Genomic DNA, 55,820 nt, shown 5'->3' with positions numbered 1-55,820 from the left:
TGACGCCGGTGCCGGTCACGCTGAGCCCGTCCCCGGTCATCGCCACCCGACCCTCGCCGGCCGTCGGCTCGCCGGTCGCCCCGAGCCCGGCCAGGCCCGCCGCGCCGCCGGTCGAGCCGGTCGCGCCCCCGGTCGAGCCGCCCGTCGCGCCGCTGGTCGGGTCCGTCGCGCCGCCGGTCGGGTCCGTCGCGCCGCCGGTCGGGTCCGTCGCGCCGCCGGTCGGGTCCGTCGCGCCGCCGGTCGGGTCCGACGAGGCGGAGCGGTGGGTGTCCTGGTGCGGCCCGGCGCCGCCCGGGGAGACGCCCACCGTGAGTTCGGAGGGGCCGTCGGCCGGGTCGCCGGCCGGGTGGTCCAGGTGCAGCCCGGCGCCCGGCGCCGGTCGGGCGCCGGCGGCCCGGGCGAGCAGCCGGGTCGCCTCGGCGAAGCTGGGGGTCACCACGGTCGGGGCCAGGCCGCGCCAGTCGGCCAGGTCGTGGGCGTCCAGCGCGACCGTCGCGTACCGCTCCCGGTGGGTCACCAGCCAGGCGCGGACCGCAGCGGGCAGCGCGCCCAGGCCGTAGTCGCAGACCACCAGGGTGGGCGGCTCGCCGCCGGCGGCGCGCAGCTCCTCGGTGGCGCAGTCCAGCGCGACGAGCAACCGGGTCACCCCGTCGTCGTCGAGCGCGTCGTCGGCGTCACCGGAGTCCTCCCGGAGCAGGATCTGGTTCCCCGCCAGCATGCGTCGCTTCACCGGCGTCGGCCGGCCGGGCTGGTTGACCGTACGGTCCCAGACGCCGGCCCGGTCCAGACAGTCGTGCAGTTCGTCGCCGGCGACGTCCGCGCCGACCGGTGCCACCAGCACCGCCCGACCCCCGAGCGCGGCGACGTTGACGGCGGTGTTCGCCGCCCCGCCGGCCGCGGAGATCCGCCGGCGCAGGGTGAGGACCGGGGCGGGCGCCTCCCGGCAGAGCCGGTCGGACTCGGCGAACCGCCACTCGTCGAGCATGGCGTCGCCGACGACCAGGACGGGACGCCCCAGCCAGCCCTCCACCACCGATGCGAGCCGGCGCTGTTCCGCTGCTCCTCCTGCCATGCCGTCCCGGGTCCCCCGGGGCACCCGGGCCAAACCTGGCGCCACCGGGAAGGGGTTTCGGGCACCGGGCCCCGGGAAGGGACGGACGGAACCCCGGAGAGGAGAGACACCGAGATGGCAGCGACGACACTTCAGGGCAAGCGGATCGCGTTCCTGGCCGCCGACGGCGTCGAGGAGGTCGAGTACGTCCAGCCCCGCGAGGCGGTGGAGAAGGCCGGCGCCACGGTGGAGCTGGTCTCGCTCAAGCCCGGCACCGTCCAGTCCTTCAACCACCTGGACCAGTCCAAGACGTACGACGTGGACGTGACCGTGGCCGACGCGGACGCCGGCGGGTACGACGCGCTGGTGCTGCCCGGCGGGGTGGCGAACCCGGACTTCCTGCGGACCGACGCGGACGCGGTGCGCTTCGTCAAGGCGTTCTTCGACGCCGGCAAGCCGGTCGGGGTCATCTGCCACGGGCCGTGGACGCTGATCGAGGCGGACGTGGTGCGGGGTCGCCGGATGACCTCCTGGCCCAGCCTGCGCACCGACCTGACCAACGCCGGCGCTAACTGGGTCGACGAGCAGGTCGTCGCGGACGGCGGTCTGGTCAGCAGCCGTAAGCCGGACGACCTGCCGGCCTTCTGTGCCAGGATCGTCGAAGAGTTCGCCGAAGGCCCGCATTCCTCCCGCTGACCGGTCGTTGGTCGTGAGGTCGGTGCCCGGAGCGCCACCGACCTCGCGACCGACGAGGTGCACGCCCGTCCGCACGCATGTTTCGAGTGGGCGGGGAAAGGATGCGGGATGACCACGGAAGCCCCGGCGCTCGGCGGGCGGCAGATCCGGTTGCTGATGTTCGGCCTGATGACCGGCATGCTGCTGGCCGCGCTCGACCAGACCATCGTCGGCACCGCGCTGCCGACCATCGTCGGCGAGCTGGGCGGGATCAACCACTACTCGTGGGTGGTGACCGCGTACCTGCTCGCCTCCACGGCCTCGACGCCGCTCTACGGCAAGATGGCCGACCTGTACGGGCGACGCCCCGTCTTCCTCTTCTCCATCGGCACGTTCCTGCTCGGCTCGCTGCTGGCCGGCATGTCGCAGGACATGACCCAGCTCATCGTCACCCGGGGCGTCCAGGGCCTCGGCGCCGGCGGCCTGATGACGCTCGCGTTCACCATCATCTCGGACGTGGTGTCGCCCCGGGAGCGCGGTCGCTACCAGGGGTTGTTCGGGGCGGTCTTCGGCGTCTCCTCGGTCGCCGGCCCGCTGGTCGGCGGCTACTTCGCCGAGACCGACTGGCGGTGGATCTTCTACATCAACGTGCCGCTGGGGATCCTGGCGATCGTCGTGTGCTCCCGGGTGCTGCGGCTGATCCCGTTCACCCGGCGCGACCACTCGATCGACTGGCTCGGCGCGGCGCTGCTGGTCGCCGGGGTGAGCTGCCTGCTGCTCGCGCTGAGCTGGGGCGGCAACGAGTACGCCTGGGGCTCCGGGGTGATCGTCGGCCTCTTCGTCGCGGGCGCGGTGCTCGGCGTGCTCTTCGTGCTCCAGGAGGCCCGGGTGGCCGAGCCGATCCTGCCGCTGCGGCTGTTCCGCAGCGCCACGTTCGCGCTGGCCAACTCGGCCGGCTTCGTGCTCGGCCTGGTGATGTTCGGCTCGATCATCTTCATCCCGCTCTACCTCCAGATCGTCCGGGGCGCCTCGCCGACCCGCAGCGGCCTGCTGATGCTGCCGATGATGGCCGGCATCATCGTCACCTCGGTGCTGACCGGCCGGGCGATGAGCCGGATCGGGCGGTACAAGTGGTTCCCGGTGGCCGGCGCGGTGGTGCTGCTGGTCGGCATGCTGCTGTTCACCCGGCTGGAGGTGGACACCTCGCTCTGGGTGGCCTTCGGCTTCATGGTCGTGATCGGCATCGGGCTGGGGCTCTGCATGCAGTCGCTGATCCTGGCCGTGCAGAACTCCGTGTCGATGCGGGACCTGGGCGCCGGCACCTCGTCGGCGACGTTCTTCCGGTCGCTGGGCGGCTCGTTCGGCGTCGCCATCCTCGGCGCGGTGCTGTCGTCGCGGCTCACGTCGGAACTCGCCGACCGGCTGCCGGGCGCGATCGCCGTACTGCCGCCGGAGCAGCAGGCCGCGGTGGCGGCGAGCGGCGGGGCGGACGTCTCGGTCAACGACCCGGCGACCATCCTGGCGCTCCCCGCCCCGGTGCGCGCGGCCGTCCAGGCGGCGTTCGTCGAGTCGCTGCACCTGGTCTTCCTGACCACCGGTCTGATCGCGATCGTGGCGGTGCTGGTCACCCTGGCGCTGCCGAACGAGAAGCTGCGCGGCGCGGGCCCGGGCGGCGCCACAGGCGGCACGGACGGCCTCGGCGGCGAGGGCCCGGCGCCCGGCGGCAAGCCGCTGGACAGGGAGTCGAAGCAGGAGGCCGCCGCCGAGATGGAGGCGAAGAGCCAGACGATGCTCTGACCGGGCCGGCCCTACCCGGGAGCCGCCCTTCTCTCCCGACCGGCCCTCACTTCAGGATCAGCCGGTTGGTCTGCTCGAAGACGTCCAGGTCGGCGAGGGTCTCGGCGACGCTCGTGGAGAGCGGGGCCGGCAGCTGCGCCCGGTGGAAGAAGCCCGCGTCGGTCGTCTCGTCGGTGATCCGGGCCAGCTCGCCGTCCCACTCGTCGACGCGGAACGCGGTCGTGAAGATCTGGTACGTGTGGCCGTACATGTTGGTGTGGGTGCGGTCCGGGCCCGTGTAGAGGGCGAACGCGCTGACCCGCAGCGCGCGTAGCCCGGTCTCCTCGCGTACCTCCCGGACGGCGCAGTCGGCGATCGACTCGCCCAGCTCCATCGCCCCGGCGGGCATGGCCCACTGCCCGTTGTCCGAGCGCTGGATCAGCAGGAGGCGTCCCGCGTTGTCGCGGACCACGGCGCGGGCGCCGACGAACATCAGCGTCCGGTCACCGGCGAGCGCGCGCAGCTGTCCCACGTACGAATCGGCCCAGGAGATGCTCACCCGGACAATTTACGGGGCCACTCCGGGCCCGACCGGCTTTCCAGGGTTCCCAACCTGTGACCGGCGACACTACTTTGTTACCCATGCGTAGCACGATGATGGACGCCCCGCTCCAGGTCTCCCGGATCCTCCAGCACGGCGCCACGGTGCACGGCACGGCGGAGGTGGTCACCTGGACGGGCGGCGAGCCGCGCCGGATGTCGTACGCCGAGGTCGGGCGGACGGCGGCCCGGCTGGCCCACGCGCTGCGCGACGAGTGCGGTGTCGCCGGCGACGAGCGGGTCGCCACCTTCATGTGGAACAACGCCGAGCACCTGGTGGCGTACTTCGCGGTGCCCAGCATGGGCGCGGTGCTGCACACCCTCAACATCCGGCTCTTCCCGGACCAGGTCGTCTACATCGCCAACCACGCCGAGGACCGGGTGGTGCTGGTCGACTCGACGCTCATCCCGCTGCTGGCCCGGGTGATCGGCGAGATGACCACGGTGCGGCACGTGGTGGTGGTCGGCGGCGGGGACCCGGCCCCGCTCACGGCGGCGGCCGGAGACCGGATCTCCGTACACCACTGGGACGCGCTGCTGGCCGACCGCCCGGACGCCTTCGACTGGCCCGAGGTGGACGAACGCGACGCCGCCGCGCTCTGCTACACCTCGGGCACCACCGGCAACCCGAAGGGCGTGGCCTACTCGCACCGCTCGATCTACCTGCACTCCCTGCAGGTCTGCATGCCGGAGGGCTTCGGCCTCGGGCCGACCGACCGCGAGCTGGTCATCGTGCCGATGTTCCACGCGATGTCCTGGGGCCTGCCGTACGCGGCCTTCCTCTCCGGGGCGTCGCTGATCATGCCGGACCGGTTCCTCCAGGCCGCCCCGATCGCCGAAATGATCGCCGCCGAGCGGCCCACCCTGGGCGGCGCGGTGCCGACCATCTGGAACGACCTGCTCGACCACCTGGACACCCACGACGTGGACAGCTCCTCACTGCAGGAGGTGATCGTCGGCGGCTCGGCCTGCCCGCCGGCGCTGATGCACGCGTTCGCCGAGCGGCACGGGATCGACGTCGTGCACGCCTGGGGAATGACCGAGATGTCCCCGTTGGGCTCGGTGGCCCGCCCGCCGGCCGGGGCGAGCGGCGAGGAGGCCTGGCGCTACCGCTACACGCAGGGCAGGGTGCCGGCCGGGGTCGAGGCCCGCATCGTCGGCCCGCTGGGCGAGCCGCTGCCCGCCGACGGGACGTCGGTCGGCGAGCTGGAGGTCCGCGGGCCCTGGGTGACCGCCCGGTACGTCGGCGACGACGTCGGTGACGAGGAGAAGTTCCGCGACGGCTGGCTGCGCACCGGAGACGTCGGCACCCTCTCGCCGGACGGCTTCATCACGCTGACCGACCGGGCCAAGGACGTCATCAAGTCCGGCGGCGAGTGGATCTCCTCGGTCGAGCTGGAGAACGCCCTGATGGCGCACCCGGCGGTGCTGGAGGCCTGCGTGGTGGGGGTGCCGGACGACCGCTGGGGTGAGCGGCCGCTGGCCACCCTGGTGCTCCGTGAGGGGGCGTCGGCGACGGCCGAGGAACTGCGGGAGTTCCTCGCCGGGTCGGTGGCCCGCTGGCAGTTGCCGGAGCGCTGGGCCGTCATCGACGCGGTGCCGAAGACCAGCGTGGGCAAGTTCGACAAGAAGGTGGTGCGCTCCCGCTACGCCGGGGGCGAACTGAGTGTCCGGGAGCTGACGACCCCGTAACGTTCTCAGGCGCACCGTCGCCTGTTGGGGTAGGGACACACTCCTGAACTCCCTCCCCAGGGGCGGCCCCGGCGTTCGCACCGCGCCGGGGCCGCCCGCTCCACGCGGGTGACCCGCACCGTCATTGTTGCGAAAGTTGTTCGCCTCTGTCCCGATGACGGGGAAATTCGCCCGGCTCGTAGGGGTTTCGGCGGCCCTCGTCCCGGGCCCGCCTCGGGGTTGCGGCCGTCACCCCTGCCCGCTGGTCGTGATCAGCACCTTCCCGACGACCGCGTTCTCCACCGCCTGGTGCGCCGCGCCGGCCGCCGAGAGCGGGTGGTGGTGCAGCGGCAGCCCCGCGGCCTCGCCCACCCCGATCCCGCCCTGCGCCGCCGCGGCGGCCACGTCCACCACCGCCTGGGCCTTGGCCGCCTTCGGCTCGGTGTAGACGAGCACGAACTGGAAGCGCGCGTTCGGCGCCATCAGCGGCCGGATCGGCAGGGTCACCTCGTCCCCACCGTCGTCGGCGTAGACGCAGACCGCGCCGCCGCGCCGGAGCAACTGGACGTCGGCGGCGGCGTTGCGCGCCGGGGAGACCTCGACGATCGTGTGCACCCCGTCGGGCGCGATCTTGCGGACCTCCTCGACCACGTCCTGCTCCCGGTAGTCGACCACGAAGGACGCGCCGGCCGCCGCCGCCAGCTGCGCCTTCTCCGGGCTGCTGACCGTGGCGACCACGCAGGCGTCCGCCCAGCGGGCGAGCTGGATGGCCGCGTTGCCGACCGCGCCCGCCCCGCCCTGCACGAGCACCGTGTGGTCGCTGAGCGCGCCCGCGTGCAGCCTGTCCGGCGTGTACTCGCCGGCGGTCAGGCAGCGGTGCGCGGTGAGGAAGGGGATGCCCAGGCAGGCCCCCAGGTCGAAGGAGGCGTCGCCGAGGGGCACCGCCTGCCGCACCGGCACCACCGTGTACTCGGCGGCGGTGCCCCACGGCCGCTGCCACGCGGCCTCCCACAGCCAGACCCGCTCGCCGATCAGTTCCCGGTCGACGCCCTCGCCGACCGCCTCGATCACCCCCGCGCCGTCCTGCCCGGGCGTCTGCCAGCCGTCCGGCAGCAGGCCCTGCCGGCGCGCCTTCCAGTCCGTCGGGTTCACCCCCGACACGGCCACCCGCACCAGGACCTCGCCGGGGCCGGGCTCCGGCACCGGCCGGTCGACCAGTTGCAGCACCGAGGCGTCGCCGGTGCGCTCGTACACGATCGCCTTCATCCCCGTCTCCTCACCCGGCGGCCCCGGCCGGGGCGCCGTCGGCTGCGGTACCCGGCGGATCCCCGCTCATGCCGGCGCCGACCGGGCGCGAACCGGACAACCCGGCAGCCCGCGGAGGCCGGCGCACGGACGGGACGGGCACGGCCCACCGGGAGCCCCGCCGCGCTGGTGTCGCGCCGCCTACCCGAGCCGGTCCACAACCTGCGGGGTCAGCTCACCGACCGCGCCGATCACCAGCGCCGCGAGCCGCTCGGCGTCCGGGTCCAGCGGATACGCCCCGTGCGGCACCGCCACCACCGTCATCCGGGCGGCGGCGGCCGACCGGACGCCGTTGGACGAATCCTCCACGGCGACGCAGCGGGCCGGGTCGACGCCCAGCCGCTCGGCGACCGCCAGGTAGACGTCCGGCGCCGGCTTGCCCCGCTCGGTCTCCTCCGTCGACAGCGTGGCGCCGAACGCCCCGGTCAGGTCCGTCGCGGCCAGCGCCGCCGCGATCAGCCGGGTCGGCGACGAACTGGCCAGCCCCAGCGGCCACCGCTCGGCCAGCCGGCGCACGACCTCGTCGGCCCCGTCGATCAGCGGTACGCGGGCCGCGTACCGCCGGGTCATCTCCTCGACCACCTCGGCGGCGACCTGCTCGGCGCTCCGGTCGACGCCCAGCTCCCCGCTGAGGTAGCGGGACCACTCGCCGGTGCTCATGCCCATCAGCCGGCGCTGGGTGTCGGGCTGCCAGGTCCCGCCGTGCGCCGCGACGTACGCCCGCCGGACCTCCTCCCAGACCGGCTCGGAGTCCACGATCACGCCGTCCAGGTCGAAGATCACCGCATCCGCCACGAACCCCATCCTGCCCCAACGGGCGGTCGTCCGCGCCGTCGGCCGGGGTCAGCTGCGCAGCGCGGGCAGGCCGATCGGGTTGCCCTCGGGGATGACGGTGTGGGCGGCACGGGCGATCGGTTCGAACAGCTCCCGCAGCCGACCCGTGCGCTCCGGGCCCAGCATCCGCCAGGGGCGGGCGGCGGCGGCGTCGGTGGCGTCCTCGATCGCCTGGAACCGGGCCCGGCCCTGCTCGGTCGGCTCGCCGGCCGGCGTCAGCCAGCCCCGCTCGACCAGCCGGGCGCGCGCGGCGGCCCACTGCTCCTCCGACCACCCCCGCCCGAGCAGGTTCAGCGGGGAGATGTCGACCGCGACCCGCCAGGCCAGCGTCTCCACCGGGTCGAGGTTGGCCGCGACCAGCGCCGCGATGTGCCCGTCACCGCGCTGCTCCCGCAGCGTGGTGGCGGCCTGCCAGAGGCGGGCCAGCGGGTACTCGCCGCGCGGCAGGGCGGCGTTGGCGGCGCCCAGCACCCGGCCGGCCGGCTCCACCTCGGCGGCGGCGGCCTCCAGCAGGTCGGCCGCCTCGACCAGGTGCGACTCCGGCAGCTCGTAGGTCAGCTCGGCGAGCGCCTGCACCGCGCCGGTGAGTCGCGCCCGCAGCGCCTCCTCCGGGGTGGCCAGCCGCCAGACGGCCGGCAGCGCCCGCGCCACCGTGTGCGGGGCGAAGTTGAAGAACGCCGCGACCACCGGCGCGGCCTCGGCGGGCCCGAGGGGCGCGGCCCGGCCGGCGAAGTAGCCCCGCCAGAAGCCCCGCAGCCCGACCGCCTCGAAGGCGGCCCGGGCGCGGGGATGGAAGTAGGTGACCGCGTGGACGGGTTCGTAGTGCGTCCACAACACCCGGGCGGTCCGCCCCGCGTCGTCCAGCGCCGTCACGTGCACCTCCGCGTCCGGTCCGGTCATCACCCCGGGCGGCGAGCGCCCGGGGTGACGCTGAACTTACTGCCGGTGGGTGAGGGGCCGGAAGCCCCGTGTGGGCTACTGCATCAACGGCGGGCGACATCCCGGGCGAACCGGGCCGCTATCGCGGGGCAACGGGCCGGTCACGAGGATCAACCGGGCCGCCTCGCGGATCACTGGGCCGCGAGCACGTCCACCACGAAGCGCAGCGGGCCGGCCGGCCGGCCGCCGGCGGCGTTGTTGCCGTACGCCAGCTCGGCCGGAATGTCGAGCTGGACGCGGCTGCCGACGGTCACCCCGACGAGGCCCTGGTCCCAGCCCGGGATGACCTGGCCGACGCCGATGGCGAAGGTCGCCGGCTGGCCGCCGCTCCACGACGAGTCGAACTCCTTGCCGTCCTTGAAGAAGACGCCGACGTAGTTCGTGGTGATCGTCTGGCCCTTCTTCACCGCCGGGCCGGTGCCCTTGATCAGCGGGGTCACGGTGAGCTTCTTCAGCTCGCCCTTGCCGGCGGCGACGGTCGGCTTGCTGCCCAGGGCCGGGTCCGCCCCCTGCGGGAGCTGCGGGGCGGGGGGCGCGTCGGCGGCGGGGGCGCTGGCGGACGGGCCCGCCGCCGGGGCGCCGGCCGTCTGGTCCTTGTCGCCGTCGCTGTTGCGCCCGATCGTCACGAAGACGGTGATCAGCACCGCGACGACGGCGACCCCGGCGAGCCCGCCGGCCCAGGCCTGCCGGCGGCGCTTCGCCTCGGCCGCCTTCTGTGCGGCCAACTGGGCGGCCAGCCGCCGCTCCGACTTCTGGGACCGGTTCTGCGTACGCTCGCTCACGGCGTCGACTCCCTGCTGCGAAGGTGGTGGCCGGCATCGGAGTGCCGGGGGAAAGCCGACGCACACGGTACCCGCCCGGCCGCCCACCGCGCCGCCTCGACTATGGCCGCTCCCGCCGCACGGGTCACGCCGGCCCCGGCACCACCATGAAGTCGGTCACGAACGAGGTGACCCGGCCGTCGGCGGCCCGCCCGATCCAGGTGCCGTAGCAGCCGTCGCCCCAGCCCGACCAGACCGTCACCACGTTGGCCCCGGTCGCCTCGTCGAGCACCGCGGCGACGTGCCCCGGCACCGGCCCGCCCGCCGGCTCGTCCGCGACGAAGACGTCCGTCACCGCGTCCTCGTCCCACGCCTCGAGGGCGGCCAGCGCGGTCGGGTCGGCCAGGGTGCCGATGCCGGTGTCCACCCCGTAGCCGAACCAACCGTCGGACTTGAGGGTCGCGACGTCCTGGTCGCCGACCAGCGCCATCTCCCAGCGGACCGCCGGCTCGTCGTGGACCACCAGTTGGAGGGCGGCCACCCGCCGGTCCGCCTCGGTGTCCTCGCCGCGCACCACCGCGACCCACGCCCGCGCCGGGTAGCGGCCGGGGGCCACCCCGACCGTGAACGGTTCGTCCTCGGGGCAGGCCACCGGGTCGCAGCCGACCACCTGTCCCGTCGGCAGCACGACGTCGCCCACCGGGTGCACCTCCATGACGTACGTGGCGTGCTCGTCGGCGAAGCGGGCGCCGGGCGTCAGCAGCCGGTCCAGGTCGGGGGTGTACGGCATGGGGTTCCTCTCGCGGCGGGGGCCGGCGGAGCGTACCCGCGGCGGGCCTCGCCGGGCGAGGCCGCACCGTGCCGGTCGGCGGCTCAGCCCTCCAGCTGCCGGGCCAGGGCCTGGCGCAGGTGGTGCTTCGGGCGGGAGCCGACGATCGAGCCGACCACCTTCCCGTCGCGGAAGACCAGGAGGGTGGGCAGGGACATCACGCCGTAGGTGCGGGTGGCCGCCGGGTTGGCGTCGGTGTCGATCGTGGCGACGACCATCCGCCCGGCGAACTCCGCGGCGAGTTCCGCGAGGCTGCGGGAGATCGCCCGGCAGGGCGGGCACCAGTCCGCCCAGAAGTCGACCACCACCGGCCGGTCGGCGGCGAGCACCACGGTGGCGAAGGTGTCGTCGGTGACGACGGTCAGCGAGCCGTCCGGCGCAGTCTCGAGCATGTTTCCTCCCGGTGGGTGATGGCGTGGGCGAGTTGGTCGCGCAGCTCCCGGCGGACCGCGTGCAGCCGGTCGATGCCGGCGTCGACCTCGGCGAGCTTGCGCCGCAGCACGGCCACCGAGTCGGGGCAGACGTGACCGGAGGCGTTGCCGGCCCGCAGGCAGGCGACGAACGGGCGGATGTCCTCCAGGCCGAAGCCCACCGCCAGCAGCGCCCGGATCTCGCGTACGACGTGCAGTTCCGCCTCGTCGTAGACCCGGTACCCGTTGGCCGAGCGGGCCGCCCGGACCAGGCCGTGCGTCTCGTAGTAGCGCAGGGTCCGGGTGCTCGTGCCGGCGCGCTCCGCCAGCTCACCGATCAGCATCCGACCTCCCTCGTCCGACCCGATCGACGCTAGACCTTGTCACCGGCGTCAAGGCAACCTCGGCGCGTGGGGTGTCCGGGGGCGGACGCCGCGACGGCAGGCCTCCCGACCGGCCGGACGCGCGTCGGCCGGCGGGGGCCTCGGCCCGGCGGGGTCAGGCGGAGTCAGGCAGGGTCAGGCGGTCTTGCGGGCGGCCTTCTTCGGGGCGGCCTTCTTCGCCGCCGGCTTCTTCTCGCCCTCGGCCTTCTTCGGCGCGGCCTTCTTCGCGGCGGTCTTCTTGGGCGTGGCCTTCTTCTCGGCGGCCTTCTTGGCTGGGGCCTTCGCCGCCTTCTTCTCAGCGGCCTTCTTCTGCGCCGAGCGGGCGGCCGAGATGGGGGTCGGCTCCCCGCCGCCGCCGGCCGGCGCCTCGCCCCGCGCGGAGCGGGCGCGCTCGACGGACGCCTTCAGGGCCGCCATCAGGTCCACCGCCGCGGCCGGGGCCTCCTCGACCTCCTCCGGCTGGACCACCTCGCGGCCCTCCACCTTGGCGTCGATGACCTCCTGGAGGGCGGCCCGGTAGTCGTCGGTGAAGGCGTCCGGCTCGAACTCGCCGGCCATCGAGTCGATCAGCGAGCTGGCCATGGCCAGCTCGGGCGGGCGGACCTTCAGGTCCTCGTCGAGGAAGCCGAAGTCGGGTTTCCGGATCTCGTCCGGCCAGAGCATGGTGTTGAGCAGCAGCACGCCCTCGCGGACCCGCAGCGTGGCGAGCTGCTCCCGCTGGCGCAGCGCGACCTTGACGATCGCCACCCGCTCCGAGTCGGCGAGCGCGTCGCGCAGCAGCACGTACGGCTTGGTGGCGGTGCCCTCCGGCTCCAGGAAGTACGCCTTGTTGTAGAGGATCGGATCGACCTGCTCGGCGGGGACGAACTCCAGCACGTCGATCGCGTGCGAGGTGGAGAGCGGCAGCTCGGCGAAGTCCTCGTCGGTGAGGATCACCATCTCGCCGCCGCCGATGTCGTAGCCCTTGGCGATGTCGTCGTAGGTGACCTCCTCGCCGCAGACCTGGCAGGTGCGCTTGTAGCGGATGCGCCCGCCGTCCTCCCGGTGCACCTGGTGGAAGCGGATGTCCTTCTCCTCGGTGGCCGAGTAGAGCTTGACCCCGATGGAGACGAGCCCGAACGAGACGGCTCCCTTCCAGATGGCCCGCATCCCCGTGCTCCTCTCGCCGGTACAGCCCAGGATCGCAAATGATCGAAGGTCACGCGAGCGCTTCGGTGCGCAAGTACAGTCGGGAGGTGCCTGGCGCGCCGCTCAAGCCGATGCTCGCGATGACCGGGCAGCTCCCGGCGGGTGCCGGCTGGGCGTACGAGTTCAAGTGGGACGGCGTCCGCGCGCTGGCCGACATCTCCGGCGGCCGGCAGCACCTGTACGCCCGCAGCGGCGTGGAGATCACCGTCGCGTACCCCGAGCTGGCCACCCTGCCCGAGCAGGCGGGCGACGCCCTGCTCGACGGCGAGGTGGTGCTGCTCGGCGAGACCGGCCAGCCCTCGTTCACGGCCCTGGCGGAGCGGATGCACGTCCGTGACCGCAACAAGGCCGCCCGGCTGGCGGCGGTCGCCCCGGTGACGTACATGATCTTCGACCTGCTCCGGCTCGACGGCGAGGACCTGACCGGCTGGTCGTACGCCCGCCGGCGCGACGCCCTGGACGGCCTGGCGCTCGGCGGCGCCCGGTGGGCGGTGTCGCCGGTCTTCGGCGACGGCCTGGCCACCTACGAGGCGGCCGGCGAGCACGGCCTGGAGGGGGTGATGGCCAAGCGGGTCGACTCGGTCTACCGGCCGGGCGTGCGCTCGCCGGACTGGGTCAAGGTCAAGCTGGAGGTCACCGGCGACTTCGTGGTCGGCGGCTGGCGGCCCGGGGCGCGCAGGATCGGCGGCCTGCTGGTCGGGGTGCCACGCCCGGACGGGCGGCTCACCTACCGGGGGCGCGTCGGCGGCGGCATCGGCGCGGCCATCGAGCGCGAGCTGCTCCGCGAGCTGGAGCCGCTGCGCAGCGGCGCGTCGCCGTTCGCCGGGGACGTGCCGCGCGAGGATGCCCGGGGCGCGATCTGGGTAACACCCCTGGTCGTGGTGGAGGTGAAGTACGGCCAGCGCACCCCGGACGGGCGGCTGCGGTTCCCCCGGGTGCTCCGGCTGCGGCCGGACAAGCCCGCGGAGGAGGTCGACGATGCCGGGTGAGCGGCTCCGGGTGGAGGTCGAGGGACGCGCGCTGGAGCTGTCCAACCTGGACAAGGTGCTCTATCCCGACGCCGGGTTCACCAAGGGCGAGGTGATCGACTACTACACCCGCGTCGCCCCGGTGCTCCTGCCGCACCTGGCCGACCGGGCGCTCACCCGGATCCGCTTCCCCAACGGGGTCACCGGGGGCTCGTTCTTCGAGAAGAACGCCCCGGCCGCCACCCCCGGCTGGGTGCGCACCGAGACGCTGCCCGCGCCCGGGTCCAGCAAGGGCCGGGAGACCATCGACTACGTGGTCGCCGACGACCTGCCCACCCTGGTCTGGCTGGCCAACCTCGCCGCGCTGGAGCTGCACACGCCGCAGTGGAAGGTCGGCGAGCACCCGGACATGATGGTCGTCGACCTGGATCCCGGGCCGCCGGCGGCGCTGCGCCAGTGCTGCCAGGTGGCGCTGCTGATGCGCGACCGGCTCGCCGACGACGGCATCGACAGCTATCCGAAGACGTCCGGGAAGAAGGGCATGCAGCTCTGCTGCCCGATCGCCGGCACCCAGTCCTCCGATCTCGTGTCCGACTACGCCAAGCGGATCGCGCAGGAACTGGAGCGGGCGCACCCGAAGCTGGTGGTGTCGAAGATGGCGAAGAACCTGCGGCCGGGCAAGGTCTTCATCGACTGGAGCCAGAACAACGCCGCCAAGACGACGGTGTCGCCGTACTCGCTTCGGGCGCAGTCCGTGCCGTCCGTCTCCACCCCGCTGACCTGGGACGAGGTCGAGGCGGGCGCGGCGGGGAAGCGGCCGGCGACCAAGCCGTACACGGCGGGGGAGGTGCTCAAGCGGGTGGAGAAGCAGGGCGACCTGCTGGCCCCCCTGCTCGACGGCGGCCCCGAGCTGCCCGCCCCGTGACCGGGCCCGGCCGGCGGGAAGCGCCGGCCGGGCAGCCGGGTCAGGCGGCCGGCCAGGTGGTGTACGAGATCCGCGCGTTCAGGTTGGCCGGCACGCCCAGCCAGGCGTAGCAGTTGACCGAGACCACGGTGTCGGCCCCGGACGGGAACCAGCCGGCCAGTACGCAGTAGCCGCGGGGCGGACGCTGGAGACTGGTCACGAACGAGTTCACGAAGGCGGTGCCGTAGCCGGTCCCGGTGCCGGCGAAGCGCACCTGGTAGCGGCCGGTGCCGACCACCGTGCCCGCCGCGCCGCCGAAGCCCGGGATCGTCGAGTTGTAGCTCTCGCCGCCGATCCAGGTGTCGCGGACGTCCTCGCCGTAGAGCACGCCGCTGGCGAAGCGCGGCCCGAACGCCCGGCCCAGCAGGTCCACCCGGGAGCCGTAGGTGACCACGAAGCGGGCGTCCACCGGGTTGCCGGCGGCGTTCGCGCAGTGCACCACCCACCCGTCCGGCGGATCGAGCTGGCAGTGCACGGCGGTGCTGCCCAGCGCGGTCACGTGCGCCATCGGGAAGGTCGCCCCGCCCTCGCTGGCCGGGTTCGGGTTCATCAGGAAGCGGTACCGCCCGGTGCCGAGGCGCTCGTAGGAGACCGTCCCGCCGGTCGAGTCGTACCGGTAGGCGGCGGGCAGCGTGCGTACGCCGGTCGGCTGCGCCTGGTCGGTGACGAACCACGCCAGCCGGCCCTGGCCGACCTGCCGGACGTTGGTGAAGGTGGCCACGAAGCGGCTGTCCACGGGGCTGCCGGTCGCGGCGAAGCAGCGCACCTGGATCAGCAGGTCGGGCGCGCCGATCGGGCTGCGGTACCAGCTCGCCACCGTGCAGAAGACCGGCCCGCCGCCGTACGCGACCGCGTGCGCCACCCCGCCGCTGGTCGCCGCCCCCTCCAGGATCACCGTGTACGCCCCGGCGCCGGTGCGCCGCACCACGACGTCGCCGTCGCCGGAGTGGGCGCTGTAGCCGCCGGTGATCCGGTACTCGGTCGTGGTCGGGGAGTGCGCCCACACCGTGGCGGTCACCGTGGGGTTGGGATCCGGCAGGGGCTCCGCCGCGGCGGGCGCCGGCCGGGCCAGGGTCGCCCCGGCGAGCAGCACGGCCAGCGCCACGGCGCCCCGCAGCGTCCGGCCGGGACGGGCCCGGGGCACACGTTCGTCTGTCTGCATGACGCAGCCTCCCTGGGCCTCGGCGGACCGTCCGCGCCACGAGTGTGGCAACGCCGGTCAATGCCCTCGCCGATGCGGCGGCCCTGCTCGACCCGGCCGGGAGTGGCACGTTCGTGCGGCGCCAGTGCCTGTGCGGTGCCCCGGTGGTGTCGGTGCGGGTGCCCGGGGCCGGCGCGGCGATGCCGTTCCGGCCCGTTTCCTCTTGAGTAGGCTGGCCGCAGCCTGCCGAGGAGTGCGCCATGAACATGACCGATGCCCTCGTTCGGGAACCGCTGACCGGTGGCCGGGCGGCGGAGGTGGACCGGCCGCTGCTCACCTACCTGGACGACGCGACCGGTGCGCGGGTCGACCTGACCGCGACGGAGCTGGGCGGCTGGGCGGCGCGGGCCGCCGGGCTGCTGCGCGAGGGCTGCGGGCTGGGCGTCGGCGACCGGGCGGCGGTGCTGCTCCCGGCACACTGGCAGAGCGCCGCCGTGCTGCTGGGCGCCTGGTCGGCCGGGGTGGCGGTGTCCTTCCGCCCGCGGGCGACCGCCGGCCTGCCGCCGATCGAGCCGGGCGCCGACGAGCCGTACGACGCCGTCTTCGTCAGCGCCGAGCGGCTCGACGACTGGCTGGAGGACGTGCCCGAGGCGCGGCACCGGTTCGTCCTCTCCCTCGGTGCCACCCCGCGCGCCGAGGCGCCCGAGGAATACCGGGACTGGCTGGCCGAGGTGGCCCGGCACAGCGACGCGCTGCCCGCGTCCGCCCCGCTGACCAGCGCCCACGCGGCCAGCCCCGACGGCACGAGCTACCGCGAGTGGGGCAGCGTCGCGCTGGCCGTGGCGGAGCGGCTCGACCTGCGGGCCGGCGACCGGCTGCTGGTCGACGTGGCCGAGCACGAACAGCCGGTGTACTGGCTGCTGGCGCCGTTGGCCGTCGGCGCGTCGGTGGTGCTCTGCGCCAACCTCGACCCGGCCCGGCTCGACGCCCGGATCGCCGCCGAGCAGATCACCCGGGTGCTGTGATGGGCGGGGTCTACACCGAGGCGAGCATGTCGCTGGACGGCTACATCGCCGCTCCCGGCGACACCGGCTTCGACCAGCTCTTCCAGTGGTACGAGAACGGCGACGTCGCCATCGGCACCGCCAAGCCGGAGATGACGTTCCGCACCTCGGCGGCGAGCGCCGGGCACCTGCGGCGCACCCTGGACGACACCGGCGCCCTGGTCGTCGGCCGGCGACTGTTCGACCTCATCGGCGGCTGGGACGGCCGGCACCCGCTGGACAAGCCGGTCGTGGTCGTCACCCACCACGTGCCGGACGGCCGGCCCCGGCCGGGCGCGCCGTTCACCTTCGTCACCGAGGGCATCGAGGCCGCCGTCGCGCAGGCCCGCGAGCTGGCCGGCGACCGTTGGGTGGGGGTCAACGGGGGCAGCATCGCCCGTCAGTGCCTGGAGGCCGGGCTGCTCGACGAGATCCGGGTCAACCTGGTGCCGGTCCTGCTCGGCGGCGGCGTGCCGTTCTTCGACCAGGTCCGCGACGCCCCCGTCGAGCTGTCGAACCCGACGGTCGTCGAGGGCGACCGGGTGACCCACCTCTACTACCGGGTCCGCCGGCCGTAGCCGTCCGAAAGGACGAAACGAGCCTCGCCGGTACGCCCCGAGGAGGCCCGGCGCGGCCCCGCGGAACGCCCGAGCGCCTTGGGATCAGCGTTCCCCGGCCCCCTGGCGTTACAGGGAAACCAGGCCCTTTTCGCAGGTCTGTCGCCCGCGTCATAGACGTGGTCTCATACGGGATGACGACGTCTTCGACCTGGTCGTGACACCCCCGCGTCGTCTCCGCACCGCCTCCATCCTCCTGAAAGGTGCACCGATGCACAGGAGACCGATCTTCCGACTCGCAGTCCTCACCGCCACCGCCGCGACGTTCCTGGCGTCCGGTGGCGCCTACGGCGCGGCGTCGGCGGCACCCGTGACCGTCTCCCCGGGTGTCGCCGAGTGCGAGCCGGACGCCCACGGGCACGGCGCGGCCCGGCTCGCCGAGGGCGCCACCGCGCAGGAGCCGGAGCTGTACTCCAAGAACGAGGCGAACGCCTACGGCGTCATCAAGGACGCCCCGCGCCTGGCCAACGGCAGCGTCACCGTGCCGACGGTCTTCCACATGATCTCCGACCACCCCCTCAGCGCGGCCGAGACGACCAGGTGGAACACCCTGATCGGGGCGCAGATGAAGGTGCTCAACGACTCGTTCGCGGGCCGCACCGCCGCGAACGCCTCCGACACGCCGTTCCGGTTCGACCTGGTCGACACGACGTGGACGGTGAACAGCGACTGGTACACGGTCGTGCCGGGCAAGAACGAGCGGGACATGAAGAAGGCGCTGTACACGGGCGACTCCCGCACCCTGAACGTCTACGCGGCCAACATCGGCGGCGGCCTGCTCGGCTGGGCGTACTTCCCGAAGGGCTACAACAACGGCCGGGACTTCATCGACGGCGTGGTGATGCTCGACGAGTCGATGCCGGGCGGCACGGCGGGCAAGTACGCCCTCGGCGACACGCTCACGCACGAGGTCGGGCACTGGCTGATGCTGGAGCACACCTTCGCGCACGGGTGCTCGGCTTCCGGCGACTTCGTCGCGGACACCCCGCGGGAGGCGACGCCGCAGTTCAACTGCCCGGTGGGCGCGGACACCTGCACCGCACCCGGGCTGGACCCGATTCACAACTTCATGGACTACACGCAGGACTCCTGCATGAACATGTTCACCGCCGGACAGGCGGACCGGATGAGCGACGCCTGGGTCGCGTTCCGGGCCGGCGGCGCCGGCTGACCCACCCGGCCTCACCGCTTCGGCGAGGCGAGTCGATCAAGAGGTTTGCGTCACCGACGAGCCTGTCGGAAGACGCAAACCTCTTGGTCATTTTCATGTGAGCCGGGCCAGCACCCCGGCGGCGGTACGGGCCCGGAGCAGGTCGGGCGCGGTGACCGACAGTCGACGTCAGCGGTAGCAAGGCGTGCGACGTCGACCTCACCGCGGCAACGGGTCCATGCGCGTATTGCGGACCCCGGGCCGATCGAGGATCATCCACACTCCGACCGGCGGGCGCCGACGGTACGGGCCGTCCGTTGGCTGCGAGGCCCTGGGGAGGGTCAATGCGGGTGCGTGCCTGCGCGGTGCTGAATCGACTGGCCCACATCTGACGGGAGCGACGTCCATGTCCTACGTGGCCCCGGCAGAGTTCGTCGCAAAGATGATCGACGCGGGCGAGTCGAAGGTTTTCATGTCCACCCGGGACACGGTGATTCGTGCGTACATGGCCGGTGCCATCCTCGCGCTCGCTGCGGCTTTCGCGGTCAGCGTCACCGTGGAGACGGGTCAGCCACTCGTCGGAGCCCTTCTCTTTCCCGTCGGATTCTGCTTGCTGTACCTGCTCGGGTTCGACCTTCTGACCGGTGTGTTCACCCTTGTCCCTCTCGCTCTGATCGACCGGCGGCCGGGCGTCAGACTGCGTTCGGTCCTGCGCAACTGGGGCCTGGTCTTCGTCGGCAACTTCGCCGGCGCGCTCACGGTCGCGTTCATGATGGCCGTGATTCTCACCTTCGCCTTCAGCGTCGACCCGAACGAGGTCGGCCAGCGGCTCGGGGTGATCGGTGAGTCGCGGACGGTCGGGTACGCCGACCATGGTGTCGCCGGAATGCTGACCCTCTTCATCCGGGGTGTCCTGTGCAACTGGATGGTCTCCACCGGCGTCGTCGCCGCGATGCTCTCGACATCGGTGTCGGGGAAGGTGATCGGCATGTGGATGCCGATCCTGGTCTTCTTCTACATGGGCTTCGAGCACTCGGTCGTGAACATGTTCCTTTTTCCGGCCGGCCTGATGCTCGGCGGCGACTTCTCGCTCGTCGACTACCTGATGTGGAACGAGATTCCCACCGTGGTCGGCAACCTGGTCGGCGGCCTGGTCTTCGTGGGGCTCGCCCTCTATGCGACGCATGCCCGCACCGGTGCGACCCGGAGCCGCCCGCAGCCCGAGAAGTCGGCATCCCGGCCCCGGTGAACGCGTGCCGGGGTCCGCTCGCCGCTTCGGCACGCAGGCGGAGGTCAGCCGTTCGTCAGCGCTCCTCGGCCTCCGCCGTCGCGTACGACATGCGTTGGGCGTCGGTGAGCGTCACGCGTACCTCGGTCCGGCCGGGCCTGGCGGGCCAACATGCTGTGCACTGGGCCGGGGCGATCCAGCCCTGTTGCGATGCGTGGTGGGCACTGGACGCGATTCGTCCCCGGTCCAGCTTGATAGCGTGCCTCGTGCGTCCCTCCCTGTTGCTGTTCGCCGGTGGCGCGCTGAGTCTTGCGCAGTCAGCGAGCGGGGCCCGCATCGTCCTGCGTGACGCGCTCGACGCGGAGGCGATGTACGGCGGCGGAATGGATGTCGTCCTGCTGCTGATGCTGGTGGTCACCTCGGTGACCGGCGCGGCCGTTCTGATCGCAGCCGGTGGGCTGCTGGTCCGTCGTCGTCTCAGGCCCGGCCGTGCCCTGCTTCACCTGTGGATCGGTCCGATCCTCGTCCGATCGGCATGTGGCGGCCTTCTCGTGAGCGTCCCGAACGACGGTGGCCGGTTTCCGGCCTGGGCCGTTGTGACGGAGGTGGTGACGGGTCTCGCTCTGGTGCTGGTGGTGATCACCGCAACGTGGTCGCTGTTCGGCTGGTCTGGGAAGTCTTCCCCTCGACTGCGGTAGGGGCAGGGCAGGGATCGGAGCGGGCCTGGAGGTCCGCCGTGAACCGGAAGATCGGCGCGGGCAGCAGGTGCATCGCGAAGTGCTTGCGGCTGTGGTACCGCCGGCAGTACCATCGACCGGTGCCGCCCATAGACAAGCTCATTGCAGCGATGCGGACGAACCAGCAGAACATCGCCTAAAACGATCTTTACCGGGCATGCGAACACTATTTCGGGAAGCCGCGGCAAGCCGGCACCTCCCATGCGGTGTTCAAGACTCCCTGGCCGGGCGACCCACGCGTGAATGACCAGAACGACAAAGGCAAGGCGAAGGCGTACCAGGTCCGGCAAGTACTCAAGGCGATCGACAAGAAGGAGGCCATGTGATGGACCCCGAGCCCCGTCCCGAGATCACCCACTACACCTATCGCGTCACCTGGTCGGCCGAGGATCGCGAGTTCGTCGCCACCTGCGCCGAGTTTCCCTCTCTCACCTGGCTGGCTCCCTCCCAGGTGGAGGCTCTGCAAGGGCTTGAGGATCTGCTGCGTGAGGTGATTGCGGACATGCAGGAGCAGGGCGAGCAGGTGCCGCAGCCATTCGCCGAGCGCAGCTACTCGGGCAAGTTCAACCTGCGCGTCGGAGAGAGCCTGCACCGGGAACTCGCCATCCAGGCCGCTGAGGACGGCATGAGCCTCAACCAGTACGTCCTGCGGAAGCTCCGAGCCGCCTGACCCTCGAGGTCGGCTGAGTCGCTTATGACGTCAGCTCCACAGCGAACGTGAGGGGCGTCGGGAGCGCCCCGAGGTCAGTCGACCGTCGGCAGCTTCGGGCCGAGGACGTCGTCGGCGTCGACGATCGTGTACGCGTAGCCCTGCTCGGCGAGGAAGCGCTGCCGGTGGGCGGCGTACTCGGTGTCGATCGTGTCGCGGGAGACGACGGTGTAGAAGTGCGCCTGGCGGCCGTCGGCCTTCGGCCGCAGGACCCGGCCGAGCCGCTGTGCCTCCTCCTGGCGGGAGCCGAACGTGCCGGAGACCTGGATCGCCACCGCCGCCTCGGGCAGGTCGATGGAGAAGTTGCCGACCTTCGAGATCACCAGGGTGCGCACCTCGCCGGAGCGGAATGCGTCGAAGAGCCGCTCCCGTTCCTTGTTGGTGGTCGAGCCCTGCACGATCGGCGCGTCGAGGTACTCGCCGAGCTGGTGCAGCTGGTCGATGTAGCCGCCGATCACGAGCACCTGGTCGTCCGGGTGCCGGTCGACCAGCGCCTTCACCACGGGCAGCTTGGTGCGGGCGGTCGCCGCCATCCGGTAGCGCTCCTCGGCCTCCGCCGTCGCGTACGACATGCGCTCCGCGTCGGTGAGCGTCACGCGCACCTCGGTGCACTGGGCCGGGGCGATCCAGCCCTGCGACTCGATGTCCTTCCACGGCGCGTCGTACCGCTTGGGGCCGATCAGGCTGAACACGTCGCCCTCCCGGCCGTCCTCGCGGACCAGAGTCGCCGTGAGGCCCAGCCGGCGGCGGGCCTGGAGGTCCGCGGTGAACCGGAAGATCGGCGCCGGCAGCAGGTGCACCTCGTCGTAGACGACCAGGCCCCAGTCGCGGGCCCCGAACAGGTCCAGGTGGGTGAAGGTGCCCTTCTTGCGCGAGGTGAGCACCTGGTACGTGGCGATGGTGACCGGGCGGATCTCCTTGCGCTCGCCCGAGTACTCGCCGATCTCCTCCTCGGTCAGCGACGTGCGGGCGATCAGCTCGCGCTTCCACTGCCGGCCGGCGACGGTGTTCGTGACCAGGATCAGGGTGGTCGCCTTCGCCTCGGCCATCGCCGCCGCCCCGACCAGCGTCTTGCCGGCGCCGCAGGGCAGCACCACGACGCCCGACCCGCCCGCCCAGAACGCCTCCACGGCCTCCCGCTGGTACGACCGCAGCGTCCACGGCTTCCGGCCGTCCTTGCCGGCCTCGGCCAGCTCGATCGGGTGCGCCTCGCCGTCGACGTAGCCGGCCAGGTCCTCGGCCGGCCAGCCGAGCTTGAGCAGCGCCTGCTTGAGCCGGCCCCGCTCGGACGGGTGCACCGCGATCGTGTCGTCGTCGAGCTTCGCGCCGAGCATCCCGGCGAGCTTCTTGCTCTTGGCGACCTCGATCAGCACCAGCCGGTCCAGCGCCCGCAGGACGAGGCCGTGCGCCGGGTCGTTGGCGAGCTGGAGCCGGCCGTACCGGTCCATGGTCTCGGCCACGTCCACCAGCAGCCCGTGCGGCACCGGGTAGCGGGAGTACTTGATCAGGGAGTCCACCACGCCCTCGGCGTCGTGGCCGGCGGCGCGCGCGTTCCACAGCCCGAGCGGGGTCAGCCGGTAGGTGTGCACGTGCTCGGGGGAGCGCTCCAGCTCGGCGAAGGGCGCGATGGCCATCCGGCATGCCTGCGCGTCCGGGTGGTCGATCTCCAGCAGCAGGGTCTTGTCCGACTGCACGATCAGGGGTCCACCGCTCACGCCAGTGCCTCTCCTCCGCCTCGGGTCGCCGGCTGTCCGGGAGGCGACTGACCAGCCCAGGCCGACCCACCAGTGTTGCACGCACGCGGGTGACGGCAGAAAAATCTGGTCACCTGGAGCAACCGGAGCGGTACTCGCAACGTCTACCAAAGGGAACACCTGTCAGGGGAGGCACCATGCGCAAGGTCCGGATCACCAGCCGGCTCGTCGCCCTGGCAGTGGTCACGCTGGTCGGCGCCGGTGCGTGCGCGTTCGATCCACAGGCCGACGGTGGCGGGGGCGGGGGGCCCGTCCCGGCCGGGGCTGCGGAGCGGGTAACGGGGGCGAGCGGTGCGCCCGGGCCGGACCAGCGGGCGCGGCCCAGCACGGCGCCGCCGGAGCGCAGGGTCAAGCCGACGCGGAGCACGCCCGCACCGACGCGTCCCGCGGTGAAGCCGACGCGGCCCGCGACGAAACCCACCGCGTCGCCGTCCGCCGCCGGCTGCCCGCAGGGCGAGCACCAGCGCGAGGTGGAGGCGTACCTGGCCCGGCTGGGCGGGTTCGGCCGCGTGACCGTCGACGGCCGGCAGTCCGCCGCCGACTGCGTCGCCATCAGGAAGTTCCAGAAGCGGTACGACATCCGCCCGGCCCACGGCCGCGCCGGGCCCACCACGTACGACGTGGCGAAGCGGCTCGCCACCACCGACACGGCGCGCTGCCGGGCCGGCTCGGGCACCACCTTCTGCATCGACCTGACCCGGCAGACCACCTGGGTCATGCGCAACGGCAAGGTGCTCGTGAAGCCGACCGTGACCCGCACGGGCATGCCCGGCTACCGCACCCCCGCCGGCACGTTCACGATCAACTACCGCAACGTCAAGGAGTGGTCCGACCCGTACGAGGTGTGGCTGCCGTACTGGCAGCACTTCACCCGGGGGATGGGCTTCCACCAGACCACCACCTACCTGCACGACAAGGCGATCGGCTCGCACGGCTGCGTCAACCTGCTGCCCGGCGACGCCGTCCGCTACTGGGAGCTGGGCAAGGTCGGCAGCAAGGTGGTGCTGGTCGGTCGGCGTCCCGGCACCTGAGCCGCCCCGGCGCGTCCCCGGCGCCGTCGCACACCCCGTCCGATATCCCCTGTCACTACCGCCACGGCGGTGTCACGCTGGATGCCAGTCGTCGAACCGGACGGGGAGGCTGGAGATGACGGTCGACCGCGAAGTGATCCCGGAGCACAGTCCCGCGCACGACCGGTCGCCCGTCGAGGAGGTCTCCACCGCCACCGTGGTCGCGTACGCGGTGGCGGCGGTGGTGCTCGTCGGCTGGTTCCTCTTCGGCTGGCTGGTGCTCGAGCAGGGCTTCGTCGACTCGGTCGGCGAGTCGGCCGGCGCCGGGTTCACGCTGCTGCTGATCGTCTCCGTCGTCGGGACCGTACGCCGCAGCCGGCGCTGACCCGACCTGCTCAGTCCTCCCGCACCGCCGCCGTGATCCGGTGCAGGGCGAAGGTGTGCAGCATCTCCGTCCGGTCGTCCTCGGCGCGCAGGTAGCCCGCGCCGATCGAGACCGGCCGGACGAGGCGGGACGCGGTCGCCCCGTGCGCGTCGACGTACCCGACCCAGACCAGCGCCTTGTCCCGGACCGCCTGCTGGAGCACGGCGAGGGCGTCGCTGTGCGAGGGCACCGGCGCCGGGCCGGCGTGCCCGACCGCGCCCCGCACCACGGCCGGCGCCCGCCGGGCGGCCCGGGCCGCCGCGTCGCCGCGCCGGATCTGCTCGACCACGCCCAGCAGGCGGGGCATGGCCAGCTTCGGCGTGGTCAGCGGATCGAGCGTCCTGGTCGTCACCGGCACCCGCGCCGGGGCCCGCCGGGTCTTCGGGCGGGCGAGCACCGCCGCCCCGCTCGCGTCCTCCGGCACCGGGGCGTACCCGGCGTCGCGCAGCGCCATCAGCATCCGGCCCACCTGGTACGGCGTCGACAGCACCGTCGGCGCGAGCCGGCGCAGCGCCAGCGGCTCCAGCCGCCGGTCGGCGAGCACCTCGGTCAGCAGCGCCTCGTCGTCGCTGCGCACGTACCCCCCGGCGGAGCCCACCCGCAGCCCGCCGTGCTTGCGGGCCACGTCGTCCACCAGGTACGTCAGCCCCTGCGGCACGGGCGTGCGGGACCGCCGCCGGAACAGGCCGTGCAGGTCGTCGGCCGAGTAGCCGGCGTCCAGGGCCCGGCGCACGCTGGCCGGCGTGACCCGGTGCACGCTGGCCCCGCCGGCCGACTCGTGCTCCGCCACCACCTCCAGCTCGGCGGCGAGCGCCGGATCGGGCGGGCCGGGCACCACGACGGTCAGGTCCGCCTGCACGAGGAAGTGGTCGACCGGGGCGGGCAGCAGCGCGTCCAGCGCGCGTACGGCGCTGGACGGGTCGCCGCTCTCGGCGTCCGAACGCAACCCGAGTGGGTCGTCCCCGCCCCGCTCGTCGGCGGCGGTCACGTCGGTGAGCAGCAGCCGCCCGTACGAGGTGAGCGCCCCCAGCCCCGTAACGCCCAGCGTGGCCGCCTCGGCCAGCACCTCACGGTGCGCGGCCTCCCGGCCCCGGCTGCGCCGTGGTGCCCGCCAGTCGAGCAGGGCCAGCACCTCCTCGGGGGTGGGCCCGGTGGCCGGCTCCAGGTCGGCGAGCACCTCCAGCACGGCCCGCCGGGCGGCCGGCGCGCCGGCCCGTTCCGCCTCGGCGGAGAGCACCGTGATCGGCCGGTCCCGGTCGTCGCGCTGCCCGACCAGCCCGGCCTGCCGGGTCATGGTCAGCCAGGCCCGGGCGAGCTGCTCCCAGCGCTGCGCGAGCGTTCCGGCCCGCCACACCTCGTACCCGGCGGTGGGCAGGACCTGCTGGTCCGCGCCGTGCCGGGTGGTGGTGGCCCCGGGCAGGTCGACCTCGCCGACCAGCCCGCCCGCGTACGCCGCCTCCAGCAGCAGGGTGGCCGTCGGCTCGTCCACCCCGACGACCCGGGCGAGCCGGCGCAGGTCGCGGACGCCCAGGCCGCCGGAGCGCAGCACCGGCGCCGGTTCGGCGGCGAGCTGCTCCAGCAGCGCCTCGGTGTGGCGTACCACCTCCATGGTCTGCCCGGCCCCGGCCGAGTCGGCGGCCTTCGGCTCGCGCGGCGCGGTCGCCACCGGCGGCGGGCTGCTGCGCAGCGGGCCGAGCGGGCCGCTGTCGCGGCGCAGCAGCAGGCCGACCTCCCGGGGCAGCTCGACGGTGCCCGTGACGCCGGCCCTGCCGCCGGAGACCGGCACCAGCAGGTGGTGGTCGACGAGCCAGCGCACCGGCGAGCCGGTCGGCGCGCCGCCGTTGGTCGGGTCCGGGGGCAGGTCGTCCTCCGCGCCGAGCGGGGGCGCCTGCAACGCGCCCGCCGGCACGCTGCCGACCGGCGGTCCGGCGGCCAGCCGGTCCAGGATCGCCCGGGCCGAGGGCGGCGCGGCCAGCAGCGTCCGCCGCAGCTTCGCCGGGTCCGCGCAGAGCGCCGCAGCCCGCGGCTCCAGCTCCGTCGCGGGTCGACCCAGCCCCGCCGGGTACGGGGAGACCTCGTCGACGCTGGCCACCACGTGCAGGGCGCTCTCGGGGCCGTACAGCACGAAGAGCGCGCGCAGCCGGTTCACGGCGGCGCGGACGGTGGTGGGGGCGGGCGGGTGCGGCCCGGCGGTGGCCATGGCGAGCACCGCCTCGGTGGAGGTGGTCCCGTCGGTGGCGTTGCGGGTCAGCCGGGCGGCGTCCAGCATCAGCAGGGTGAACTGGTCCAGCGCGTCGAGCGCGCGGGCCACCGAGACCCGGGACTGGGCCCGGGTGGCGAGCGCGGAGACATCGGCCGGCACGGGTACGACGAGGTCCGGCCGCAGCTCGAGGAGGGCGGCGAGCGACTCGTCGGGCAGCGACCGCAGGTGGTCGGCGAGTGAGGTGGTCATCGTCGTTCCACGCTAGCCCGGCCGGGGGTCCTCCCGCCCCTCGGACGTCCGGCTGGCCCGGGGATGGGCGGGTACGTTCTGCTGCATGGCAGCGCTGACGGTCGGCTTCGACCTCGACATGACCCTGGTCGACTCGCGTCCCGGTATCGCCGACGCCTTCCGGGCGCTGTCGGCCCGGACGGGGGTGCACGTGGACGCGGCGGCCGCCGTGTCGCGGCTCGGCCCGCCGCTGCGTACCGAGATCGCCCGCTGGTTCCCGCCGGAGCAGGTCGACGAGGCCGTCCTGACGTACCGCGAGCTGTACCCGGCGTACGCGATCACGCCCACCGTCCCGCTCCCCGGCGCCGTCGCCGCGCTCGACGCGGTACGCGAACGCGGCGGCCGCGTGCTCGTGGTGACCGCCAAGCTGGGCCGCCTGGCCCGGCTGCACCTCGACCATCTCGGGATGGTGGCCGACGAGGTCGCCGGCGACCTGTTCGCGGAGGAGAAGGCGACCGCGCTGCGGCGGCACGGCGCGACCCACTACGTCGGCGACCACGTGGCCGACATGGTGGCCGCCGGGGCGGCGGGCGTCCCGGGCATCGCGGTCGCCACCGGCCCGTGCACCGCCGACGAGCTGCGCGCGGCCGGCGCGGAGGTGGTGCTGGATGATCTCACCGGATTCCCGGCGGCGCTGGACGGCATGATCCGGCTAGCCTTGGAGCGGTAGACGTCTCAAGCTCAAGCGAAGCAGGGGTTCTCAGGTGCCGACGGGTCGAGTGAAGTGGTTTGACGCGGCCAAGGGATACGGGTTCGTCACCAGTGACGAGGGTGGCGACGTGTTCCTGCCCAAGGGCGCGCTACCGACGGGTGTCACCGACCTCAAGGGCGGCCAGCGGGTCGATTTCAGCGTGGTGGACAGCCGCCGGGGCGCGCAGGCGATGGGGGTCAAGCTGCTCGACGCCCCGCCCTCGATGGCGGAGCTGCGTCGCCGGCCGGCGGAGGAGCTGCACGGCCTCGTCGAGGACATGATCAAGGTGCTGGAGGCGAAGGTCCAGCCGGACCTGCGCCGGGGTCGGTTCCCGGACCGCAAGACGGCGCAGAAGATCGCTCAGCTGGTCCACGCGGTCGCCAACGAGCTGGAGGTCTGAGGCACCAGCCCGGCGTCGGCGGCCCGGCCGAGCAGCGCCTCCACGGCGGCGAACCCCGCGTCCCCCAGGTCGGCGGTGAACTCGTTGACGTAGAGCCCGATGTGCCGGTCCACCACGTCGGGCTCCATCTCCTGCGCGTGCGCCAGCACGTACTCCCGGCTGGCGGCCGGGTCGGCCCAGGCCCTACGGACCGACTCGCGGATCCACCCGGCCGCCGCCTCGGGGTCGACCGCGCCGCGCCGGGCCAGGATGGCCCCGAGGGGGATGGGCAGGCCGGTGTCGGCCTCCCACCACTCGCCGAGGTCGACCAGGGCGGTCAGGCCGTGCCGTGGGTAGGTGAACCGTGCCTCGTGGATGACCAGGCCGGCGTCGTACCGGCCGGCGGCGACGCCCGGCATGATCTCGTGGAACGGCACGACCTCGATCCGCGCCGGGGGCCGCTCGGCCGCCCAGAGCCGGAAGAGCAGGTACGCCGTGGTCCGGTCGCCCGGCACCGCCACGGTGGCTCCACTCAGGTCGGCGCGGCCGGAGCTGTCGGGCTGGCCCGGATCGCGGTCGCCACGGGTCAGCACCAGCGGGCCGCAGCCACGGCCGAGCGCGCCTCCGCAGGGCAGCAGGTGGTAGTCGTCCAGCAGCCACGGCAGCGCCGCGTAGCTCACCTTGACCAGGTCGAACGCCCCACGCTCGGCGGCCGTGTTGGTGACGTCCACGTCGGCGTACGTGACGTCGACCGGCGGGGCGCCGGGCACGAGGCCGTGCACCAGGGCATGGAAGACGAAGGTGTCGTTGGGGCAGGGCGAGACAGCCAGCGAGAGCGCCACGCCCTCACCGTATCCCCGTCGTCGGCGGCCTCGCTCCGCCCGGTCCCCACGACTGTGACCTGTCCCGCGAGGTGGCGCTGTCCCGCTAGGTGGCGCTGTCCCGCGAGGTGGCGCTGTCCCGCGAGGTGAGGACGCGGAGGTGTGGGCAGCCGAGCCGCGCTGCCGCCGAGCCGCGCTGCCGCCGATGCACGAGTCGGCCTGGGGCCGGTGCGCGGTGACGGCGTTACGGGCCGAGCGCGCCGGCTACGACCTGGCCGCGAAGGACCCGGCGCGGGCCGGGCGCATCTGGGATCTCGACGGCGAGAACACGGGGCGGCAGACCGCGCCCGATCCTTCGCACAACGGCGCGCCCCGGCCCAGCCCCGACCGAGCCGGGACGCGCCGCTCCGCCGCCCGCGGTGCCCCCTGGTCCACGCTGTCGAGCTGCCCTCACAGATGGGGCAAGCCGAGGTGCGGCAAATGGGCAAGTTGCGATCCGGCGAGCGCCGGCCGCACCGGGAGCGGCCTGGGCCCGGTCAGCCCGGTGCGGCGCGCGCCAAGTGCCGCCCGGTGCCGCGCGCGCCGAGTGCCGCCCGGTCGCCGCCGTCGCACCCCTGCTGCCGGATGACCCGGCTGATGCCCGTGTGCACCCACATCGCACGCCGGGGACCAGTGCAGACGGTACATTCCTGGACACCCGGCCGTCCTGGACACCCGGTCGCTCAACGGTGCCGGCATCTCCGTAGAGCGGTGGTCTCATGAACGGGGCAGCTCGACAGCGTGCCGAAGAGCACCTGGCCGCGCAGCACCAAGCCAGTTGTCCACAGGCTTATCCACAGGTGTGTCGCGCTTGTTGACGGTCGCTCGTGGCGTCGCAACGATCGACACGTGGCGGAGCCGACCGGACCGATCGAGGTGGGGGCCGCGCTGCGCGCTCTCCGGCGCCAGGCAGACCTGAGCCAGCGGGAGTTGGCGCGTCGGTCGGGCGTACCCAAGAGCACGCTGGCGCGGATCGAGGCCGATCCGGGAGCCGATCCGAGGTTGCGGACGGTGGAGCGGTTGGTCCGGGCCGCTGGCGGAGAGCTGGCGGTGGGCGTCCGGACCGCTGATCAAGGGAGCACGGACGGCGAACCGGGGACCGTCGCCGTGTTGCCGCCCGTACCTCACGACGGCCGCCGCGACGAGGGGGGCCGCCGCTATCCCGCGCACCTCGACATCCGGGAGGTCCGGACGCTGAAGGACTGGCCGGGTGCGTGGTGGGGGCACTGGTACGTCCCGCAGGAGCAGTGGCCGGTGCGGGTGCCGGAGATGACGTACGACCTTCATCGCGGGCGACGCGACGAGCGGCGGGTGCGGGAGCGGGCGCGCGCCGCCGTCAGCTTCCGTCGGGTGACGGAGGGGGTGCCGGACGGGTGCTGGCGGTTCGTGGCCCAACTGCCGGGCGGCGAGTTGGTCGGCGAACTCCGGGCACACGAACGCAGCGAGGACCTGCTGCTCGGCGAGGATCTCGGCGATCGGCGGGAGATGGTGCTGGACGGTGTCCTCGTCGCGCCCCAGCTGCGCTTCCTGGGCATCGGCCGCCGGTTGCTCCGGCTCCTCGGCGAGGAACTGGACCAGGCCGGTATCCAGACCGTGCGCGCCGTCGCCGGCATCGGTGGCGTCGACTTCCTGATCGCCTGCGGCTATCAGTTGGAGGCGAGTCGGCCGGCGGTCCTGCGGTTCGACCAACGGCCGACGCCCAGAGGATGATCGCTGGGCTGGTCGGCAGCCGAGGCCGACAGGCTCAGGGGCAGGCAGGCTCAGGGGCAGGCAGGCTCAGGGGCTGGCTGGCAGGCAGGCCGGCCGGCGGGTTCAGGTCAGGGCCGCGGCGGCCGTGGTGAGGGCGGCGAGCGCCTCGCGCATGCGCCAGGCGTCGCGGTCCCGGGGGCCGATCGGGTTGGAGACGGTACGCAGCTCGACGAACGGGACGCCGGCCTGCGCGGCGGCGACGGCCACGCCGTACCCCTCCATGGCCTCGGCGACCGCGTCGGGGTGGCGCCGGCGCAGGGCGTCCGTGCTGGCGGCGGTGCCGGTCACCGTGCTGACGGTCAACACCGCGCCCACCGTTGCCGTCGGCAGCGCGGCGCGCAGGGTGGCCAGCAGCCCCGGGTCGGCGGCGAGCGCGACGCCACCACCGAGCCACTCCGGGGGCATGCCCAGCTCGTCCACCGGGAGGAAGCCCGCCGGTGACTCGGCGCCCAGGTCGGCGGCGACGGCGACGGAGCCCAGCACCGTCGCGCCGACCTCCACCCGGCCGGCGAAGCCACCCGCCACGCCCGCGCTGACCACACCGCGGTACGGACGCCCGGCCGCCTCGGCGAGCACCAGCAGCCGGGTGGTGGTGGCGGCGGCGACGGCTGGCCCGACCCCCACCGGCAGCACCTCCGTCGACGCATCCGTGAGGCCCGCGCGGACCGCCTCGGCCTCGGCGGGCACCGCCGTGACCACCAGCAAACCCGTCACGGCAGGGGCCCCTGCGGTTCCCGCCGGGTCTCGTCGTCCGTGCCGCCCGGCCCGCCGACCGCCGACGACGGCCGGTAGATGTGGTAGCCGGGCGGGGCCAGGGCCGGGTCGTCCAGCGGCGAGCCGCCCTGCGCGGGGGCGGGCGAGACGGGCGCCACCCCGCTGTCGGGGCCGGCCTCGGCCTCGGTGCGCGCGCCGGCCCCGGCAGCGGTGGGCGTCCCGGCCGTGCCGGCCCTGGTGGGCACGTCAGCAGCGGTGCGCGTGCCCGCCCTGGTGCCCGGGCTTGCCGCGGCGCCCGTGTCCGCCTTGGTGGGCGTGCCGGCCGTGCCGGCTTCGGTGTCCGTGGCGGCTTCGTCGGTGTCGTCGGCCAGTTCGTCGTCGGCGAGCGGGCGCCCGGCCAGCCGCTCGGCGCGCAGGCGGCCCGCCACCAGCACGCCCCGGACGGCGGCCAACGTGCCGACCCCGGCGGCGACGGCGATCCCGATCCGGCCGTCGAAGGGTACGAGCCCCAGCCCGCCCCCGGCGACGAACGCGAGCATCAGCACCGTCTCGGAGTGGGCGAACGAGCTGGCCCGCAGCCGCTCGGGGATGCGTTCCTGGATCGAGGCGTCCACGGTGAGCTTGGCGATGCCGCTGATCAGCGCGGCCACGAGGCAGAGCAGGGCGACCATCGGCAGCGAGAACTTCAACGCGGCGAGGACCGCCACCCCGCCCACGATGATCATGCCGCTGGACTGGATGGCGACGGGTCGGTGGATGCGCAGCCGGGTGCCGATCGCGGTGGCGAGGAAGGTGCCCACGGCCAGTGCCGCGCCGACGAGGCCCAGCGCCCCCTCGTCGCCGAGGTCCCGGCCGAAGACGACGGTGGTCAGGTCACCCGCCTTGATTGCGAAGGCCAGGAAGAGCAGCAGGAACCCGTACAGCCCGCGCAGCGTCGCGGCGCCGATCAGGGTGGCGATCACGAGCCGGCCGGCCGGCCGCCCCCGGCCCAGCGGGCGGTCGCCGGTGCGCCGACCGAGCGCCCGCAGCGGCCGGGGCACCCGCTCCGGCGGCTCGGAGTCGGCCTTGGGCGGCAGCCGCAGGGAGATCACCATGCCGACCAGGAAGATGATCGAGGCGACCCGGAGCGGCCACTGCGGACCGAACCAGAAGGCGGCCAGCCCGATCGGCGCGACCAGGGCGCCGGCCACCGTGCCGTAGACGCTGGCCCGGGCGCCCACCTGGGAGAGGCCGAGCCCTTCCGGCAGCAGCCGCGGGACGGCCGCCGAGCGGGCCACCCCGTACGCGCGGGAGAGCGCCAGCACGCCGAAGGCCGCCGGATAGAGGCCGAAGCCGTGGATGTAGTCGGAGATCAGCCAGGCCAGGAAGGCCCGGCCGAGCATGGTGGCGGCCAGCGCGTACCGGCGACCGTGGCGGAAGTGGTCGAGCAGTGGGCCCACCACCGGGGCGAGCATGGCGAACGGCACCATGGTCACCAGCAGGTAGAGGGCGACCTTGCTGCGCGCCTCGCCGAGCGGCACGTTGAAGAAGATCGTCCCGGCGAGTCCGATGGCGATCAGCGTGTCCCCGGCGCAGGAGATCGCGTGCAGGTCGAAGAGGCGGACCATGCCGACCTCGTCGCCAGCGCCCCGGGCGCGGGCCCGGCCCGCCCGGCGGGTCATCCAGCGCCCACCGCTGACCGAGCCGCGTAACAGCAGGCGGACGGCCTTGATGCCGGTGCCGACGGTCCGCCCGAGTACGGACCGCCCGGAGCGGGAGAACAGCGGCATGTCCACCATCCTCACCCATCCGGTCCGTCCATGCCGCACCACTGTCCCAGAACGTCGTCGGCGGGTGCCTGTCGGTCGGCCGTACGCATGGGGAACAATGGTCGGGTGACCAGGCCCGCCTCCGCCCGTGCCGCTCGTCTCGACCAGGTCTGCGCCGCCGCCGTCGAGGTGGCACGTGACGCCATTACCGAGGTCGACCCCTCGGACATCGGCGACCACCTGCAGGCCGTCGCGGAGGGCGACCGACTCGTCACGCACTACTTCGAGTGTCGGCTCGCCGGCTACCGCGGCTGGCGGTGGGCGGTCACCGTGACCCGGGTGCCGCGCAGCCGGCACGTCACCGTCTGCGAGACGGTGCTGCTCCCCGGCACGGACGCGATGCTCGCCCCCGGCTGGCTGCCGTGGCAGGAGCGGCTCAAGCCGGGCGACCTCGGCCCCGGCGACCTGCTGCCCACCCCGGCGGACGACGACCGGCTCCAGCCCGGCTACCTGCTCTCCGACGACCCCGCCGTCGAGGAGACCGCCTGGGAGCTCGGCCTCGGCCGGGCCCGGGTGCTCTCCCGGGAGGGGCGCAGCGAGGCCGCCCAGCGCTGGTACGACGGCGACCACGGCCCGTCCGCCGCGATCTCGGTCGCCGCCCCCGCCGCCGCCCGCTGCGGCACCTGCGGCTTCTACCTGCCGCTCGCCGGCGCTCTGCGGCAGTCCTTCGGGGCCTGCGGCAACTTCTACGCCCCCGACGACGGTCGGGTGGTCAGCGCCGACCACGGCTGCGGGGCGCACTCGGAGACCCTGATCGAGGCCGCCGAGACCCAGGTCGACGAGATGCCGACGGTCTACGACGACAGCGCGGTCGAGCCCATGGCGGTCAGCCGGGCGCCGGGTTCCGTCGAGGCCGCGGAGCCGGCGGAACCGTACGGCCACCCCTGACGCCACCGGGCGCGGCGCCGATCCGGCGGATCGGGGTCGTCGCAGGTCAGCGGCCGGCGCGGCGGCGGCGCCGGTTGGCGTCGTGCCGCATCATCACGGCGAGACCGGGGAAACCCCACAGGAAACCGGCCAGGCAGGTCCACAGCCAGTCCTGGTGGTCGTGCGCGGTCAACCAGTCGCGGAAGAAGATCAGCAGCACCAGCCCGGCGAGCGCCCAGGCCGCCATCCCGGCGAGGGCGAACGGCACCATCGGCGGGTCGAGCGGCTCGGGCCGCGGTGGCTGCTCCTTCGGCACGCGGCAAGCGTACGCGATCAACTTTTCCTGCTGGCCGGTGATCTGCGACGATGCGCGCGACAACGGAAGATCACCTGCGAGGACCTGATGGCAGTAGCGCCGCCCGAGAACGGCACACCACCCGACCCCGCTCACCCGCGTAACGGTTTCGACCGGTACTTCGAGGTCTCCGCCCGTGGCTCGACGATGAGCCGCGAGGTACGCGGTGGCCTGGCGACCTTCTTCACGATGGCGTACATCGTGGTGCTCAACCCGCTCATCATCGGTGGTGCCGTCGACGGCGACGGCAAGAAGCTCCCCATCGCCGCCCTCGCCGCGGCCACCGCCCTGGTCGCCGGCCTGATGACCATCCTGATGGGTGTCGTCGGCCGGTTCCCGCTGGCGCTCGCCGCCGGCCTCGGCGTCAACGCGCTGGTCGCGTACGAGATCGCCCCGGAGATGACCTGGGCGGACGCGATGGGCCTCGTGGTGATCGAGGGCCTGATCATCGCGGTGCTGGTGCTGACCGGCCTGCGTACGGCGGTGTTCCGCTCGGTGCCGACGCAGATGAAGACGGCGATCGGCGTCGGCATCGGCCTCTTCCTGACCATCATCGGCCTCGTCGACGCCGGCTTCGTGCGCCGGGTGCCGGACGTGCAGAACAGCACCGTCCCGGTCAGCCTGGGCATCGGCGGCAAGCTCGCCAGCTGGCCGCTGCTGGTCTTCGTGGTGGGCCTGCTGCTGACCATCGTGCTGCTGGTGCGCCGGGTCAGGGGCGCGATCCTGATCGGCATCCTCGGCTCCACCGTGCTGGCGATCGTCGTCGAGGCGGTGGCGAACATCGGCCCGTCCTTCGTCGACGGCAAGCCGAACCCGAAGGGCTGGGCGCTCAACGTCCCCGAGCTGCCGAAGACCTGGGTGGACGTGCCGGACCTGTCGCTGATCGGCAAGTTCAACCTGTTCGACTCGTGGGGCCGGGCCGGCTGGGTCGTCGTCCTCATGTTCGTGTTCACCCTGCTGATCACGGACTTCTTCGACACCATGGGCACGATGGTCGCGGTCGGCCAGGAGGGGAACATGCTCGACGAGCGGGGCACCCCGCCGCGGGCGAAGGAGATCCTGCTGGTCGACTCGATCGCGGCGGCGGCCGGCGGTGCGGCGAGCACGTCCAGCAACACGTCGTACATCGAGAGCGCCGCCGGTGTGGCGGAGGGCGCCCGGACCGGCGTGGCCAACCTGGTCACCGGCGGGTTGTTCCTGCTGGCGATGTTCCTGGCGCCGCTGGTCGTGGTGGTGCCGTTCGAGGCGGCGTCCACCGCGCTGGTGGTGGTCGGCTTCCTGATGATGACCGCGGTGCGGACGATCGACTGGTCCGACTACGAGATCGCGATCCCGGCGTTCCTGACGATCGTGCTGATGCCCTTCACGTACTCGATCTCCAACGGCATCGGCGCCGGCCTGATCTCGTACGTGGTGGTGAAGCTCGCCCGGGGCAAGGCCCGGGAGATCCACCCGCTGCTGTACGGGGTGGCCGCCCTCTTCGTGCTCTACTTCCTGCGCGGGCCGATCGAGTCCGTGGTGCTCTGACACGGCAGTCCGCTCCGGGCCGGTGACCGAATCGGGTACCCGGCCCGGAGCAGGACAAACTTCTCGTGAGCATGGTCATATCACCACTCATTCGCCAAGCTAATTAGTTAGGCTAACTATCGTGACGGAGCGGACGGTGACGGCGAAACGCGTGCCACCGGCGCAGCTGGCACCGCAGCTGCGTGATGCGATCACCCGGCTCAACCGGCGGGTCCGACAGGCCCGGCCGGTCGGCGACCTCACGGTCACCCAGCTCTCCGCGCTCACCAGCCTCCGGCTGGCGGGTGCGCTGACGCCTCGGGAACTGGCCGACGTGGAACGGGTGCAGCCCCCGACGATGACCAAGATCGTCGCGAAGTTGGAGGAGCGCGGCCTCGTGCAGCGCACCCCCCATCCGACCGACGGCCGGCAGGTCATCCTGGCGGCGACCGAGGGGGGACGGGCGGTGCTCGACCAGTTCGAGCGGGTCCGTGACGAGTGGCTGGCCCGCCGGCTGGCCGCGCTGACCGAGGCCGAGCGGGACACCCTGCGGCAGGCGGCCGAGATCCTTCAGCAGGTCGCCCGCGCCTGACCCGCGCGTCGTGCCACCGCGCCGTCCGACGTCGATGACGCGTACGACCGCGAGGAGGCGCACCAAGAGTGCAGGCGAAGCTGAGCACGATGTTCCAGTCCCTACAGGTCCGCAACTACCGGCTCTTCGCATCCGGGCAGCTGATCAAGCTGATCGGCGTCTGGATGATGTTCATCGCCCAGGACTGGCTGGTCCTCGAGCTCTCCGACAACTCCGCCACCGCGCTCGGCGTGGTGACCGCGCTCCAGTTCACCCCGGTGCTGCTGCTCACCCTGCTCTCCGGGCGGCTCGCCGACCGCTACGACAAGCGCATGCTGCTCTTCGTCGCGAACGCGTTCTGGACCGTGCTGGCCCTCGCCATGGCCCTGCTGGTGATCACCGGCCTCGTGCAGCTCTGGCACGTCTTCGCGTTCGCGGCCCTGCTGGGCGTCGCCAACGCCGTGGAGACCCCGGTCCGGCAGGCGTTCGTCTCCGAGCTGGTGGGCACGTCGCTGCTGCCGAACGCGCTCTCGCTGAACGCGGCCGTGTTCAACTCCGCCCGGATCGTCGGTCCGGCCGTCGCCGGCCTGGCCATCGCCGTGCTCGACGTCGGGCCGGTCTTCCTGTTCACCGCGCTCAGCTCGATCGCCCCGCTGGTCACCGTGATCCAGATGCGCCCCGCCGAGCTGCACCGGGAGGCGCTGCCGCCGCGCGACGAGCGGGCGTCGGCCAAGGTGGTCGACGGCCTGCGCTACGTCTGGCGCCGGCCCGACCTGCTGCTGCCCATGGCGATGATGTCGGTGATCGGCATGTCGCTGTTCAACTTCCAGCTGACCCTTGCCGCGCTGGCCAAGACCGTGTTCCAGACCGGTGCCGCCTCGTTCGGGCTGTTCAGCACCGCGCTGGCGGTCGGCGCGCTGGTCGGGGCGCTCGCCGGCACCGGGCGGCGCAGCCGCCCGTCGGTCTGGCTGGTGCTCGGCGCGGGGGTCGGCTGCGCCAGCTTCGGCACGCTGGTGGGGCTCGCCCCGGCGTACTGGATGGTGGTGACGCTGCTGCTGCCGACCGGGTTCTTCATGGTCTTCTTCGCCCAGGCGGCCAACCAGCGGGTCCAGCTCGGCACCGACGCCGCCTTCCGCGGCCGGGTGATGGCCCTGTGGGTGCTGGTCTTCCTCGGCACCAACCCGGTCGGAGCGCCGCTCATCGGCTGGGTCGCCGAGACCTACGGCGCCGGCGCGAGTATCTGGATCGGCGGGCTGATCTCGCTGGCCACCGTCCTGATCGCGCTCACCTGGCAGCTGCGCCACTCCGGCGCCCGGCTGCGCTTCCGCATCCTGCCGATGCCGCGCTTCTACGTCACCTCCACCGACTGCTGAGCGTGCCGCCGCCCCTCCGGTGGGACGATCCGTCCCCTCCTGCGGATGACGTGGATGGCACGAAACCGGTGGCGGGCCGGCCGGAAGAGGCTTAGCGTCGATACGTGGAGCTCGGGCGCGCGCTGCTGCTGATCCTGGCCTTCGTCGCCGTAGCGAGCCTGCCGGCGGTGATCGCCCTGGTCTTCTGCGCCGACGAGATCATCGACCGGGTCGCCTGCGGATGGGCCGAGTGGCGCGAGCGCCGGCAGGAGCGGCGCACGATCGCCCGGCTGGACCGGGCCGTCGAGGCCGACGCGCTGACCCGCGACATCGACCTCACCGGCTTCGACCGGCCCGACCGGCGCCCGCTGGAGGAACTCGCCGCCGACCTGCGCCGCCTGCGCGGCCAGGGGGTCGGCCCCGACGGCCGCCAGCCCGTCTGGCACGGCACGATCCTGCGGGCGTACGACGACCGGCTCCGGCTGGCCTGCCGGGCCCTCGGGCTCACCGAGCACCTGGCCGAGCTGGAGGGCGTCGACCTGGAGCTGGAACGGGTCCGGGTGGAGGGACTGCTGCACGCCGCCGGGCTGACCCTGCCCGCCGCCCGGGCCGGGCACCGGCAGCGTCACCGCTGAGGGCGTAGCGGCGTGCGGCTCTTCGTGGCGCTCTACCCGCCGCCCGAGGCGGTCGCGCACCTCGGCGCGCAGGTCGCCCGGCTGCGGATCGGCGCGGCGGCCGCCGCCGGCATCAACGTCCGGCTCGCCGACCCGGCCCACGCGCACGTCACCCTCGCCTTCCTCGGCGACGTCGAGGCGGACCGGCTGGTCGCCGTGGAGAGCGCGCTGGGGCTCGCCGCCGAGTGGTCCCGGGACGGCCGCCAGGCCGCGCCCCGGCTCTGGCTGGCCGGCGGCGGGCGGTTCGGGCGGGGCCGGTTCACCGTGCTCTGGGTCGACCTGCGGGGCGAGGTGGAGCCGGTACTGGTGCTGGCCCGGCTGATCCGCTCCCGCCTGCGGCACGCCCGCCTGCCGTACGACGAGAAGCCGTTCCGCCCGCACCTGACCGTCGCCCGCCCCGGCGACCGGGTGCCCCCGGTCGACGTGGCCGCCGACGTGGCCGCCCTCGACGACTATGTGGGCCCGCAGTGGCCGGCCGGCGAGATGGTCCTCGTGCGCAGCCACCCCGGGCCCCGCCCCACCTACGACCGCCTGGCCGCCTGGCCCCTCTGACGCTCCTCGGTCACCAGGCCCAGGCTTCCGGGCCGGGACCGCCGTTGCCGACGGGTGGGAAGAGCTCGTCCAGGCGGGTGAGGGCGTCCTCGTCGAGGCGGACGGCCAGGGCGCCCAGGGAACGGTCGAGCTGGTCGGTGGTGCGCGGACCGATGATCGGGGCGGTCACCCCGGGCCGGGACAGCAGCCAGCCGAGGGCCACGTCCGCCGGGTCGTGACCGAGGTCGCCGCAGAGTTCCTCGTACGCCTCGATGGTCGGCCGGTGATCGGCGAGCGCGTCGGCGGAGCGGCCGCTGGCGCCGCGCGCGGCCCCGCCCTCGGCCATCTTCCGCAGCACACCGGCGAGCAGCCCGCCGTGCAGCGGCGACCAGGGGATGACGCCCAGCCCGTGGTGCTGCGCGGCCGGCACCACCTCGAGCTCGACGTGCCGGGTCATCAGGTTGTAGATGCACTGCTCGGAGACGAGGCCGAGGAAGTGGCGCCTGGCCGCGGCCTCCTGCGCCACCGAGATGTGCCAGCCGGCGAAGTTGGACGACCCGACGTAGAGCACCTTGCCCTGGGCGACCAGGGTCTCCATGGCCTGCCAGATCTCCTCCCACGGGGTGCTCCGGGAGACGTGGTGCATCTGGTAGAGGTCGATGGTGTCGGTCCGGAGGCGACGCAGCGAGTCCTCGCAGGCCCGGACGATGTGCCGGGCGGAGAGGCCCTGCTCGTTGGGCCACTCGCCCATCTTGCCGTAGACCTTGGTGGCCAGCACGACCTTCTCCCGCCGGCCGCCGCCCTGGGCGAACCAGCGCCCGATGATCTGCTCGGTGATCCCCTCGCCGGTCTGCCAGCCGTAGACGTTGGCGGTGTCGAAGAAGTTGATCCCGTGTTCCAGGGCCCGGTCCATGATCGCGAAGCTGTCCGGCTCGGTGGTCTGCGGCCCGAAGTTCATCGTGCCGAGGCAGAGGCGGCTGACCGACAGGCCCGTACGGCCGAGGTTCGTGTACTCCATGAGGCCACCCTGCCACGGCGGCACCTCGCGTGCCTCGCGTCGACTCCGGCGACGGGATCCGCCGCCGGAGTCAGCCGGTCACGAGGACTCGCGGGCCGCCGGGCCGCTGCCGAAGAGCACGTCGTCCCAGCTCGGCAGGCGCTTGCGCGGCTTGCCGCCGGCGTCGGTCGACTCGCCGGCCGCTGCCGCCGAGGGCGCGCCCGTGCGCCGGGGCCGGAGCACCGCCAGCGACGGCACGGCCGGCACCTCCTTGGGCGCGTCCGAGTCGTCGTCGAACGCGGAACCCTGGCCACCGCCGAGCAGCGCCGCCGCGCCGCCGCCGACCGGCCGCTGGCGCGGCGCGTCCTGCCCGGCCAGGGCGGCCGGGGTGCGGGGTTCGAGCCCGCGGCCCGAGGTCGAGCCGAGCGGACGGTCGAGGGAGGCGAGCAGGGCGTCCCGCCCGGCCCGGATCGGGTCACGCCCGGGGCGGCTGTGCTCGGCCGCCGCCGGCAGGCCGTGCCCGCCCCGGCTCGGCTCACCGCGCGACGGACCGGGCAGCGCGTGGCCGCCCCGCTCGGGCGCCGGCTCCTGGCCGAGGATCGGGGTGGGCCGCTCGGCGCAGAGGTACTGCGCCATGTCGTCGTGCGGGGTGACCGCCTGCCGGGTCTTGTCGAGATCCCAGATCGCCTGCGCGGTCGCCTTGCCCGAGGGCCAGGTCGCCACGATCCGCCAGGTGCCGTCGTCGCGACGCCACGCGTCCCAGGAGATCTTCTCGGTGTCGATCCCGTGCTGGGCCAGCCGGCCGTTGACCACCTCGGCGAGCGGGGTGGGCTTCTCCGCGCCCTTCAGCCGGGTGCGCCGGGCGTGCTGGGCGAGCATGGCCCGCTCCTGGAGCACCGGGCCGGCATAGCGCAGCACCCGGTCGACCGGCACGCCGGCGATCCGGGCGACGTCCTCGGCGGACTCGCCGGAGCGGATCTTCGCCTGGATGTCCCGTGGGGAGAGTGAGGGCACCGGGTCGGCGCTGGTCACCGGGGCCACCGCGAGCGGCGGGGCGCCGGGCTCGGCGTGCAACGCGCCGGCGATCCGCTCGTCGATGGGCAGGGCGAGCAGTCGCCCGACCTCGTCGGCGAGCACCAGGGCCTGGCCGTCCTCGGAGAGGGCGACGAAGCGTACTGGGCGCATGGCGTTGCCTCCGTCCCGCTTCGCTGGCCGTCACGCCACGAGCCGGCCACCCGGGCGTCCTCGCACCACCGTACGCGCATCTGCCCGCAGGTGGGGGATGCGACACCCGCATGTCGCGACTGAGCTGCGACGATGATCACGGTCGGTGGCCGGCGGGCGTGCCGGCGGCCACCGACCGTGACGGCGGTCAGAGTCGCTCGACCACGTAGTCGATCGACGCGGTCAGGGCCTCGACGTCGGCCGGCTCGACGGCCGGGAAGAGCGCGACGCGAAGCTGGTTGCGGCCCAGCTTCCGGTACGGCTCGGTGTCCACGATGCCGTTGGCGCGCAGCGCCTTGGCGATCGCGGTGGCGTCGACGGAGTCGGCGAAGTCGATGGTGGCGACCACGTTGGAGCGCAGCGCCGGGTCGGTGACGAACGGCGTCGCCACCTCGGAGCGCTCCGCCCAGCCGTACACGATCGCGGCGCTCTCGGCCGTGCGCTTGGCCGCCCAGGCCAGCCCGCCCTGGGAGTTCATCCAGTCGGTCTGCTCGGCGGCCAGGAAGATGGTGGCCAGCGCCGGGGTGTTGTAGGTCTGCTCCAGCCGCGAGTTGTCGATCGCGGTGACCAGGTCGAGGAAGGCCGGGATGTAGCGGCCGGACGCCTTGATCTCGCCGGCCCGCTCCAGCGCGGCCGGGGACATCAGGGCCAGCCACAGGCCGCCGTCGGAGCCGAAGCACTTCTGCGGGGCGAAGTAGTAGACGTCGGTCTCGCCGACGTTGACGTCCAGGCCGCCCGCGCCCGAGGTGGCGTCGACCAGCAGCAGCGAGCCGGGGTCGGCGCCGGCCACCCGGGCGATCGGCACCGCGACACCCGTCGAGGTCTCGTTGTGTGGGGTGGCGTAGACGTCCACCCCGGCCTCGGCGGTCAGGGTGGGCGCGGTGCCGGCCTCCGACTTGCGGATGGTGGGCTCGCCGAGGAACGGGGCGTCCTTGACGGACTTGGCGAACTTCGCGCCGAACTCGCCGAAGCTGGCGAACTGCGCCCGGTCGCGGACCAGGCCGAACGTCGCGACCTCCCAGAACGCCGTGGTGCCGCCGTTGCCGAGCACCACCTCGTAGCCCTCGGGGAGGGAGAAGAACTCGGCGATGCCGCGGCGCAGCCGGGCCACCTGGTCACGGACGGTCTTCTGCCGGTGCGAGGTGCCCAGGTAGCTGGTCGCCACGTCGGTGAGGGCGGAGACCGCCGCCGGACGGACCTTGGACGGCCCGCAGCCGAACCTCCCGTCGGCGGGCTTGAGGTCGTCGGGAATCCGGATGGTCGGTGCGTCAGCCACGGTTGTCGAGATCCTTCCGCATGGGCGAGAGCGGGCCCGGTGTTCAGGCGGGCGCGGATCGACGGCGGACGCGCGCTCAGGCGCACGACGTGGCCGGGACCCGGGCCCGGTCCGGCGACACTGCCGGCCTTCATCCTCCCACCCGGATCGGTCGCTCCGGCCGCTGGTCCCACCTGCGGCCTTGAGGCGTACACCACAACCGGCGCCCGGGGGCCGCGGCCCGCTGTGCCCACGCGCACGAAGGGGCCCTTCCCGCCGCCGGGCGACGGGATGGGCCCCTCTCGCGTCGTCTCTCAGACGCCGTGCGGGATGGCGTCCCAGCCCTCGACGTCGCTGGGCTTGCGGGTGCCCGGGCCGACGTAGCGGGCCGACGGGCGGACCAGCCGCTGGAGCTTCTTCTGCTCCAGGATGTGCGCGCTCCAGCCGCCCATCCGGGCGCAGGTGAACATGGAGGTGAACATGTGCGCCGGCACCTCGGCGAAGTCCAGCACCACGGCCGACCAGAACTCGACGTTGGTGGCGAGCACCCGGTCCGGCCGGCGGGCCTGGAGCTCGGCCAGGGCGGCCTTCTCCAGCGCCTCGGCGATCTCGAAGCGCGGCGCGCCCAGCTCCTTGGCGGTGCGGCGGAGCACCCGGGCGCGCGGGTCCTCGGCCCGGTAGACGCGGTGGCCGAAGCCCATCAGCCGCTCGCCCCGGTCGAGGACGCCCTTGACGTAGCCCTCGGCGTCGCCGCTGCGCTCGACCGCCTCCAGCATGCTGAGCACGCGGGACGGGGCGCCGCCGTGCAGCGGGCCGGAGAGGGCGCCGATGCCGGAGGAGATGCAGGCCGCGGCGTCCGCGCCGGTGGAGGCGACGATCCGGGCGGTGAAGGTGGAGGCGTTCAGGCCGTGCTCGGCGGCCGAGATGAAGTAGGCGTCGACGGCCTTGACGTGCCGCGGGTCCGGCTCGCCCCGCCAGCGCTTCATGAAGCGCTCGACGATCGTGGAGGCCTTGTCGATCTCCTTCTGCGGCACCGCCGGCAGGCCCAGGCCGCGCGCCGACTGGGCGACGAAGGAGAGCGCGGTGACCGACACCCGGGCGAGGTCCTCACGGGCCTGCTCGTCGGAGATGTCGAGCAGCTGGCTGAGACCCCAGTACGGGGCCAGCATCGCGACCGCGGACTGCACGTCCACCCGGATGTCGCCGGAGTGCACCGGCACCGGGAACGGCTCCGCCGGCGGCAGGCCCGGGCCGAACCGCCCGTCGACCAGCAGCGCCCAGACGTTGCCGAAGGAGACCTGGCCGATCAGATCCTCGATGTCGACCCCGCGATAGCGCAGCGCGCCGCCCGCGCGGTCGGGTTCGGCGATCTCGGTCTCGAAGGCTACGACGCCCTCCAGCCCGGGTTTGAAATCGGCCATGTCGCTCTCCTGGATCTGCTCGGTGCGCCCGCCCGGGGCTTCGGTCCCGGCCCAGCCGGGCGAGCGCCTTAGGCGACCCTCAGGGATGTGTTCGTGACATCTTGCCTGCTGGGTAACCGGATCCGCGACCCACTGCGACTGTGCCGCACACGACATCCCCGGTCCGGAGGGCCCGGGCCGCGTCGGTGACACTGGGCGGTACGGGCTGGCCTGCGTCGCAGGGGGTGGGCCGGGTCGACGAGGAGGAGAGGGAACGTGACGGGGGACACAGCCCGGCCAGCGGCGATGCGTAACGAGTACGCCACGGAGCTGGGCCTTTCCGAGGCGGACCTGGCCGCCGACTGGCACGGCCAGTTCGACCGCTGGTTCGCCGACGCGGTGGCCGCCGGGCTGCCCGAACCGAACGCGATGGTGGTCGGCACCGCCGACGCCGCGGGCCGGCCGAGCGCGCGGACCGTGCTGCTGAAGGGGTACGACCCGGAGGGCTTCGTCTTCTTCACCAACTACGGGTCCCGCAAGGGCGCCGAGGCGGCCGTCAACCCGTACGCGAGCCTCGTCTTCCCCTGGTTCCCCATGCACCGGCAGGTGGTGGTGGCCGGCCGGGTGGAGCGGGTCGACCGGGCGGAGACGGAGGCGTACTTCGCCAGCCGGCCGCGCGGCTCCCAGCTCGGTGCCTGGGCCAGCACCCAGTCCCGGGTGATCCCCGACCGGGCCGTGCTGGACGAGGCGTACCGGGCGGCGGCGGAGCGGTTCGCCGAGGTCGAGCCGATCCCCGCCCCGCCGCACTGGGGCGGGCTGCGGGTGCGGCCGGAGTCGGTGGAGTTCTGGCAGGGCCGGGTCAGCCGGCTGCACGACCGGCTGCGGTTCCGGCTCACCGGGACCGGGCAGTGGACCGTCGAGCGGCTGGCGCCGTGACCCAGCTCAAGGACTCGCGGCCGGGCGGGCTGCGCCGGTTCGCGATCGACGTGCGCCCGCTGGCCGTGCCGGCGTACCGGCGGATGTGGCTGGGCAACGGCATCGCGATGTTCGGCATCCAGCTCACCGCGGTCGCCGTGCCGGTGGAGATGTACGCGCTGACCGGCAGCTCGTTCTGGGTCGGCCTGCTCGGGATCGCGGCGTTCGTACCGCTGCTGGTCTTCGGGCTCTGGGGCGGCGCGGTGGCCGACGCGCACGACCGGCGCAAGGTGCTGCTGGGGACCGCGGCGGTGCTCTGGACCGCCACGTCCGGCCTGGTGGTGCAGGCGGTGCTCGGGATCGGCAGCCCGCTGCTGCTGCTCGGCCTGGTGGCGGTGCAGTCGATCGCCTTCGCGATCAGCTCGCCCACCCGCAACGCGGTCCTGCCCCGGCTGGTGCCCGCGGAGCTGGTGCCGGCGGCGACCACGCTGAACTTCACCACCTTCACGGCCGCCGCGGTGTTCGGCCCGCTGGTCGCCGGCCTGATCTTCGCCGCGTGGGGCACCGGCCTCGGCCTGCCGATCGCGTACGCGGCCGACGCCGTGCTCTACGCGGTCGCCGTCTGGGCGACGGTGAAGCTGCCGGCCATGCCGCCGGAGCCGGACCCGGACGCGTCCGCCGCCCCGCGGCGGGCCGGGCTGGCCAGCATCGTCGACGGCCTGCGCTACCTGGCGACCACCCCGGTGCTGATGCTCTCCTTCGTCATCGACCTGATCGCGATGGTGCTGGCGATGCCCCGGGCGCTCTTCCCGGAGATCGCCGAGTCCCGGTTCGGCGGCGGCGCGGCGGTCGGCTGGCTCTACAGCGCGATCGCGGCGGGCGCGATGCTCGGCGGGCTGACCTCCGGGTGGATCGGGCGGCTGCGCCGGCAGGGGCTGGTGCTGGTGGCGGCGGTGGTCGGCTGGGGGCTGGCCATCGCGGCGGCCGGGCTGGCCGGCCAGCTCTGGCTGATGGTGCTGCTGCTCGCGGTGGCCGGGGCGGCCGACCTGGTCAGCGCGGTGCTGCGGCAGTCGATGCTGCTGGTCTACGCGCCGGACCGGATGCGCGGGCGGCTGATGGGCGTCAACACGGTGGTCATCGCCGGCGGCCCGCGCCTGGGCGACCTGCGGGCCGGCGCGATGGCGGCCGGGTTCGGCGGCGGCGTCGCCTGGGTCGGCGGCGGGCTGGCCGCGGCGGCGCTCGCGGTGCTGCTCGCGGTGGCGTTCCCGGTGCTGCTGCGCTACCGGGCGACGGCCCCCGCCGGCGGTGACCGGGCGTGACGGGTTCGGCCGGGGCGAGCGACGACGAGGGGGAGCCGTTAGGGTCCCCCGCATGGACACCCCCGACCAGCGTCCGCCCTCGGGCGCACAGTGGACCATTTCGGCCGCCGGCCACGAGGCCGTCATCGTGGAGGTGGGCGGCGGGGTCCGGACATACCGGCACGACGGGACCGACCACCTGGACGGGTACGACGCCGACGAGCTCTGCCCCGGCTGCGCCGGGCAGGTGCTGGCCCCCTGGCCGAACCGGATCCGCGACGGGCGCTACACCTTCGGCGAGCGGTCGTTGCAGCTCACGCTCAGTGAGCCGGACCGGGGCGTGGCCATCCACGGGCTGGTCAACTGGGTGCCGTGGCGGCTGGTGGAGCAGTCGTCCGACGCGGTGACCGTCGGCTACGACCTGCCGCCGCAGCCGGGCTACCCGTGGCCGCTGCGGCTGCGCACCCGGTGGAGCGTCGGCCCGGACGGGCTGCGCGCGGAGCACGAGGCGACGAACCTCGGCGCCGAGCCCGCGCCGTTCGGCTTCGCCGTGCACCCGTACCTGCGGGTGCCCGGGGTGGCGGTGGACGACCTGTCGCTGCGGCTGCCGGCCCGGACGCGGTTGCAGGTGGACGGGCGGCTGCTGCCGATCGGGGGCACCCCGGTCGCCGGCACCGAGTACGACTGGACCAGCCCCCGCCGGATCGGCGGCGCCCGGCTCGACCTCGCCTTCGGCGACGTGATCCGCGACGACGACGGCGGCTCGGTGGTCAGCCTGGCCGCCCCGGACGGCGCGACGGGCGTGCGGATCTGGGCGGACCGGGAGTTCGGCTGGTGGCAGGTGTTCACCGGCGACGCCCTGCCCGGCGAGCGGCGACGCCGTTCCGTGGCGGTGGAGCCGATGACCTGCCCGCCGGACGCGTTCCGCTCGGGTCGGGACGTGATCACCCTCAAGCCGGGCGCGACCTGGCGGGGTGTCTGGGGCGTACGGCCCGGGGTCTGAGCGGGGGAGCGCATGGAGTTCAGCGAGGTGGTCCGGCGGCGCCGGATGGTGCGCAACTACGACCCGGACCGTCCCGTCCCGCCCGACGTGGTGGAGCGGCTGCTCGACCACGCGGTCCGCGCGCCGTCGGCCGGCTTCGCCCAGGGCTGGGGTTTCCTGGTGTTGGAGACGCCGGAGGACCGGGAGCGGTTCTGGACGGCGACCACCCCGGGCGGCGGCGGTCGGGAGCGGTGGCTGGCGGGGATGCGCCGGGCCCCGCTGATCGTCGTCCCGCACGCGAACCGGTCGGCCTACGTGGAGCGGTACGCGGAACCCGACAAGGGCTGGGCGGACCGCTCGACGGAGCGCTGGCCGGTGCCCTACTGGTACGTGGACACCGGCTTCGCCGCCCTGCTGATGCTGCTGACCGCCGTGGACGAGGGGCTGGGGGCGTGCTTCTTCGGCATCCCCGCGCCGCGCCTCGACGCGTACCGGGAGGCGTTCGGGGTGCCGCCCGAGTACGAGCCCGTCGGCGCCGTCACGGTGGGTTACCGCGCGCCCGACCACCGGTCACCGTCGCTGCGCCGGGGACGTCGCCCGGTGGACGAGGTGGTCCGGCGGGGGCGGTGGAGCTGACCGGCGCCGAGAGCCTCGTCAGGTGTTTCGTCCGGTGGCGAACCGGACGGCGGGTGGTGAAACTGGCATCAGGGAGCAGAACGCGGTGTGGTGCAGCCGGCTACGCTGGCACGGTCATCGGTGCCGCGGGTCGCGGTGCCGCGCCGCGACCCGACCCGGTGTCGTGGGTCGGCCCGGCCAGGGGGAGGGGAGCGTGCCGTCGTGATCTTCAGAGCGGTCCGGGACGGGCGTCCCTACCCGGAGCACAATCTGACGCTCAAGCAGTGGGCGGAGATCCCGCCGAGGCCACTGCGCCTGGATCAGTTGATCACCACCAAGCGCGAGCTGGCGCTGGACAAGCTCCTCGCCGAGGACTCCACCTTCTACGGCGACCTTTTCCCGCACGTGGTGCAGTGGAACGGCGGGCTCTACCTGGAGGACGGGCTGCACCGCGCCCTGCGGGCGGCGCTGCAGCAGCGCAACCAGATCCACGCCCGGGTGCTCGTCCTCTCCGGGCCGATCGAGTGAGCGCGGTCCGCCGGCCGGCCGACCCGTCCTGACCTGCGGTTCCGCCGCATCGGCGCGGCGGTCGCGCCCGGTCGGGTCCTTCGACGAGCGGCTGTCGCACAGGAGCCGTACCGTCATCCTCAGACGACGTGTCTGACGAGGACGGTGAGGGCCATGGCCCGCGACGGTGACATCAACGAGCCCACGAGGGAGTTCCCCGGCTATCCGACCGGCGAGGCGCTCAAGGAGCGGTCGGCTGTCACAACCGAGCCGGAGCCGGGTGCGCCGCCGCCGGCGGGCGGGCCCGCCCGCGGCTTGCTCTGGGTGCTCGGCGCGGCGGCGCTGGCGGTGGTGGTGCTGCTCGGCGTGCAGGCCACCGGCCTGCTGCCGGACTTCCGCAACCCGTTCGCCAAGGAGCAGACCGACCGCAGCCAGCCGCCGCTGCTCAAGTCGATCCAGGATCTCAGCCGCTACGTGGCGGCCGAGGGCAACTTCCAGGTGGTCGTCGATCTCCAGAACGACCGGCGCAACGTGCCCGACTGGCTGCTCAGCCAGCGCACCCTCTTCGTCGGGGCGGGCAGCGTCGAGGCGTACGTCGACTTCGCCAAGATCTCCGAGGGCGCGGTGGTCGAGTCGGCCGACGGCAAGTCGGTGGAGATCAGGCTGCCGGCGCCGCAGCTCGGCAAGACCAACCTCGACCTGGAGAAGAGCTACGTCTTCGCCGAGGAGCGCGGGCTGCTCAACCGGGTCGGCGAGCTGGTGAAGGGCGATCCCAACCGCCAGCAGCAGGTCTACCAGCTCGCCGAGGAGCGGATCACCACCGCGGCCCGCGACAGCGGCCTGACCCAGCGGGCGGAGGAGAACACCCGCAAGATGCTGGAAGGGCTGCTGCGCTCCCTCGGCTACGAGAAGGTGACGGTCACCTACACCGCCCCGTGACGGCGGAGCCCACCGACGCGACGGCGCCCGCCCCGGTCTACGGGACGGGCGCCTGCGCGTGTTCGCCCCCGGCCGGGAGCGGGGTGGGCTCAGTAGCGGGTGGCGGCGTAGCGGTCCTCGTTCGGCATCAGGACCCAGAGGACCAGGTAGACGATCACCTGGGTGCCGGGCAGCAGCAGCGACAGCAGGAACAGCAGCCGGATGAAGCCGGCCGACCTGCCGAAACGCTGGGCCAGGCCGGCGCAGACGCCGGCGATCATGCGCCCCTGACGGGGGCGGACCAGTTTGCGACTCATCGTCGTACTCCCACTCTGCGGCGTTCGCCGCCTCTGCCCTCAACGGTAGGAAGGGGTGGCCACCGCGCCCTCGGTCGCGAGGAGGATCGGCGGCGCCCGTACCCGTAGGTGGTTACCCGGGAACCGGCCCCGCGACGCCCCGGCCCGCCGGAGCGGACGGCCGGCGGGAACGACGGGCAGGAGCTGAGCTGGGCGGGTAGGCTCGCCGGTCGGGCACCCACACCCCCGGGTGCCGGACGGCCGCCCGGACCGGGTCGGCCACGACCGGGCCGGAACCCCACGAGGGTGCGACGGCGAGGAAGTGCAGCCATGATCAGCGTTTTCGACCTCTTCAGCGTCGGCATCGGGCCGTCCAGCTCCCACACGGTGGGGCCGATGCGGGCCGCCCGCACCTTCGCCGCCGGGCTCAAGGCCGACGGGTTGCTGACCGGCACGGTACGGGTGCAGGCGGAGCTCTTCGGCTCGCTCGGCGCCACCGGACACGGCCACGGCAGCGACCGGGCCGTGCTGCTCGGGTTGGCCGGCGAGGCCCCGGAGACCGTCGACACCGACACGGTCGACGCGCGGATCGCCCGGATCCGCGCCGAGCGCCGGCTGAGCCTGCTCGACGCGCACGAGATCGACTTCGACCCGGACCGAGACCTGGTGCTGCACCGGCGCCGGTCGCTGCCGTACCACCCGAACGGGATGACCTTCGCCGCGTACGACGACAGGGGCGCGGAGCTGCGGGCACGGACGTACTACTCGGTCGGCGGCGGGTTCGTGGTGGACGAGGCGGCGGCCGGGGCGGACCGGATCAAGCCGGACGCCACGCGGGTGCGGCACCCGTTCCTCACCGGCGCGCAACTGCTCGACGTGACCACGTCGACGGGGCTGTCGATCAGCGAGGTGATGCTCGCCAACGAGCTCTCCTGGCGCAGCGAGGGCGAGGTGCGCGCCGGCCTGCTGGAGATCTGGCGGGTGATGCAGGAGTGCGTCGAGCGCGGCTGCTCGCGCGACGGGGTGCTGCCCGGCGGCCTGAAGGTCCGCCGCCGCGCCGCCGAGCTGCGCCGCAGCCTGGAGACGGAGTCCGACCCGGCCGACCCGCTGCGGGCGATGGACTGGGTGACGCTGTTCGCCCTCGCCGTCAACGAGGAGAACGCGGCCGGCGGCCGGGTGGTCACCGCGCCGACCAACGGGGCGGCCGGGATCATCCCGGCGGTGCTGCACTACTACACCCGGTTCTCCCCGGGCGCCTCCGAGGAGGGGGTGGTCCGGTTCCTGCTGGCGGCGGGCGCGATCGGCGTGCTGTTCAAGGAGAACGCCTCGATCTCCGGCGCGGAGGTGGGCTGCCAGGGCGAGGTGGGCTCGGCCTGCTCGATGGCCGCCGCCGGGCTGGCCGAGGCGCTGGGCGGCACCCCCGAGCAGGTGGAGAACGCCGCCGAGATCGGCATGGAGCACAACCTCGGGCTGACCTGCGACCCGGTCGGGGGTCTGGTGCAGATCCCCTGCATCGAGCGGAACGCGGTGGCTAGCATCAAGGCGATCACGGCCGCCCGGCTGGCGCTGCGCGGCGACGGGGTGCACCACGTCTCGCTGGACAAGGTCATCAAGACCATGCGCGAGACCGGCGCGGATATGAAGGTCAAATACAAGGAGACGGCGCGCGGCGGACTGGCCGTCAACGTGATCGAGTGCTGAGGGGGCGTTCGTTCACCGACTGCTAACCTGTCGTCCGTTCGGTGAGGCGGGAGGCGGCGGTGACCTCTGGCGTCGCGGCGTTGTGGTCGCACCGGACCTCGCTGCGCATCCTCGTCAGGCGCGACCTCGCCGTGAAGTACCAGCAGTCCGTGCTCGGGTACCTCTGGTCGCTGATCGAGCCCCTCGGCATGGGGGCGATCTACTGGTTCGTCTTCGGGATCCTCTACTCCCGGGACACCAACCGCCACCTCGGTGACGCGGCCGACTCGTACCCGCTGTTCCTGCTCACCGGGATCTTCGCCTGGATGTGGACCAGCTCGGCGCTGAGCGAGGCGACCAACGCGCTGACCGGCCAGGCCCGGCTGATCACCACGATGAACGTGCCGCGGCAGGTCTTCCCGATCGGCCGGGTCACCGGCCGCTTCGCCGAGTACGCCGCCGGCCTGCCGATCCTGCTCGCCGTCGCCGTCTGGTACGCCGCGTCCGGCCGGGTCGAGCTGGGCTGGTCGCTGCTGGCCCTGCCGCTCGCGGTGGCGGTGCAGGCCGTCCTGCTGGTGGGGCTGGCGCTGCTGCTCTCGGCGGTCAACGTGCTGATGCGCGACGTGGAGCGCTTCATGCGGCTGGTCATCCGGGTGCTCTTCTACGCCACCCCGATCATCTATCCGCTGAGCCTCGTGCGGGACGCCGACCTGCCGGGCTGGCTGAAGGTCGCCTACGAGCTGAATCCGCTGGTCGGCATCTTCCAGCTGCACCACGCGGTCTGGTACCCGGACGAGTTCCCCGACGCCCGGCTGCTCGCCACCGCCGTCGGCGTCAGCCTGCTGGCGCTCGCCGCCGGCTGGTGGTCGTTCCGCCGGCTCGAACCCGCCGTGCTCAAGGAACTGTAGGGATGGCCGACCCGATCATCGCGGCGGAGGGACTCGGCATCCGGTTCGTCCGCAACCGGCGGCGGCAGCTGCGGCTGCGGGAGCTGTTCATCCACCGGGGGCGGCGCGGCGCGGACGACGGCCGGTTCTGGCCGCTGCGGGACGTGTCGTTCTCGGTCCGCGCCGGGGAGACCGTCGGTGTGGTGGGCCGCAACGGCACCGGCAAGAGCACCCTGCTGCGGCTGATCGCCGGCGTGCTCATCCCCGACGAGGGCCGGATCCGGGTGCGCGGGGACGTCGCGCCGCTGCTGGAGCTCTCCGCCGGGTTCTCCAACGACCTGACCGGGCGGGAGAACCTCTACCTGGTCGGCGGCCTGCACGGGCTCCCCTCGGGCTACCTGCGGCGGCACTTCGACGACATCGTCTCGTTCGCCGGTGAGCAGGTGGAACGGGCCATCGACACGTCGGTGCGGCACTACTCGTCCGGCATGAAGGTCCGGCTCGGCTTCGCCATCATCTCGCACCTGCCGCACCCGATCCTGCTCATGGACGAGGTGACCGCGGTCGGGGACGAGGAGTTCCGCAAGAAGTGTTATGCGACGATCGACCGTCTGCTCGGGGAGGGGCGCACTCTGGTGCTGGTGTCACACAACGAAAAGGATCTGACCCGGTTCTGCCGTCGGGGGCTCTACCTCGACGGGGGCCGGCTGAGCGTCGACGGCACGATCGCCGAGGCGCTCCACGCGTACCAGGCCGCGGTTCCGCGGTGACGCTCGCGATCGTGCTCGCCGCCGACGCCCCGGCCGCGAGCCTGCCGACCCGCTCGGGCGAACCCCTCGCCGACCGGCTGGCCGACCAGCTCCGTCGCGCCGGGGCGGACGAGGTGCGCCACGCCGCCGACCTGGACGAGCTGGCCACCCTCGTCGACGCGGCCACTCACCCGGTGCTCGTCACCGGCGCCGACCTGGTCGCGCACACCGCCGTCCTGCGGCACCTGGCCACCAGCCCCGTCGGGCCGACGGTCGCGCTGGTGCTCACCGACCCGCCCGGCGAGGGCCGCACGGCCGTGCGCGAGGAGCGCGGCCAGGTGGTCGAGGCCGGGCCGCCGGAGGCGCTGGACGGCGGGGCCACCGGCGTCTTCGGCGGCGCGCTGCGGGTCGGCGTCGACCACCTGCCCGCGCTCGCCGCCGCCGCGCGCGCGGCCACCGCCGCGGTGGTGTCCGCGGGCGCGCCGTCGGCCGCCGCGCCGCCGGTGGCCGGGCCCGCCGTGGACCGGCTCTTCGCGGGCCTCACCGGGCTCGGCACGCTGACCTTCGCCCAGCGCGTACGCCTGCTCGTCGCGCACCGGGTGGGCGACCCGGCGGGGCTGGCCGCCGCGGAGGCGGCCGTGGCCGCCGTCGACGAGGACCGGGCCGAGCTGAGGCTCTCGGTGAAGGAGCGGGACGACTTCTTCACCACCTTCTTCGTCAGCACCTGGTCGCCGTACGTGACGAAGGCGTCGGCGAAGCTCGGGCTCGGCCCCACGGGCGTCACGATGATCTCGGTGGCCTTCGCGGTGGCCGCCGCCGTGCTCTTCGGCACGGGCGGCCGGCTGGCGCTGGTCGCCGGGGCGGTGCTGCTCTACCTCGGCTTCGTGCTGGACTGCGTGGACGGCCAGCTCGCCCGCTACACCCGGCACTTCAGCGCCTGGGGCGGCTGGCTGGACACCATGGCCGACCGGGCGAAGGAGTACGTGGTCTACGCGGGCCTCGGCTACGGGGCCACCCAGGCCGGTTTCCGGTACGGCTGGGCGTTGGCGATCGCCGCGATCACCCTGCAGACCGTCCGGCACATGACCGACACCTGGTACGGCGTGTTGCACGACGAGGCGGCCCGCCGGCCGAAGGCGGTCGGCACCGCCGGCGGCGGCATCGGCGACAAGCTGAACGCCGCCTCCAACCGGGTGCAGGCCGACACGGGCTCGCTGTCGTACTGGCTGAAGCGGACGGTGGTCTTCCCGATCGGGGAGCGGTGGGCGCTGATCGCGATCACCGTGGCGCTGTTCGGCCCGCTGGTCAGCCTGTACGCGGTGCTCGGCTGGGGGGTGCTGGCCTTCGCGTACACCGGGGCGCTGCGCACGCTGCGGGCCCGCTGGATGCGGGTGCCGGTGCTGGGCACGGTCGACGCCACCCTGCACCGCGACGACGGCCCGCTCGCCGCCCGGTTCCTCCCGGTCGTCCGGCCCGCGGGTCCGCTGACGCTGGCGGTCGTCGCGGCGCTGGGCCCGGCGGCGCTGCTGGTGGCGGCGCTGCTCACCCGCGACGGGGCGCAGGGCCTGCGGTGGGCGGTACCGGCCGCGCTGCTGGTGCTGCTGGCCGGCGGCCTCGGCGCCGGCGCGGCGCACGACGGGCCGCTGGACTGGCTGGTCCCGGCGGCGCTGCGGGCGGGCGAGTACCTCTTCGCCGTCGCGGTCGGGGTGGTCGGCGACGTGCCGGCGTGGCTGATCTTCGGGTACGTCTTCGTGCTGACCCTGCACCACTACGACCTGACGGCGCGGCTGGAGAAGCGGCAGGCCGCCCCGCCGCTGCACGGCGGCACGCTGGGCTGGGAGGGCCGGTCGGTCCTGCTGGCCGTGGCGGCGATCGTCGGTTTTGCGGGTATCGGGATGGCTACACTCGGTACGTACCTTCTCGTGGTTTTCGTGGGGAGTGTCGCCCTCGCCTGGGTCGTCCTGCCCGCCCGCGCCGCGCGGGCGTCGGCGGGCCTGGTCGGCGCGGGAGGTCGCTCGCCGGGCTGACGACAGGGGCCGGCCGATGACACTGATCAGCTTCGTCGTGCCGGCCTACCGGGTGCAGGGCTACCTGCGCGAATGCCTGGACTCCATCCTCGGCCAGCCGGTCGCCGACATCGAGGTGATCGGCGTCGACGACTGCTCGCCGGACGACAGCGGCGAGATCCTCGCCGAGTACGCGGCCCGCGACCGGCGGATGCACGCCGTCCGGCTGCCGGAGAACGTCGGGCTCGGTCCGGCCCGCAACGTCGGGCTGGACCGGGCCGTCGGGGAGTACGTCTGGTTCGTCGACGGCGACGACTGGCTCGCCCCGGAGTGCCTCGCCGAGGTGGCCGAGCGCCTCCGCGCGACCCGCCCCGACGTGCTCCTGGTCGACCACGTCCGGACCCACTGGAACAACGCCGCCAGCCGCAGCGCGATGACGGAGGTGTTCCCGGAGCCGCCCGGCGAGGAGACCTTCCGGCTGCGGGACCGGCCCGAGACGCTGCGGCTGCTGCACACCGCCTGGAACCGGCTGGTCCGCCGGCAGTTCCTGCTCGACGAGGGGCTGCGCTTCGCCCCCGGCTGGTACGAGGACGTCTCGTTCAGCTACCCGGTGCTGATGGCCGCCGAGCGGATCGGCGTGCTGGACCGGGTCTGCGTCAACTACCGGCAGCGCCGGACCGGGGCGATCACCAGGACCAGGGGCGAGCGGCACTTCGAGGTCTTCCAGCAGTGGCACCGGGTGTTCCGGCTGATGGACGCCTGGGGGCCGGCGGTCGACGACCTGCGTCCCGCGCTGTTCGAGCGGATGATCTGGCACTACCTGACCGTGCTCGGCAACGGGGAACGGCTCGACCCCGAGCTGCGGCCGGCCTTCTTCGCCCAGATCACCGCCGACCACGCGCGCTGGCTGCCGCCCGGCGGCTACCCGGCGCCGGGGGGTGCCGAGGGGCTCAAGCACCGGCTGGTGGCCGCCGGCCGCTGGCGTACGTTCAGCGCGCTGCGGGCCGCCTACCGGGCGCGGGACGTGGCCCGGCGTACCGCGCGGAGCACGAAGCGGCGGGTCGCGCCCCCGGCCCGGCGGGCCGCGCGGCTGGCCCGGGACACCCTGCTGCGGGAGTACTACCGGGCCGAGTTGCGCCGGCCGGTCGACCCGACGCTGGCCGTCTACGCGGCCTACTGGTACCGCGGGTACTCGGACAACCCGGCGGCCGTCTTCGAGGCGGCCCGGCGGCTGGCGCCGCAGATTCGCGGCGTGTGGATCGTCCGGCGGGACCGGGTGCACACCGTGCCGGAGGGCGTCGCGTACGTGGTCGCCGGCACGCCCGCGTACTACCGGGCGCTGGCCCGGGCGCGCTGGCTGGTCAACAACGTCAACT

The 55,820-nt window shown here is 73.7% G+C and carries 54 protein-coding genes and 2 pseudogenes (2 of these 56 cut by a window edge); 33 read left to right on the top strand and 23 right to left on the bottom strand.

Going from position 1 to position 55,820, the window contains the following annotated elements:
- Window positions 1-1,072 carry the 5' portion of a D-glycero-beta-D-manno-heptose 1-phosphate adenylyltransferase gene (gene rfaE2 / locus AB0G08_RS11345; RefSeq protein ID WP_358086206.1) on the bottom strand. It extends 887 nt beyond the left edge of the window, so the window shows 1,072 of its 1,959 coding nt (coding positions 1-1,072); it begins with the start codon at window positions 1,070-1,072; its stop codon lies beyond the left edge, outside the window.
- Window positions 1,073-1,186: 114 nt separating this feature from the next.
- Here rfaE2 and AB0G08_RS11340 point away from each other — a divergent pair, with 114 nt between their 5' ends.
- A complete protein-coding gene (locus AB0G08_RS11340; protein WP_358086204.1) occupies window positions 1,187-1,747 on the top strand; it encodes a type 1 glutamine amidotransferase domain-containing protein in 561 nt (186 codons plus the stop codon).
- Window positions 1,748-1,855: 108 nt separating this feature from the next.
- Window positions 1,856-3,523, top strand: coding sequence for an MDR family MFS transporter (locus AB0G08_RS11335; protein WP_358086202.1), 1,668 nt, complete (start codon window positions 1,856-1,858; stop codon window positions 3,521-3,523).
- A 46-nt stretch (window positions 3,524-3,569) separates the two neighbouring features.
- Here AB0G08_RS11335 and AB0G08_RS11330 read toward each other — a convergent pair whose 3' ends face one another.
- Window positions 3,570-4,061, bottom strand: a complete 492-nt coding sequence (locus AB0G08_RS11330) for an NUDIX domain-containing protein (protein WP_357872824.1) — start codon at window positions 4,059-4,061, stop codon at window positions 3,570-3,572.
- An 83-nt stretch (window positions 4,062-4,144) separates the two neighbouring features.
- Between AB0G08_RS11330 and AB0G08_RS11325 the strand changes: the two genes are divergently transcribed.
- Window positions 4,145-5,794: a fatty acid--CoA ligase gene (locus AB0G08_RS11325; RefSeq protein ID WP_358086200.1), complete on the top strand. Its 1,650-nt coding sequence runs from the start codon at window positions 4,145-4,147 to the stop codon at window positions 5,792-5,794.
- A 228-nt stretch (window positions 5,795-6,022) separates the two neighbouring features.
- Here AB0G08_RS11325 and AB0G08_RS11320 read toward each other — a convergent pair whose 3' ends face one another.
- The 8 genes from AB0G08_RS11320 to AB0G08_RS11285 all read right to left on the bottom strand — a co-directional run bounded on the left by AB0G08_RS11320 (window position 6,023) and on the right by AB0G08_RS11285 (window position 12,383).
- Window positions 6,023-7,039, bottom strand: a complete 1,017-nt coding sequence (locus AB0G08_RS11320) for an NADPH:quinone reductase (protein WP_358086198.1) — start codon at window positions 7,037-7,039, stop codon at window positions 6,023-6,025.
- A 180-nt stretch (window positions 7,040-7,219) separates the two neighbouring features.
- On the bottom strand, window positions 7,220-7,882 hold the full coding sequence (locus AB0G08_RS11315) for an HAD family phosphatase (RefSeq protein ID WP_358086196.1): 663 nt from the start codon (window positions 7,880-7,882) through the stop codon (window positions 7,220-7,222).
- Between the two features lie 39 nt (window positions 7,883-7,921).
- A complete protein-coding gene (locus AB0G08_RS11310; protein ID WP_358086194.1) occupies window positions 7,922-8,812 on the bottom strand; it encodes a hypothetical protein in 891 nt (296 codons plus the stop codon).
- Between the two features lie 170 nt (window positions 8,813-8,982).
- Window positions 8,983-9,633 (bottom strand): FKBP-type peptidyl-prolyl cis-trans isomerase, encoded by a 651-nt coding sequence (locus AB0G08_RS11305; RefSeq protein WP_358086192.1) that lies wholly within the window; start codon window positions 9,631-9,633, stop codon window positions 8,983-8,985.
- Between the two features lie 124 nt (window positions 9,634-9,757).
- Complete coding sequence (locus AB0G08_RS11300; RefSeq protein WP_358086190.1) at window positions 9,758-10,402, bottom strand: DUF4241 domain-containing protein; 645 nt, start codon at window positions 10,400-10,402, stop codon at window positions 9,758-9,760.
- An 83-nt stretch (window positions 10,403-10,485) separates the two neighbouring features.
- Complete coding sequence (gene trxA, locus AB0G08_RS11295) at window positions 10,486-10,833, bottom strand: thioredoxin (RefSeq protein ID WP_358086188.1); 348 nt, start codon at window positions 10,831-10,833, stop codon at window positions 10,486-10,488.
- A complete protein-coding gene (locus tag AB0G08_RS11290; RefSeq protein WP_357872849.1) occupies window positions 10,803-11,195 on the bottom strand; it encodes a MerR family transcriptional regulator in 393 nt (130 codons plus the stop codon). The genes trxA and AB0G08_RS11290 overlap by 31 nt, the downstream gene beginning before the upstream one ends.
- A gap of 174 nt (window positions 11,196-11,369) precedes the next feature.
- Complete coding sequence (locus AB0G08_RS11285; protein WP_358086187.1) at window positions 11,370-12,383, bottom strand: Ku protein; 1,014 nt, start codon at window positions 12,381-12,383, stop codon at window positions 11,370-11,372.
- 86 nt (window positions 12,384-12,469) lie between these two features.
- Between AB0G08_RS11285 and ligD (AB0G08_RS11280) the strand changes: the two genes are divergently transcribed.
- Window positions 12,470-13,411, top strand: a complete 942-nt coding sequence (ligD, locus tag AB0G08_RS11280; protein ID WP_357872855.1) for a non-homologous end-joining DNA ligase — start codon at window positions 12,470-12,472, stop codon at window positions 13,409-13,411.
- On the top strand, window positions 13,401-14,315 hold the full coding sequence (gene ligD, locus AB0G08_RS11275; RefSeq protein ID WP_358086185.1) for a non-homologous end-joining DNA ligase: 915 nt from the start codon (window positions 13,401-13,403) through the stop codon (window positions 14,313-14,315). Before ligD (AB0G08_RS11280) ends, ligD (AB0G08_RS11275) begins: the two co-directional genes overlap by 11 nt.
- A 40-nt stretch (window positions 14,316-14,355) precedes the next feature.
- On the opposite strand, the gene AB0G08_RS11270 is transcribed toward ligD (AB0G08_RS11275), so the two are convergent.
- Window positions 14,356-15,516 carry a hypothetical protein gene (locus AB0G08_RS11270; RefSeq protein WP_358086183.1) on the bottom strand — a complete coding sequence of 387 codons (1,161 nt, stop codon included), beginning with the start codon at window positions 15,514-15,516 and terminating at the stop codon, window positions 14,356-14,358.
- Window positions 15,517-15,761: 245 nt separating this feature from the next.
- Between AB0G08_RS11270 and AB0G08_RS11265 the strand changes: the two genes are divergently transcribed.
- The 6 genes from AB0G08_RS11265 (at window position 15,762) to AB0G08_RS11240 (ending at window position 20,940) form a co-directional block, all read left to right on the top strand.
- Window positions 15,762-16,520 carry a TIGR03089 family protein gene (locus AB0G08_RS11265; RefSeq protein ID WP_358086250.1) on the top strand — a complete coding sequence of 253 codons (759 nt, stop codon included), beginning with the start codon at window positions 15,762-15,764 and terminating at the stop codon, window positions 16,518-16,520.
- Window positions 16,520-17,116, top strand: coding sequence for a dihydrofolate reductase family protein (locus AB0G08_RS11260; RefSeq protein WP_358086181.1), 597 nt, complete (start codon window positions 16,520-16,522; stop codon window positions 17,114-17,116). The genes AB0G08_RS11265 and AB0G08_RS11260 overlap by 1 nt, the downstream gene beginning before the upstream one ends.
- Window positions 17,117-17,366: 250 nt before the next feature.
- Window positions 17,367-18,326: a zinc metalloprotease gene (locus AB0G08_RS11255; RefSeq protein ID WP_358086179.1), complete on the top strand. Its 960-nt coding sequence runs from the start codon at window positions 17,367-17,369 to the stop codon at window positions 18,324-18,326.
- 385 nt (window positions 18,327-18,711) lie between these two features.
- Complete coding sequence (locus AB0G08_RS11250) at window positions 18,712-19,554, top strand: formate/nitrite transporter family protein (RefSeq protein WP_358086177.1); 843 nt, start codon at window positions 18,712-18,714, stop codon at window positions 19,552-19,554.
- Window positions 19,555-19,799: 245 nt separating this feature from the next.
- Window positions 19,800-20,231: a hypothetical protein gene (locus tag AB0G08_RS11245; RefSeq protein WP_358086175.1), complete on the top strand. Its 432-nt coding sequence runs from the start codon at window positions 19,800-19,802 to the stop codon at window positions 20,229-20,231.
- Between the two features lie 364 nt (window positions 20,232-20,595).
- Window positions 20,596-20,940, top strand: coding sequence for a toxin-antitoxin system HicB family antitoxin (locus AB0G08_RS11240; RefSeq protein WP_358086173.1), 345 nt, complete (start codon window positions 20,596-20,598; stop codon window positions 20,938-20,940).
- 74 nt (window positions 20,941-21,014) lie between these two features.
- Here the strand turns inward: AB0G08_RS11240 and AB0G08_RS11235 are convergent, their stop codons facing one another.
- The gene (locus AB0G08_RS11235; protein WP_358086171.1) at window positions 21,015-22,694 is read right to left on the bottom strand and encodes a DNA repair helicase XPB; all 1,680 of its coding nucleotides are present in this window, start codon (window positions 22,692-22,694) and stop codon (window positions 21,015-21,017) included.
- A gap of 176 nt (window positions 22,695-22,870) precedes the next feature.
- Between AB0G08_RS11235 and AB0G08_RS11230 the strand changes: the two genes are divergently transcribed.
- Complete coding sequence (locus tag AB0G08_RS11230) at window positions 22,871-23,764, top strand: L,D-transpeptidase family protein (RefSeq protein WP_358086169.1); 894 nt, start codon at window positions 22,871-22,873, stop codon at window positions 23,762-23,764.
- 115 nt (window positions 23,765-23,879) lie between these two features.
- Window positions 23,880-24,128: a hypothetical protein gene (locus AB0G08_RS11225; protein WP_358086167.1), complete on the top strand. Its 249-nt coding sequence runs from the start codon at window positions 23,880-23,882 to the stop codon at window positions 24,126-24,128.
- Between the two features lie 10 nt (window positions 24,129-24,138).
- Here AB0G08_RS11225 and AB0G08_RS11220 read toward each other — a convergent pair whose 3' ends face one another.
- Entirely contained in the window at window positions 24,139-26,619 is a 2,481-nt protein-coding gene (locus tag AB0G08_RS11220) for a helicase-associated domain-containing protein (protein ID WP_358086165.1), read from the bottom strand.
- 85 nt (window positions 26,620-26,704) lie between these two features.
- On the opposite strand from AB0G08_RS11220, the gene AB0G08_RS11215 reads away from it, so the two are divergent.
- Window positions 26,705-27,328 carry an HAD family hydrolase gene (locus AB0G08_RS11215; RefSeq protein WP_358086163.1) on the top strand — a complete coding sequence of 208 codons (624 nt, stop codon included), beginning with the start codon at window positions 26,705-26,707 and terminating at the stop codon, window positions 27,326-27,328.
- A gap of 34 nt (window positions 27,329-27,362) precedes the next feature.
- Entirely contained in the window at window positions 27,363-27,749 is a 387-nt protein-coding gene (locus AB0G08_RS11210) for a cold shock domain-containing protein (RefSeq protein ID WP_101413859.1), read from the top strand.
- Here the strand turns inward: AB0G08_RS11210 and AB0G08_RS11205 are convergent.
- A complete protein-coding gene (locus tag AB0G08_RS11205; protein WP_358086162.1) occupies window positions 27,710-28,570 on the bottom strand; it encodes a 1,4-dihydroxy-6-naphthoate synthase in 861 nt (286 codons plus the stop codon). The two genes, AB0G08_RS11210 and AB0G08_RS11205, sit on opposite strands and share 40 nt — an antisense overlap.
- A gap of 867 nt (window positions 28,571-29,437) precedes the next feature.
- Between AB0G08_RS11205 and AB0G08_RS11200 the strand changes: the two genes are divergently transcribed.
- Window positions 29,438-30,298, top strand: a complete 861-nt coding sequence (locus tag AB0G08_RS11200; protein ID WP_358086160.1) for a helix-turn-helix transcriptional regulator — start codon at window positions 29,438-29,440, stop codon at window positions 30,296-30,298.
- Window positions 30,299-30,400: 102 nt separating this feature from the next.
- Here AB0G08_RS11200 and AB0G08_RS11195 read toward each other — a convergent pair whose 3' ends face one another.
- From AB0G08_RS11195 to AB0G08_RS11185, 3 genes and pseudogenes are all read right to left on the bottom strand, one after another.
- A complete protein-coding gene (locus tag AB0G08_RS11195; protein WP_358086158.1) occupies window positions 30,401-31,051 on the bottom strand; it encodes a futalosine hydrolase in 651 nt (216 codons plus the stop codon).
- Window positions 31,048-31,227, bottom strand: a pseudogene (locus AB0G08_RS11190) (MFS transporter); the annotation flags it as partial. The pseudogene AB0G08_RS11190 and the gene AB0G08_RS11195, both read right to left, overlap by 4 nt.
- 183 nt (window positions 31,228-31,410) lie before the next feature.
- Window positions 31,411-32,820: pseudogene (locus tag AB0G08_RS11185) on the bottom strand (MFS transporter); the annotation flags it as partial.
- A gap of 87 nt (window positions 32,821-32,907) precedes the next feature.
- Between AB0G08_RS11185 and AB0G08_RS11180 the strand changes: the two are divergent.
- Window positions 32,908-33,747 carry a DUF3027 domain-containing protein gene (locus tag AB0G08_RS11180; RefSeq protein ID WP_358086156.1) on the top strand — a complete coding sequence of 280 codons (840 nt, stop codon included), beginning with the start codon at window positions 32,908-32,910 and terminating at the stop codon, window positions 33,745-33,747.
- 46 nt (window positions 33,748-33,793) lie between these two features.
- On the opposite strand, the gene AB0G08_RS11175 is transcribed toward AB0G08_RS11180, so the two are convergent.
- On the bottom strand, window positions 33,794-34,042 hold the full coding sequence (locus tag AB0G08_RS11175; RefSeq protein WP_132231936.1) for a DUF2530 domain-containing protein: 249 nt from the start codon (window positions 34,040-34,042) through the stop codon (window positions 33,794-33,796).
- 87 nt (window positions 34,043-34,129) lie between these two features.
- On the opposite strand from AB0G08_RS11175, the gene AB0G08_RS11170 reads away from it, so the two are divergent.
- The 5 genes from AB0G08_RS11170 (at window position 34,130) to thpR (ending at window position 38,736) form a co-directional block, all read left to right on the top strand.
- Complete coding sequence (locus AB0G08_RS11170) at window positions 34,130-35,608, top strand: NCS2 family permease (RefSeq protein ID WP_358086154.1); 1,479 nt, start codon at window positions 34,130-34,132, stop codon at window positions 35,606-35,608.
- 121 nt (window positions 35,609-35,729) lie between these two features.
- Window positions 35,730-36,179 carry a MarR family transcriptional regulator gene (locus AB0G08_RS11165; protein ID WP_358086152.1) on the top strand — a complete coding sequence of 150 codons (450 nt, stop codon included), beginning with the start codon at window positions 35,730-35,732 and terminating at the stop codon, window positions 36,177-36,179.
- Window positions 36,180-36,247: 68 nt separating this feature from the next.
- Window positions 36,248-37,531, top strand: coding sequence for an MFS transporter (locus AB0G08_RS11160; RefSeq protein ID WP_358086150.1), 1,284 nt, complete (start codon window positions 36,248-36,250; stop codon window positions 37,529-37,531).
- A 104-nt stretch (window positions 37,532-37,635) separates the two neighbouring features.
- Window positions 37,636-38,145 carry a hypothetical protein gene (locus AB0G08_RS11155; protein ID WP_358086149.1) on the top strand — a complete coding sequence of 170 codons (510 nt, stop codon included), beginning with the start codon at window positions 37,636-37,638 and terminating at the stop codon, window positions 38,143-38,145.
- Window positions 38,146-38,157: 12 nt separating this feature from the next.
- Complete coding sequence (thpR, locus tag AB0G08_RS11150) at window positions 38,158-38,736, top strand: RNA 2',3'-cyclic phosphodiesterase (RefSeq protein ID WP_358086147.1); 579 nt, start codon at window positions 38,158-38,160, stop codon at window positions 38,734-38,736.
- 10 nt (window positions 38,737-38,746) lie between these two features.
- Here the strand turns inward: thpR and AB0G08_RS11145 are convergent, their stop codons facing one another.
- The 4 genes from AB0G08_RS11145 to AB0G08_RS11130 all read right to left on the bottom strand — a co-directional run bounded on the left by AB0G08_RS11145 (window position 38,747) and on the right by AB0G08_RS11130 (window position 43,612).
- Complete coding sequence (locus AB0G08_RS11145; protein ID WP_358086146.1) at window positions 38,747-39,733, bottom strand: aldo/keto reductase; 987 nt, start codon at window positions 39,731-39,733, stop codon at window positions 38,747-38,749.
- Window positions 39,734-39,811: 78 nt separating this feature from the next.
- Complete coding sequence (gene sepH, locus AB0G08_RS11140) at window positions 39,812-40,897, bottom strand: septation protein SepH (RefSeq protein ID WP_358086145.1); 1,086 nt, start codon at window positions 40,895-40,897, stop codon at window positions 39,812-39,814.
- 187 nt (window positions 40,898-41,084) lie between these two features.
- Window positions 41,085-42,212 carry a phosphoserine transaminase gene (gene serC / locus AB0G08_RS11135; protein ID WP_358086143.1) on the bottom strand — a complete coding sequence of 376 codons (1,128 nt, stop codon included), beginning with the start codon at window positions 42,210-42,212 and terminating at the stop codon, window positions 41,085-41,087.
- A 293-nt stretch (window positions 42,213-42,505) separates the two neighbouring features.
- Window positions 42,506-43,612, bottom strand: coding sequence for a citrate synthase 2 (locus AB0G08_RS11130; protein ID WP_358086141.1), 1,107 nt, complete (start codon window positions 43,610-43,612; stop codon window positions 42,506-42,508).
- 285 nt (window positions 43,613-43,897) lie between these two features.
- Between AB0G08_RS11130 and pdxH the strand changes: the two genes are divergently transcribed.
- The 6 genes from pdxH to AB0G08_RS11100 all read left to right on the top strand — a co-directional run bounded on the left by pdxH (window position 43,898) and on the right by AB0G08_RS11100 (window position 48,847).
- Window positions 43,898-44,527, top strand: coding sequence for a pyridoxamine 5'-phosphate oxidase (pdxH, locus tag AB0G08_RS11125; protein ID WP_358086248.1), 630 nt, complete (start codon window positions 43,898-43,900; stop codon window positions 44,525-44,527).
- Complete coding sequence (locus tag AB0G08_RS11120) at window positions 44,524-45,825, top strand: MFS transporter (protein WP_358086139.1); 1,302 nt, start codon at window positions 44,524-44,526, stop codon at window positions 45,823-45,825. Before pdxH ends, AB0G08_RS11120 begins: the two co-directional genes overlap by 4 nt.
- Window positions 45,826-45,877: 52 nt before the next feature.
- Window positions 45,878-46,807 (top strand): aldose 1-epimerase family protein, encoded by a 930-nt coding sequence (locus AB0G08_RS11115; protein WP_358086138.1) that lies wholly within the window; start codon window positions 45,878-45,880, stop codon window positions 46,805-46,807.
- Window positions 46,808-46,819: 12 nt separating this feature from the next.
- Complete coding sequence (locus AB0G08_RS11110; protein ID WP_358086136.1) at window positions 46,820-47,422, top strand: nitroreductase family protein; 603 nt, start codon at window positions 46,820-46,822, stop codon at window positions 47,420-47,422.
- A 201-nt stretch (window positions 47,423-47,623) separates the two neighbouring features.
- Window positions 47,624-47,929 carry a type II toxin-antitoxin system VapB family antitoxin gene (locus tag AB0G08_RS11105; protein ID WP_089002310.1) on the top strand — a complete coding sequence of 102 codons (306 nt, stop codon included), beginning with the start codon at window positions 47,624-47,626 and terminating at the stop codon, window positions 47,927-47,929.
- A 153-nt stretch (window positions 47,930-48,082) separates the two neighbouring features.
- Window positions 48,083-48,847, top strand: coding sequence for a DUF4230 domain-containing protein (locus AB0G08_RS11100; protein WP_358086135.1), 765 nt, complete (start codon window positions 48,083-48,085; stop codon window positions 48,845-48,847).
- An 89-nt stretch (window positions 48,848-48,936) separates the two neighbouring features.
- Here the strand turns inward: AB0G08_RS11100 and AB0G08_RS11095 are convergent, their stop codons facing one another.
- Complete coding sequence (locus AB0G08_RS11095) at window positions 48,937-49,143, bottom strand: PspC domain-containing protein (protein WP_358086133.1); 207 nt, start codon at window positions 49,141-49,143, stop codon at window positions 48,937-48,939.
- A 309-nt stretch (window positions 49,144-49,452) separates the two neighbouring features.
- Here AB0G08_RS11095 and AB0G08_RS11090 point away from each other — a divergent pair, with 309 nt between their 5' ends.
- The 5 genes in view from AB0G08_RS11090 to AB0G08_RS11070 are tightly spaced (at most 59 nt apart) and all read left to right on the top strand, a layout consistent with a single transcriptional unit that may run on beyond the window.
- On the top strand, window positions 49,453-50,823 hold the full coding sequence (locus AB0G08_RS11090) for an L-serine ammonia-lyase (RefSeq protein ID WP_358086131.1): 1,371 nt from the start codon (window positions 49,453-49,455) through the stop codon (window positions 50,821-50,823).
- Between the two features lie 59 nt (window positions 50,824-50,882).
- Window positions 50,883-51,710 carry an ABC transporter permease gene (locus AB0G08_RS11085; protein ID WP_358086129.1) on the top strand — a complete coding sequence of 276 codons (828 nt, stop codon included), beginning with the start codon at window positions 50,883-50,885 and terminating at the stop codon, window positions 51,708-51,710.
- A 2-nt stretch (window positions 51,711-51,712) separates the two neighbouring features.
- Window positions 51,713-52,459: an ABC transporter ATP-binding protein gene (locus tag AB0G08_RS11080; protein WP_358086127.1), complete on the top strand. Its 747-nt coding sequence runs from the start codon at window positions 51,713-51,715 to the stop codon at window positions 52,457-52,459.
- Window positions 52,460-52,500: 41 nt separating this feature from the next.
- Window positions 52,501-54,465: a DUF5941 domain-containing protein gene (locus AB0G08_RS11075; protein ID WP_358086246.1), complete on the top strand. Its 1,965-nt coding sequence runs from the start codon at window positions 52,501-52,503 to the stop codon at window positions 54,463-54,465.
- 16 nt (window positions 54,466-54,481) lie between these two features.
- Window positions 54,482-55,820 carry the 5' portion of a bifunctional glycosyltransferase family 2 protein/CDP-glycerol:glycerophosphate glycerophosphotransferase gene (locus AB0G08_RS11070; protein ID WP_358086125.1) on the top strand. Its footprint extends 923 nt past the window's final position, so the window shows 1,339 of its 2,262 coding nt (coding positions 1-1,339); the start codon lies at window positions 54,482-54,484; its stop codon lies beyond the right edge, outside the window.

The organism is Micromonospora sp. NPDC023644, assembly GCF_040640115.1.
In the GTDB taxonomy this organism is placed as follows: domain Bacteria; phylum Actinomycetota; class Actinomycetes; order Mycobacteriales; family Micromonosporaceae; genus Micromonospora.
The sequence above is the reverse complement of the archived record's forward strand: the minus strand, read 5'-3'. Positions and strand labels throughout refer to the sequence as shown.

Coding starts and splice junctions, on each gene's coding strand:
- AB0G08_RS11315 (WP_358086196.1), bottom strand. CDS start 7,882: ATGGGGTTCGTGGCGGATGCGGTGATCTTCGACCTGGACGGCGTGATC.
- AB0G08_RS11225 (WP_358086167.1), top strand. CDS start 23,880: ATGACGGTCGACCGCGAAGTGATCCCGGAGCACAGTCCCGCGCACGAC.
- AB0G08_RS11250 (WP_358086177.1), top strand. CDS start 18,712: ATGTCCTACGTGGCCCCGGCAGAGTTCGTCGCAAAGATGATCGACGCG.
- ligD (WP_358086185.1), top strand. CDS start 13,401: ATGCCGGGTGAGCGGCTCCGGGTGGAGGTCGAGGGACGCGCGCTGGAG.
- AB0G08_RS11220 (WP_358086165.1), bottom strand. CDS start 26,619: ATGACCACCTCACTCGCCGACCACCTGCGGTCGCTGCCCGACGAGTCG.
- pdxH (WP_358086248.1), top strand. CDS start 43,898: ATGCGTAACGAGTACGCCACGGAGCTGGGCCTTTCCGAGGCGGACCTG.
- AB0G08_RS11240 (WP_358086173.1), top strand. CDS start 20,596: ATGGACCCCGAGCCCCGTCCCGAGATCACCCACTACACCTATCGCGTC.
- AB0G08_RS11325 (WP_358086200.1), top strand. CDS start 4,145: ATGCGTAGCACGATGATGGACGCCCCGCTCCAGGTCTCCCGGATCCTC.
- AB0G08_RS11090 (WP_358086131.1), top strand. CDS start 49,453: ATGATCAGCGTTTTCGACCTCTTCAGCGTCGGCATCGGGCCGTCCAGC.
- AB0G08_RS11080 (WP_358086127.1), top strand. CDS start 51,713: ATGGCCGACCCGATCATCGCGGCGGAGGGACTCGGCATCCGGTTCGTC.
- AB0G08_RS11270 (WP_358086183.1), bottom strand. CDS start 15,516: ATGCAGACAGACGAACGTGTGCCCCGGGCCCGTCCCGGCCGGACGCTG.
- AB0G08_RS11320 (WP_358086198.1), bottom strand. CDS start 7,039: ATGAAGGCGATCGTGTACGAGCGCACCGGCGACGCCTCGGTGCTGCAA.
- AB0G08_RS11335 (WP_358086202.1), top strand. CDS start 1,856: ATGACCACGGAAGCCCCGGCGCTCGGCGGGCGGCAGATCCGGTTGCTG.
- AB0G08_RS11095 (WP_358086133.1), bottom strand. CDS start 49,143: ATGAGTCGCAAACTGGTCCGCCCCCGTCAGGGGCGCATGATCGCCGGC.
- AB0G08_RS11130 (WP_358086141.1), bottom strand. CDS start 43,612: ATGGCCGATTTCAAACCCGGGCTGGAGGGCGTCGTAGCCTTCGAGACC.
- AB0G08_RS11180 (WP_358086156.1), top strand. CDS start 32,908: ATGGGGAACAATGGTCGGGTGACCAGGCCCGCCTCCGCCCGTGCCGCT.
- AB0G08_RS11110 (WP_358086136.1), top strand. CDS start 46,820: ATGGAGTTCAGCGAGGTGGTCCGGCGGCGCCGGATGGTGCGCAACTAC.
- AB0G08_RS11215 (WP_358086163.1), top strand. CDS start 26,705: ATGGCAGCGCTGACGGTCGGCTTCGACCTCGACATGACCCTGGTCGAC.
- AB0G08_RS11170 (WP_358086154.1), top strand. CDS start 34,130: ATGGCAGTAGCGCCGCCCGAGAACGGCACACCACCCGACCCCGCTCAC.
- AB0G08_RS11145 (WP_358086146.1), bottom strand. CDS start 39,733: ATGGAGTACACGAACCTCGGCCGTACGGGCCTGTCGGTCAGCCGCCTC.
- AB0G08_RS11115 (WP_358086138.1), top strand. CDS start 45,878: ATGGACACCCCCGACCAGCGTCCGCCCTCGGGCGCACAGTGGACCATT.
- AB0G08_RS11300 (WP_358086190.1), bottom strand. CDS start 10,402: ATGCCGTACACCCCCGACCTGGACCGGCTGCTGACGCCCGGCGCCCGC.
- AB0G08_RS11340 (WP_358086204.1), top strand. CDS start 1,187: ATGGCAGCGACGACACTTCAGGGCAAGCGGATCGCGTTCCTGGCCGCC.
- sepH (WP_358086145.1), bottom strand. CDS start 40,897: ATGCGCCCAGTACGCTTCGTCGCCCTCTCCGAGGACGGCCAGGCCCTG.
- AB0G08_RS11260 (WP_358086181.1), top strand. CDS start 16,520: ATGGGCGGGGTCTACACCGAGGCGAGCATGTCGCTGGACGGCTACATC.
- AB0G08_RS11310 (WP_358086194.1), bottom strand. CDS start 8,812: ATGACCGGACCGGACGCGGAGGTGCACGTGACGGCGCTGGACGACGCG.
- AB0G08_RS11285 (WP_358086187.1), bottom strand. CDS start 12,383: ATGCGGGCCATCTGGAAGGGAGCCGTCTCGTTCGGGCTCGTCTCCATC.
- AB0G08_RS11290 (WP_357872849.1), bottom strand. CDS start 11,195: ATGCTGATCGGTGAGCTGGCGGAGCGCGCCGGCACGAGCACCCGGACC.
- AB0G08_RS11255 (WP_358086179.1), top strand. CDS start 17,367: ATGCACAGGAGACCGATCTTCCGACTCGCAGTCCTCACCGCCACCGCC.
- AB0G08_RS11100 (WP_358086135.1), top strand. CDS start 48,083: ATGGCCCGCGACGGTGACATCAACGAGCCCACGAGGGAGTTCCCCGGC.
- AB0G08_RS11230 (WP_358086169.1), top strand. CDS start 22,871: ATGCGCAAGGTCCGGATCACCAGCCGGCTCGTCGCCCTGGCAGTGGTC.
- trxA (WP_358086188.1), bottom strand. CDS start 10,833: ATGCTCGAGACTGCGCCGGACGGCTCGCTGACCGTCGTCACCGACGAC.
- AB0G08_RS11265 (WP_358086250.1), top strand. CDS start 15,762: ATGACCGATGCCCTCGTTCGGGAACCGCTGACCGGTGGCCGGGCGGCG.